The 55,910-nt window shown below is 59.9% G+C and carries 56 protein-coding genes (2 of these 56 only partly in view); 24 read left to right on the top strand and 32 right to left on the bottom strand.

Annotated elements, in window-relative coordinates; translation table 11 throughout:
- Positions 1–212, bottom strand: partial view of a hypothetical protein gene (locus ACK8OE_RS11420; RefSeq protein WP_410272603.1) — the 5' end (the start) only. It extends 553 nt beyond the left edge of the window; only the first 212 of its 765 coding nucleotides appear in the window; it begins with the start codon at positions 210–212; its stop codon lies beyond the left edge, outside the window.
- Positions 213–463: 251 nt separating this feature from the next.
- Between ACK8OE_RS11420 and rplK the strand changes: the two genes are divergently transcribed.
- The 4 genes from rplK (at position 464) to ACK8OE_RS11400 (ending at position 2,348) form a co-directional block, all read left to right on the top strand.
- Positions 464–892 carry a 50S ribosomal protein L11 gene (rplK, locus tag ACK8OE_RS11415; protein WP_410272602.1) on the top strand — a complete coding sequence of 143 codons (429 nt, stop codon included), beginning with the start codon at positions 464–466 and terminating at the stop codon, positions 890–892.
- Positions 893–903: 11 nt separating this feature from the next.
- Entirely contained in the window at positions 904–1,590 is a 687-nt protein-coding gene (gene rplA, locus ACK8OE_RS11410; protein ID WP_126423912.1) for a 50S ribosomal protein L1, read from the top strand.
- A gap of 213 nt (positions 1,591–1,803) precedes the next feature.
- Positions 1,804–2,052, top strand: coding sequence for a type II toxin-antitoxin system ParD family antitoxin (locus tag ACK8OE_RS11405; protein WP_126423911.1), 249 nt, complete (start codon positions 1,804–1,806; stop codon positions 2,050–2,052).
- A complete protein-coding gene (locus ACK8OE_RS11400) occupies positions 2,049–2,348 on the top strand; it encodes a type II toxin-antitoxin system RelE/ParE family toxin (protein WP_410272601.1) in 300 nt (99 codons plus the stop codon). The genes ACK8OE_RS11405 and ACK8OE_RS11400 overlap by 4 nt, the downstream gene beginning before the upstream one ends.
- Before the next feature lie 7 nt (positions 2,349–2,355).
- On the opposite strand, the gene ACK8OE_RS11395 is transcribed toward ACK8OE_RS11400, so the two are convergent.
- The 3 genes from ACK8OE_RS11395 to ACK8OE_RS11385 form a co-directional block, all read right to left on the bottom strand.
- Positions 2,356–2,976, bottom strand: coding sequence for a tRNA-(ms[2]io[6]A)-hydroxylase (locus tag ACK8OE_RS11395; RefSeq protein ID WP_410272600.1), 621 nt, complete (start codon positions 2,974–2,976; stop codon positions 2,356–2,358).
- Positions 2,960–3,988, bottom strand: a complete 1,029-nt coding sequence (gene ftrA / locus ACK8OE_RS11390; RefSeq protein ID WP_410272599.1) for a transcriptional regulator FtrA — start codon at positions 3,986–3,988, stop codon at positions 2,960–2,962. Before ftrA ends, ACK8OE_RS11395 begins: the two co-directional genes overlap by 17 nt.
- A gap of 77 nt (positions 3,989–4,065) precedes the next feature.
- Entirely contained in the window at positions 4,066–4,413 is a 348-nt protein-coding gene (locus ACK8OE_RS11385) for a hypothetical protein (RefSeq protein ID WP_410272598.1), read from the bottom strand.
- 391 nt (positions 4,414–4,804) lie between these two features.
- On the opposite strand from ACK8OE_RS11385, the gene rplJ reads away from it, so the two are divergent.
- Together rplJ and rplL are read left to right on the top strand one after the other, a co-directional pair.
- The gene (rplJ, locus tag ACK8OE_RS11380; protein WP_013480212.1) at positions 4,805–5,323 is read left to right on the top strand and encodes a 50S ribosomal protein L10; all 519 of its coding nucleotides are present in this window, start codon (positions 4,805–4,807) and stop codon (positions 5,321–5,323) included.
- A 39-nt stretch (positions 5,324–5,362) separates the two neighbouring features.
- The gene (gene rplL, locus ACK8OE_RS11375) at positions 5,363–5,749 is read left to right on the top strand and encodes a 50S ribosomal protein L7/L12 (protein WP_013480213.1); all 387 of its coding nucleotides are present in this window, start codon (positions 5,363–5,365) and stop codon (positions 5,747–5,749) included.
- A gap of 57 nt (positions 5,750–5,806) precedes the next feature.
- Here rplL and ACK8OE_RS11370 read toward each other — a convergent pair whose 3' ends face one another.
- From ACK8OE_RS11370 to ACK8OE_RS11355, 4 genes are all read right to left on the bottom strand, one after another.
- A complete protein-coding gene (locus ACK8OE_RS11370; protein WP_410272597.1) occupies positions 5,807–6,712 on the bottom strand; it encodes a YihY/virulence factor BrkB family protein in 906 nt (301 codons plus the stop codon).
- Positions 6,713–6,914: 202 nt separating this feature from the next.
- Positions 6,915–7,496, bottom strand: a complete 582-nt coding sequence (locus tag ACK8OE_RS11365; RefSeq protein ID WP_410272596.1) for a polymer-forming cytoskeletal protein — start codon at positions 7,494–7,496, stop codon at positions 6,915–6,917.
- Positions 7,480–8,619, bottom strand: a complete 1,140-nt coding sequence (locus ACK8OE_RS11360; RefSeq protein ID WP_290794838.1) for a peptidoglycan DD-metalloendopeptidase family protein — start codon at positions 8,617–8,619, stop codon at positions 7,480–7,482. The genes ACK8OE_RS11365 and ACK8OE_RS11360 overlap by 17 nt, the downstream gene beginning before the upstream one ends.
- A gap of 245 nt (positions 8,620–8,864) precedes the next feature.
- Complete coding sequence (locus ACK8OE_RS11355; RefSeq protein ID WP_410272595.1) at positions 8,865–9,377, bottom strand: peroxiredoxin; 513 nt, start codon at positions 9,375–9,377, stop codon at positions 8,865–8,867.
- Positions 9,378–9,478: 101 nt separating this feature from the next.
- On the opposite strand from ACK8OE_RS11355, the gene ACK8OE_RS11350 reads away from it, so the two are divergent.
- A complete protein-coding gene (locus tag ACK8OE_RS11350) occupies positions 9,479–13,666 on the top strand; it encodes an AsmA-like C-terminal region-containing protein (RefSeq protein ID WP_410272594.1) in 4,188 nt (1,395 codons plus the stop codon).
- A 141-nt stretch (positions 13,667–13,807) separates the two neighbouring features.
- Here ACK8OE_RS11350 and tyrS read toward each other — a convergent pair whose 3' ends face one another.
- Positions 13,808–15,061: a tyrosine--tRNA ligase gene (tyrS, locus tag ACK8OE_RS11345; RefSeq protein WP_272741718.1), complete on the bottom strand. Its 1,254-nt coding sequence runs from the start codon at positions 15,059–15,061 to the stop codon at positions 13,808–13,810.
- An 83-nt stretch (positions 15,062–15,144) separates the two neighbouring features.
- Here tyrS and ACK8OE_RS11340 point away from each other — a divergent pair, with 83 nt between their 5' ends.
- Positions 15,145–16,275, top strand: a complete 1,131-nt coding sequence (locus ACK8OE_RS11340; RefSeq protein WP_410272593.1) for an anhydro-N-acetylmuramic acid kinase — start codon at positions 15,145–15,147, stop codon at positions 16,273–16,275.
- Between the two features lie 203 nt (positions 16,276–16,478).
- On the opposite strand, the gene ACK8OE_RS11335 is transcribed toward ACK8OE_RS11340, so the two are convergent.
- Positions 16,479–17,129: an alpha/beta hydrolase gene (locus tag ACK8OE_RS11335; RefSeq protein ID WP_126423901.1), complete on the bottom strand. Its 651-nt coding sequence runs from the start codon at positions 17,127–17,129 to the stop codon at positions 16,479–16,481.
- Positions 17,130–17,329: 200 nt separating this feature from the next.
- Here ACK8OE_RS11335 and ACK8OE_RS11330 point away from each other — a divergent pair, with 200 nt between their 5' ends.
- The 9 genes from ACK8OE_RS11330 (at position 17,330) to ACK8OE_RS11290 (ending at position 24,735) form a co-directional block, all read left to right on the top strand.
- Positions 17,330–17,848 carry an Rrf2 family transcriptional regulator gene (locus ACK8OE_RS11330; RefSeq protein WP_126423900.1) on the top strand — a complete coding sequence of 173 codons (519 nt, stop codon included), beginning with the start codon at positions 17,330–17,332 and terminating at the stop codon, positions 17,846–17,848.
- On the top strand, positions 17,848–18,972 hold the full coding sequence (locus ACK8OE_RS11325; RefSeq protein ID WP_410272592.1) for a cysteine desulfurase family protein: 1,125 nt from the start codon (positions 17,848–17,850) through the stop codon (positions 18,970–18,972). The genes ACK8OE_RS11330 and ACK8OE_RS11325 overlap by 1 nt, the downstream gene beginning before the upstream one ends.
- Positions 18,972–20,438 (top strand): Fe-S cluster assembly protein SufB, encoded by a 1,467-nt coding sequence (sufB, locus tag ACK8OE_RS11320; protein WP_410272591.1) that lies wholly within the window; start codon positions 18,972–18,974, stop codon positions 20,436–20,438. The genes ACK8OE_RS11325 and sufB overlap by 1 nt, the downstream gene beginning before the upstream one ends.
- Complete coding sequence (locus ACK8OE_RS11315; RefSeq protein ID WP_410272590.1) at positions 20,435–20,818, top strand: hypothetical protein; 384 nt, start codon at positions 20,435–20,437, stop codon at positions 20,816–20,818. Before sufB ends, ACK8OE_RS11315 begins: the two co-directional genes overlap by 4 nt.
- Positions 20,811–21,560, top strand: a complete 750-nt coding sequence (sufC, locus tag ACK8OE_RS11310; RefSeq protein ID WP_410272589.1) for a Fe-S cluster assembly ATPase SufC — start codon at positions 20,811–20,813, stop codon at positions 21,558–21,560. The genes ACK8OE_RS11315 and sufC overlap by 8 nt, the downstream gene beginning before the upstream one ends.
- Positions 21,560–22,618: a Fe-S cluster assembly protein SufD gene (gene sufD, locus ACK8OE_RS11305; protein WP_410272588.1), complete on the top strand. Its 1,059-nt coding sequence runs from the start codon at positions 21,560–21,562 to the stop codon at positions 22,616–22,618. The genes sufC and sufD overlap by 1 nt, the downstream gene beginning before the upstream one ends.
- The gene (locus ACK8OE_RS11300; RefSeq protein WP_410272587.1) at positions 22,608–23,828 is read left to right on the top strand and encodes an aminotransferase class V-fold PLP-dependent enzyme; all 1,221 of its coding nucleotides are present in this window, start codon (positions 22,608–22,610) and stop codon (positions 23,826–23,828) included. The genes sufD and ACK8OE_RS11300 overlap by 11 nt, the downstream gene beginning before the upstream one ends.
- A 5-nt stretch (positions 23,829–23,833) precedes the next feature.
- Entirely contained in the window at positions 23,834–24,265 is a 432-nt protein-coding gene (locus ACK8OE_RS11295; protein ID WP_410272689.1) for an SUF system Fe-S cluster assembly protein, read from the top strand.
- A 71-nt stretch (positions 24,266–24,336) separates the two neighbouring features.
- Positions 24,337–24,735: a HesB/IscA family protein gene (locus ACK8OE_RS11290; protein ID WP_410272586.1), complete on the top strand. Its 399-nt coding sequence runs from the start codon at positions 24,337–24,339 to the stop codon at positions 24,733–24,735.
- Positions 24,736–24,797: 62 nt separating this feature from the next.
- Here the strand turns inward: ACK8OE_RS11290 and ACK8OE_RS11285 are convergent, their stop codons facing one another.
- The 19 genes from ACK8OE_RS11285 to ACK8OE_RS11195 form a co-directional block, all read right to left on the bottom strand.
- A complete protein-coding gene (locus tag ACK8OE_RS11285) occupies positions 24,798–25,220 on the bottom strand; it encodes a hypothetical protein (RefSeq protein WP_290794879.1) in 423 nt (140 codons plus the stop codon).
- A 95-nt stretch (positions 25,221–25,315) separates the two neighbouring features.
- Positions 25,316–25,708, bottom strand: a complete 393-nt coding sequence (locus ACK8OE_RS11280; RefSeq protein ID WP_410272585.1) for an STAS/SEC14 domain-containing protein — start codon at positions 25,706–25,708, stop codon at positions 25,316–25,318.
- Between the two features lie 78 nt (positions 25,709–25,786).
- Positions 25,787–26,545 (bottom strand): lysophospholipid acyltransferase family protein, encoded by a 759-nt coding sequence (locus ACK8OE_RS11275; protein WP_410272688.1) that lies wholly within the window; start codon positions 26,543–26,545, stop codon positions 25,787–25,789.
- Between the two features lie 98 nt (positions 26,546–26,643).
- Positions 26,644–27,702: a GGDEF domain-containing protein gene (locus ACK8OE_RS11270; protein WP_410272584.1), complete on the bottom strand. Its 1,059-nt coding sequence runs from the start codon at positions 27,700–27,702 to the stop codon at positions 26,644–26,646.
- 101 nt (positions 27,703–27,803) lie between these two features.
- A complete protein-coding gene (locus tag ACK8OE_RS11265; RefSeq protein ID WP_410272583.1) occupies positions 27,804–29,309 on the bottom strand; it encodes a DEAD/DEAH box helicase in 1,506 nt (501 codons plus the stop codon).
- A gap of 155 nt (positions 29,310–29,464) precedes the next feature.
- Entirely contained in the window at positions 29,465–31,552 is a 2,088-nt protein-coding gene (parE, locus tag ACK8OE_RS11260) for a DNA topoisomerase IV subunit B (protein WP_410272582.1), read from the bottom strand.
- A gap of 143 nt (positions 31,553–31,695) precedes the next feature.
- Positions 31,696–32,364: a TorF family putative porin gene (locus ACK8OE_RS11255; RefSeq protein ID WP_290794904.1), complete on the bottom strand. Its 669-nt coding sequence runs from the start codon at positions 32,362–32,364 to the stop codon at positions 31,696–31,698.
- A gap of 371 nt (positions 32,365–32,735) precedes the next feature.
- Entirely contained in the window at positions 32,736–33,074 is a 339-nt protein-coding gene (locus tag ACK8OE_RS11250) for a hypothetical protein (protein ID WP_410272687.1), read from the bottom strand.
- Between the two features lie 85 nt (positions 33,075–33,159).
- Positions 33,160–34,599 carry an ammonium transporter gene (locus ACK8OE_RS11245; protein WP_290794911.1) on the bottom strand — a complete coding sequence of 480 codons (1,440 nt, stop codon included), beginning with the start codon at positions 34,597–34,599 and terminating at the stop codon, positions 33,160–33,162.
- Between the two features lie 333 nt (positions 34,600–34,932).
- Positions 34,933–36,339 carry a type I glutamate--ammonia ligase gene (gene glnA, locus ACK8OE_RS11240; RefSeq protein ID WP_410272581.1) on the bottom strand — a complete coding sequence of 469 codons (1,407 nt, stop codon included), beginning with the start codon at positions 36,337–36,339 and terminating at the stop codon, positions 34,933–34,935.
- 42 nt (positions 36,340–36,381) lie between these two features.
- A complete protein-coding gene (locus ACK8OE_RS11235; protein ID WP_013480241.1) occupies positions 36,382–36,720 on the bottom strand; it encodes a P-II family nitrogen regulator in 339 nt (112 codons plus the stop codon).
- 361 nt (positions 36,721–37,081) lie between these two features.
- Positions 37,082–39,541, bottom strand: a complete 2,460-nt coding sequence (locus tag ACK8OE_RS11230) for a TonB-dependent receptor plug domain-containing protein (RefSeq protein WP_410272580.1) — start codon at positions 39,539–39,541, stop codon at positions 37,082–37,084.
- Between the two features lie 442 nt (positions 39,542–39,983).
- On the bottom strand, positions 39,984–40,568 hold the full coding sequence (gene rplI, locus ACK8OE_RS11225) for a 50S ribosomal protein L9 (protein ID WP_126423882.1): 585 nt from the start codon (positions 40,566–40,568) through the stop codon (positions 39,984–39,986).
- A 12-nt stretch (positions 40,569–40,580) separates the two neighbouring features.
- Positions 40,581–40,859, bottom strand: coding sequence for a 30S ribosomal protein S18 (gene rpsR, locus ACK8OE_RS11220; RefSeq protein WP_013480244.1), 279 nt, complete (start codon positions 40,857–40,859; stop codon positions 40,581–40,583).
- Positions 40,860–40,871: 12 nt separating this feature from the next.
- Positions 40,872–41,246, bottom strand: a complete 375-nt coding sequence (gene rpsF, locus ACK8OE_RS11215; RefSeq protein ID WP_013480245.1) for a 30S ribosomal protein S6 — start codon at positions 41,244–41,246, stop codon at positions 40,872–40,874.
- A gap of 281 nt (positions 41,247–41,527) precedes the next feature.
- Positions 41,528–42,055, bottom strand: coding sequence for a peroxiredoxin (locus ACK8OE_RS11210; RefSeq protein WP_410272579.1), 528 nt, complete (start codon positions 42,053–42,055; stop codon positions 41,528–41,530).
- Between the two features lie 125 nt (positions 42,056–42,180).
- Positions 42,181–44,010, bottom strand: coding sequence for an alpha/beta hydrolase family protein (locus ACK8OE_RS11205; protein WP_410272578.1), 1,830 nt, complete (start codon positions 44,008–44,010; stop codon positions 42,181–42,183).
- Between the two features lie 251 nt (positions 44,011–44,261).
- On the bottom strand, positions 44,262–46,205 hold the full coding sequence (locus ACK8OE_RS11200; protein ID WP_410272577.1) for an alpha/beta hydrolase family protein: 1,944 nt from the start codon (positions 46,203–46,205) through the stop codon (positions 44,262–44,264).
- 50 nt (positions 46,206–46,255) lie between these two features.
- Positions 46,256–48,205: an alpha/beta hydrolase family protein gene (locus ACK8OE_RS11195; RefSeq protein ID WP_410272576.1), complete on the bottom strand. Its 1,950-nt coding sequence runs from the start codon at positions 48,203–48,205 to the stop codon at positions 46,256–46,258.
- 206 nt (positions 48,206–48,411) lie between these two features.
- On the opposite strand from ACK8OE_RS11195, the gene fabD reads away from it, so the two are divergent.
- From fabD to gmk, 7 genes are all read left to right on the top strand, one after another.
- The gene (gene fabD, locus ACK8OE_RS11190) at positions 48,412–49,356 is read left to right on the top strand and encodes an ACP S-malonyltransferase (protein WP_410272575.1); all 945 of its coding nucleotides are present in this window, start codon (positions 48,412–48,414) and stop codon (positions 49,354–49,356) included.
- A 30-nt stretch (positions 49,357–49,386) separates the two neighbouring features.
- Positions 49,387–50,127 carry a 3-oxoacyl-[acyl-carrier-protein] reductase gene (gene fabG, locus ACK8OE_RS11185; RefSeq protein WP_410272574.1) on the top strand — a complete coding sequence of 247 codons (741 nt, stop codon included), beginning with the start codon at positions 49,387–49,389 and terminating at the stop codon, positions 50,125–50,127.
- A 171-nt stretch (positions 50,128–50,298) separates the two neighbouring features.
- A complete protein-coding gene (locus tag ACK8OE_RS11180) occupies positions 50,299–50,538 on the top strand; it encodes an acyl carrier protein (RefSeq protein ID WP_013480251.1) in 240 nt (79 codons plus the stop codon).
- A gap of 92 nt (positions 50,539–50,630) precedes the next feature.
- Positions 50,631–51,914 carry a beta-ketoacyl-ACP synthase II gene (fabF, locus tag ACK8OE_RS11175; protein ID WP_290794947.1) on the top strand — a complete coding sequence of 428 codons (1,284 nt, stop codon included), beginning with the start codon at positions 50,631–50,633 and terminating at the stop codon, positions 51,912–51,914.
- A gap of 1 nt (position 51,915) precedes the next feature.
- A complete protein-coding gene (gene mltG, locus ACK8OE_RS11170; protein WP_410272573.1) occupies positions 51,916–52,974 on the top strand; it encodes an endolytic transglycosylase MltG in 1,059 nt (352 codons plus the stop codon).
- Entirely contained in the window at positions 52,971–53,849 is an 879-nt protein-coding gene (locus tag ACK8OE_RS11165; RefSeq protein WP_410272572.1) for a YicC/YloC family endoribonuclease, read from the top strand. The genes mltG and ACK8OE_RS11165 overlap by 4 nt, the downstream gene beginning before the upstream one ends.
- A 1-nt stretch (position 53,850) precedes the next feature.
- Positions 53,851–54,492 (top strand): guanylate kinase, encoded by a 642-nt coding sequence (gene gmk / locus ACK8OE_RS11160; RefSeq protein ID WP_013480255.1) that lies wholly within the window; start codon positions 53,851–53,853, stop codon positions 54,490–54,492.
- A 78-nt stretch (positions 54,493–54,570) separates the two neighbouring features.
- Here gmk and ACK8OE_RS11155 read toward each other — a convergent pair whose 3' ends face one another.
- From ACK8OE_RS11155 to ACK8OE_RS11145, 3 genes are all read right to left on the bottom strand, one after another.
- On the bottom strand, positions 54,571–55,074 hold the full coding sequence (locus ACK8OE_RS11155; protein ID WP_410272571.1) for a c-type cytochrome: 504 nt from the start codon (positions 55,072–55,074) through the stop codon (positions 54,571–54,573).
- A 174-nt stretch (positions 55,075–55,248) separates the two neighbouring features.
- Positions 55,249–55,518: a hypothetical protein gene (locus tag ACK8OE_RS11150; RefSeq protein ID WP_290794963.1), complete on the bottom strand. Its 270-nt coding sequence runs from the start codon at positions 55,516–55,518 to the stop codon at positions 55,249–55,251.
- Between the two features lie 123 nt (positions 55,519–55,641).
- Positions 55,642–55,910, bottom strand: the final stretch of a protein-coding gene (locus ACK8OE_RS11145; protein ID WP_410272570.1) for a threonine aldolase family protein. The gene runs 796 nt beyond the window's last position; the window shows 269 of its 1,065 coding nt (coding positions 797–1,065); the start codon falls outside the window, past its right edge — the gene reads right to left on this strand; the stop codon is at positions 55,642–55,644.

Raw genomic sequence — 55,910 nt, 5'->3', positions numbered from 1 at the left:
GCGTGTTTGTGCGCCTGTGCCTGAGAGGCGTCGCAGCGGGCATAGAGGCGCTCGATCATCAGCGCCGTGCGGATGCCCTTGGTGACCGCGTCCGGCGTTTCAGGCGCGTCCATCGCGCTTAAGGCCAGCAGCATCCGGTCCGCATAGGCGCGCAAATGTTCGCGCCGCTGTTCGGGGGTCAGAGAGCCAGCCAGGTCCGTCGTCTCGGTCATGCCCCAAAGGGTAACCGCGCTTTTTATGGCGGGGATAGATTTCGCGCCTCTAAACCGGGTGCAGGGGCCGTGCCCCTGCCCGCCGGAGGCTCTGGGTTTGCCACGAAACCGCATAATCGCCCTTGCGGTGACGGGGCTTTTCGTCTAAGGCACCCGCTCTTCGTCTTCGGACGGAGCTAAATCCGTGGAAGGGGCGACCCGCACCACGGCTCACAACGTCCCAAAAGATCGGGACTTTATGGAGATATCCAATGGCTAAGAAAATCCTGGGCTACATCAAGCTCCAGGTGAAGGCCGGCTCTGCCACGCCTTCACCCCCCATCGGCCCGGCTCTGGGTCAGCGCGGCGTCAACATCATGGGTTTCTGTAAGGAATTCAACGCCCGCACTGAAAACGTCGAAAAAGGCACGCCGCTCCCGACCATCATCACGGTGTATCAGGATAAGTCGTTCACCTTCGTCACCAAGACGCCGCCGGCAACCTTCTTCATCAAGCAGGCGCTGAACCTGAAGTCGGGTTCGTCGAAGCCGGGTCGTGACTCGGCCGGTTCGATCACGCAGGCGCAACTGCGTGAAATCGCCGAAAAGAAGATGAAGGACCTTTCGGCTCACGACATCGACGCCGCCGCCAAGATCATCGAGGGCTCGGCCCGTTCGATGGGTCTGAAGATCGTCGATTAAGGGGAATTCTGATGACCAAGATTGCAAAGCGCATTCAGGCCTGGAACGTCGAGGCCGACAAGCTGCACAACCTGACCGACGCTCTGGGCGTTGTGAAGGCCAATGCCAAGGCCAAGTTCGACGAGTCCGTCGAAATCGCCGTCAACCTGGGCGTTGACCCGCGTCACGCCGACCAGCAGGTCCGTGGCGTCGTTCAACTGCCGTCGGGCACGGGTAAGGACGTCCGCGTCGCCGTGTTCGCCAAGGACAAGAAGGCCGAGGAAGCTCTGGCCGCCGGTGCCGAAGTCGTCGGTGCCGAAGACCTGGTCGAAAAGATTCAGGGCGGCTTCATGGACTTTGACCGCGTTATCGCGTCTCCGGACATGATGGCTCTGGTCGGTCGCCTCGGTAAGGTGCTGGGCCCGCGCGGCCTGATGCCGAACCCGAAGGTCGGCACCGTGACCCCGAACGTCGCTCAGGCCGTCAAGGACGCCAAGTCGGGTGCCGTCGAATTCCGCGTCGAAAAGGCCGGTATCGTGCACGCCGGCATCGGCAAGACCTCGTTCACGGTCGAGCAGCTCGAAGCCAATGCCAAGGCTCTGGTGGACGCCCTCGTGAAGGCCCGCCCGTCGGGTGCCAAGGGTCTCTATGTGAAGAAGATCTCGCTGTCTTCGACCATGGGGCCGGGCGTGAAGGTCGATACCTCTTCCGCGCTCTAAATCGCGCTGACGGGCTGCAAACCCTCATCTGCTTGCGATACGGTGCTCACGTACTGAAGTACGCTGGGCTCCGTTCCTCATCAGCTAACGGTTTTCGCCACGCCATCCCGATTTAACGATTTTAAAAAGCCGCTCCGGCAACGGGGCGGCTTTTTTGCGTCTGACTTGCGGTCTGCCGGGGTGAGGTTTAGTATTTCATAATGGAGGTGTCCCATGTCCGGCAGCGTCAATCTGGGTCCGCATCTGGAAGAAGTGGTCAGCCATCTGATTGCCTCTGGTCGTTACGGCTCGCGCAGCGAAATCCTGCGTGAGGGCGTGCGGATGCTGGAGGCCCGTGAAAACGAGAGCCTCCGACTGAACGATGCCCTGACGCGCGGCGTGTCTGACGTTGAAGCCGGGCGCGTTACCGACATCGAAGAGGTGCGGGCGCGTCTGCTGTCCAAATACGCTTCTGACACATGAAGGTCGTTGTTTCGGCGGCGGCTGAGTCAGACCTTGAGGCCATAGCCGACTATATAGCGCGGGACAGCCGGGTGCGCGCCATCAGCTTCGTCAATGAAATCGTGGAGGCGGCTCTGGCGCTGGCCGATACGCCCTTGGCCTATCCTCTGGTGTCAGGATTTGAAGCCTCCGGCATCCGGCGCAAGCCGTTCAGGCGCTATCTGATCTTTTATCGCGTTGAAGCGGCCCGGATCGTGATTATCCATGTCCTGAACGCGGCACAGGACCATTCACCGTTACTGGGCAAAGAATCGTAGTTTTCTGTCAGGCGGCCACCAGTGCCGGTAAGCCACTGTGGAAGCGGAACTCCGGGTCGGGGTCGTGGATCAGGGCCTGTTCCACCGGGCGGATGGCGTCGATGCGCGCCGCGATGTCATCGGCGTCGCCATAGAGGTGCGCCAGCTTGAGATAGTTGCGGAAGTGGCGGCCCTCGCTGTCGAGCAGGCCCTTATAGAATTTGCCCAATTCGTCATCGAGATGCGGATAGAGCGCCGCGAAGCGCTCGCACGAACGCGCCTCGATAAAGGCCGAGATGACCAGAATATCGGTCATCATGCCGGGTTCGCTGCGTCGGACCATCGTGCGGAGTCCTGAGGCGTAACGCGCCGCCGATAGCGGGCGCAGGGCAATGCCGCGCTTTTTGATCAGCTTCATCACCTGTTCGTGGTGGACCAGCTCCTCGCGCGCCAGCCGGCTCATGGCGTCCACCAGCTCGGCATGGGTCTGATACTTAGCCATCAGGTTGATGGCGTTGGAAGCCGCCTTGTACTCGCACGCCTTGTGATCGAGCAGGAGTATGTCCTGATGGGCCAGAGCGGCTTCAATCCATTCGGGCGGTGTCGCAGAGCCCAGAAAGGCCAGTATGTCGTCAAGATCGGTACGCATAGCCTGCCTCTGCCAAATCCGAAGACGGCGCGCAAGTCGCCGCAGGCGGTAAACGCTGAAAGGTCTGGCGGTAGGCCGTCGGCGTGGTCGAAAGCTGTTCGCGGAAATGGTGGCGGAAGTTGGCGGCGCTGCCGAAACCGCAGGTGTGGGCGATGAGGTCGATACTGTCCGTCGTCGCCTCCAGAAGGTCGCGTGCGGTTTGCAAGCGAACCTGCATCAGCCATTTGGCGGGGGTCGTGCCGGTGGCCTCTTCGAAGCGGCGCAGGAAGGTGCGCTCAGTCATACCCGCGCGGCGGGCCAGTTGCGCCACCGTGTGCGGCTGATCCAGGCATTCGCGCATATAGTCGAGCAGGGGCCCCAGCCGGTTGCGCTCATATTCGATGGGCACGGACTTCTGAATATATTGCGCCTGACCGCCATCTCGGTGCGGTGGAACGACCAGACGGCGGGCGACCTTGTTGGCGGCTTCGGGGCCAAAATCGCGGCGGATGACGTGCAGGCACAGGTCGATCCCGGCGGCACTCCCGGCCGAGGTCAGGATCTGCCCCTCGTCGATATACAGCACGTCCGGCACCAGCTCGACCTCCGGCCAGTGGCATTTGACGTGTTCAACATATTTCCAGTGGGTCGTGGCGCGCCGCCCTTTCAGCAGCCCGGCGGCGGCCAGCACAAAGGCCCCGGAGCAGATGGTGACGATGCGGGCCCCGCGCGCATAGGCCCTCTGGATCAGCGCCACCAAATCCTCAGGAATAGGCTTGTCCAGCGGCCAGCCGGGGATGATCAGCGTGCCCGCGGTCTCCAGCCATTCGCGCGGCCCTGTGGCCGTGAGTGAGAGGCCCGCTGTCGTTCGGCAGGGACCGTCTTCGACATTGACCACCTGAAAGCGATACCAGTCCGGTCCCATCTCCGGACGTTCCAGCCCGAACAGCTCAACGGCAATCGAAAACTCAAACAAGGGCATCCCGTCGAAGGCGAGGGCGCAGACGTCGTGATTGAGCAGGAGCTTTGGCATAATTTTGCCTTTCAGTGCAATATCTGCCAAACGCCATACCGCTGAAGCGCGGTAAAGGCAATAAATGCCAACGGGTATTAACGAGATGCGCTTTGAGGCTCTGTCTTAGGTGTGTTCGGGTTTGCGTGAAAAACATAGCTAAAAAATCCGTAACAACGCTTTACAAGTTTTTTGGCCGATATCTGACTGTTTTTGGGAATGTGCAGGTAACACTCGAAACCCCCATCCGAGGATGCTGTTAAAACTTCTCCATCGTACTCAATGTAAGCAAAAAATGAGTAAGGAGAATTTTCAACATGGGGTATGCTTACTTTAAGTTTCTTGCATATGAATTTTAAAAATGGATCGAATTTTTCTTCGTTTCCGTACTCGAAGAAAAATATGAAGGTGCCATTTTCTTTTTCGAGAATATGGGTCTTTGGCATTTCACGCCCCCTGAATTGTCCCTAGCCTAATAAGCCGTAACCCTGAACAGCGGTAAAGGCAATAAATGTCGGGGGCCTCTTGCTTTTTCGGCGACTTACGGGTAAGGGAGCCGCCTCGGTGTGGGAATTTCGGTTTCCCTCCGTTCTGTCCGAGACCTTCGTGGGAGCAGGGGCCGCCTGTTCCATAAGTTTCCGGTAGCCGCCGGAACCCGAATATAGACGGGACGCGAAACGCCTCTAGGATTTCATGTCTGCCTTAAGGGCAGCGTGGTCTGGTTGCCTTTGCCTCTCATCATGGACAGTGACTTTGCCGTTCCGGGTAACCGGGACGTTTAAGTCGTTTCACCTTTGCGGGATTGTCCCGCAAAGCAATCCTCAATTGGAGGCCACAATGGACCGCGCTAAAAAAGCCGAATCGATTGAAGAGCTTAAGAGCGTCTTCGCCGAATCCGGCTCCGTGGTTGTTGCCCAGTATTCGGGCATGACCTTTGTGGAAATGGCTGATCTGCGTCTGCGTCTTCGTAAGGAAGGCGCGGTTCTCAGAGTGTTCAAGAACCGTCTGGCTCAGAAGGCTCTGGCTGGCGCTGCGGGTGAACAAGGCGATGCCCTGTTCAAGTTCCCGACCGTGCTCGCCTACGCCAATGATCCGGTGACGGCCGCGAAAATCGCCGCCCAGTACGCCAAAGAGAATGACAAGTTCAAGATCGTTGGCGGCATCATGGAAGGGACGACCGTCCTCGACGCCAATGGCGTCAAGGCTCTGGCCACCCTGCCGTCGCTGGACGAACTGCGTGGCAAGCTCATCGGTCTGCTTCAGGCCCCGGCGACCAAGGTTGCTGGCGTGCTTCAGGCGCCTGCCGGCCAACTGGCTCGCGTTTTCAACGCTTACGCGACCAAAGAAAACGCCTAACAGCTCATTCCCAACCCATCTCATCCTTAAGGAAATACCATGTCCAAACTCGAACAACTGGTCGCCGACCTGTCCGCCCTGACCGTTCTGGAAGCTGCTGAACTGTCGAAGCTCCTCGAAGACAAGTGGGGCGTCTCGGCCGCCGCTCCGGTCGCCGTCGCTGCCGTCGCCGGTGGCGCTGCTGCCGCTCCGGCTGAAGCCGTCGAAGAGCAAACCGAATTCACCGTCGTCCTGGTTGACGGCGGCGACAAGAAGATCAACGTGATCAAGGAAATCCGTGGCATCCGTTCGGAGCTCGGCCTGAAGGAAGCCAAGGACCTCGTCGAAGGCGCTCCGCAGACCGTCAAGGAAAACGTTTCGAAGCAAGAAGCGGCTGACATCAAGAAGAAGCTGGAAGACGCCGGCGCCAAGGTCGAAGTTAAGTAATTTCGCCTTTCTTCGGGAAGTTAAACAGAAAGCCCGGATCGCAAGGTCCGGGCTTTTTTACATTTCCGGGGCAGCCTTGCGTTTGCGCCTCGGCTGGATGGTCTTGCCCAGGTGGCGGCTATAGACCTGCGTGAACTCCGCACCAAAAAAGAAGATCTGCGTCGAATAGTAGATCCACACCAGAAGCACGATCAGCGACCCGGCCGCTCCATAGGCCGAGGACAGGGCGCTTTGCCCCAGATAGAGGCCGATCAGTTGCTTGCCGAAGCTGAACAACACGGCGGTAATGGCCGCGCCGACCCACACATCGCTCCATTCGATGCGCGCATCGGGCAGAATTTTGAAGGTCATGGCAAAGAGGAAGGTCACCACGCCGAACGACAGGATCAGATTGATCAGGGCCATGACGGGCGCAGGGATATAGGGCGAAATGAACGCGCTGAAGGCCGCCAGCCCCGCCGACACCACCAGAGAGATCAGCAGCAGAAAGCCGATCCCGACCACCAGCGCAAACGACAGAAGCCGTTTCTGGATAAAGACTTTCCAGTGCAGGCGCGGCGGTTCAACGTTCCAGATGTCGTTCATCGCCTCCTGAAGCTGGGCAAAGAAGCCGGTCGCCGAAATGATCAGGGTCACAAAGCCGATGACCGTGGCCACCAACCCCTGTTGCGGGTTAAACGCGCCGCTGAGCATGGTCTGCACGGCACCGGCCCCCTGATCGCCGATCAGGGCGCTCAGTTCGGCCATCATATAGCCATTAACCGCCTCACGCCCGAAGGCGATGCCCGCTATGCCGGTGACGATCAGCAGCAGCGGCCCGATGGACAGGATGCTGTAAAAGGCCAGCGCCGCCCCCAGCCGCGGGGCCTTGTCCTCATTCCATTCGTGCAGGGCTTCCAGCAGCATACGCCCCAGCAGGCTGAGGCTCAGGGGCGGACGGGCAGGTGGGGGCGTATGGGTCATAGGGGTATCAAACGCAAAAACGCCGGAAAAAGATCAATTCTTTTCCGGCGTCTTATCCCAAACTTTCGATCAGACCTTATACCAACGGCCGAAGATGCTGACCGCATCCGGCCGTTGAAGACACGAGACTCTCTCATATGTATCAGCGACATGAGACAGTCTCGAACGGAACACCAAGAGTCATTGAGAATGACTCTTAGTATTATTTCAGGTCCGACAGCGCGTTGAAATCATAGCTGTTCATCGCCGTGGCGTCGCCGCTGGTATAGCTGGCCGGGGCGGTCTGAACCACCGGGGCAGGGGCGGGCTGAGCCGGGCGGCTTTGCAGGCAGCGACCCTGGAAGAAGGCCCCGATGTCGATCGACAGGCTTTCGTGCGTGATGTCACCTTCGACATAGGCCGAGGAATAGAGTTTGACGGCCTTACCCGAAATGCTGCCGACGACGCGACCGCGCACTTCGATGGTTTCGGCTTCGACATCGCCTTCGATATTGCCGGCTTCACCGACGATCAGGTGGGCGACCTTCACATTACCGCGCACATTGCCATCGACCTGAAGATCCGCCGTGCCGTTGATATTGCCTTCGATGCGCAGATGCGCGGCCAGAAGCGACGGGGCACCGCGCGACACAGTGGGGGCCGCCGGCGCCGGGGCCGGAGCGGGCGCGCCGGACGTCTTCATATTGACCGTGGACATATCCAGCGGCGGCGGGGTGTTGGCCTTGACCGGCGCGCGACTGGCGTCGGACTGAGGACGGACGGGTTTGCTAGTTTTGTTGAACATAGTCTCCAGCCTTTACGAAGCGCGCAGGGTTTTGAGGACGGCCATTGAGCCAGACCTCATAATGAAGGTGAACACCGGTGGAGCGGCCCGTTGAGCCCATCGCGCCCACCCGCTGACCGACGCCGACGCGCTGACCGGCGCGCACGGCAAAGGACTGCATATGGGCGTAACGGGTCTTGAAGCCGTTACCGTGGTCGATTTCGACGCAGTTGCCATAGCCATTGCGCACCCCGGCAAAGGAGACAATGCCGGGCGCCGTGGCATGGATCGGCGTCAGAAAGGGTCCAGCAAAATCCAGGCCAGCGTGCGTTTTGGGCCGGCGGGTGAAGGGATCGAAGCGCACGCCGAAACCAGAGGTCATGCGCGTATTGACCGTGGGGCGGGCAAAAGGCAGGACGCGCGACGACTTTTCGAGGCCGCGCATGTCCGAAAGATTGAGCGCCGCGCTGCGGATGCGTTCGGCAAAGCCTTGATCGACATCGAGAAATGTCGCCAGCTCCTTGGCGTCGCGCGTTTCCAGAAGCGCGCTTGAGCCCGCACCGGCATAGCTTTGCGGATTGAGCCCGGCCAGACGGAAGGCCAGGCGCAGACGCTCGGCGCGCGACTTGGCGAATGTCTCAGCCTTGGACACCATGCGTTCCTGTTCGGCACGCACCGCATAGATACGTTCCACCGGCGGCATGGACGGGTCGATGCGCGCCGGGGCCAGAGCCGGAGCGGCGCCGGGGACGCCTTTGAAATCCTGAAGAATCTGGACCAGCGCGCCGTGGCGCTTTTCGACCGTTTGCGCCAGTTGCTCCAGCGAACCGGAGGAGGCTTCGCTCTGCTTCATCAGCACGTCCAGACGCGCCTGACGGTCAGCGACGAGGCGCTCGGACTGGGCCCGCGCCATCATGATCTGCTTTTCGGCGCCGTTACCGCCGGAAATGGCCATGAAAAAGACCGCCCCGGTGCTCATGGCCAGCCAGGTCAGACCGATGGTGGCCAGGACTGCAAAGCCGAATTGTTTGCCTGTGCTGAGAATGTAACCGTGGGTTTCGTCGCCACTGCGGATGTAAAGATGCCGCTCCGGAAAGGTTTGTTCCAGAGCGCTCCTCAGGCGATGAAAGCTTCTCTTAGGCATAACACCCGCGCCCTTCCACTTGATTTTAATTATGACTTAACCAAATGCGCTTTGGCAAGCCTTAATCGAATCGCCGGATGATGCGCCGCACACCGAACCTGTAATTTCTTTTAAAACAGCAGGTTAAGGTGGAGGTTTTCAGGCGATATGTCCCGTTTTGGGAGGGACAAAATCGCCTGTTTCAAGAAAAGTGCCGCGTAACGGGGTTATTATGAAAATATTATGTCAATAGGGAATTTATCCCCTCAGGCGATTTTTGCCCGCAGAGTGTCGAGCACGGCTGCAACGTGGCCCTTGATGCGCACCTTGCGCCACGCGGCCTGCACCACGCCTTGCGGATCAATCAGCCAGGTGGAACGGTCGGTGCCCATATAGGTTTTGCCGTACATCGACTTTTCAACCCACGCCCCCAGCGCCTCGATCAGACCCGGCGTGGTGTCCGAAAGCAGGACAGGCGTCAGGGCGTGTTTCGTTTTGAAGCGGGCGTGGCTGTTGAGGTCGTCCTTCGACAGGCCAATGACCTGCGCGCCAAGGGCTTCGAACTGCGGCACGGCGGCGGTAAAGTCGATGGCTTCCTGCGTGCAGGTGGGGGTGTTGTCGGCGGGGTAGAGGAACAGCACGGTCCAGCGGCCTTTGAGGCTGTCCGGCGTCCAGTTTTGGCCATCATCGCCGGGCAGGGTGAAGTCGGGCAGAGGGAAGGGCGCGAGTGCGTCGGCTGCGGACTCGCCAGCTGACTTTTTTGACAAATTTTTTGCCATGACAATGCCTTCGGTTAATCTTATGAGAAAAAGAACGCCGCACACTGGCGGTCTTATTGGTTTCGTTTTGTGGTACGCCCGGCGCGTGCGTTCGGATCTTCGTGAATAGCCTGATCACCCAGCTCAGACAACACTGGAGGCTTAGCCTGAGCGGCGTCATTCTGTTGATGGCGCTGGTGTTTGTCGGGTGCCTGTCGCAGGGGCCCATTCGCATTGACGGGCTGCGCTTCCTGATCGTGTCGCGGCTGGAGCGCACTATTCCGGGGGCAGAGGCCAGCCTAAAACACCTCGATCTCGTGTGGTTCCACGACTCCAACGCGCTGGGTCTGCGGTTTGACGACCTGCTGCTGAAGGACAAGGCCGGGCGCACCGTGGCCTCGGCCGATCAGATGGAGGCGGCGCTGGCGCTCGACAGCCTGATCTGGTGGCATCTGGCCCCGGCGCGGCTGACGGCAGACCGGTTTTTTGTGGCGCTGTCGGCGTCACCCAATGGCCGCATCGAACTGGGTTACGAGGCCAGAGGCAATCCGGAAGCCTTCGCGGTTGAGCGCCTCTTCTACGACCTGACCGGCAAGGAGACGCTGGGCCGCCCGCTGAGCTATACGCGTGAGGTCCATCTGACCAATGGCACCCTGGCCTTCCGGCAGGTGGGGACGCCGCTCGACTGGCGCGCCCGCGTGACGCAGATCGACTTTTCCAAACGCAACAGGCTGATCCGCTCAAAAATCGGTCTGGACGTCGAAACGCAGGGGCGCAAGGCCTCACTTATGCTGGACGCGCGGGCGCAGACGGACCTGCGCACCGCCGAGGTTCAGGCGGAAATTCGTGACCTTATCCCGTCGCAGATATTTCCGTCGGCGGGCGCGCTGAAAGGGCTGTCGCATTTCCGCGCGGCGATCAACGGGCGCGGCAATCTGAAATACGCGGCGCGCACCGGCATCGAGAGCGCCTTTCTCGATATTTCTGCCGGCAAGGGCAGCTATGATTTCGGCAAGTCAGCACAGGCTTTTGACGCCTTGAGCCTCAAAGCAGACTACGTCCCTAAAACGCGCACCGTGCGCTTCACCACCTTCCGGCTCGACTCGCGCTACATTGATACCGACTTGTCGGGTCGTGTGTTCATGACGCCCGAAGACCCCAAACGCGACCGCAAGATGGCGGTGCATTTTGACTTTGCCGGACCGCGCGTTACCGGGCAACTGGCCGATGACTTCCCGGCCCAGACCCTGACCGAGGTGCATTTCAAGGGCACCTTTACGCCTGACCTGCGGCAACTCGATATCGAGTCGGGTAAGGCGCGGCTGGTGGATGCACCGCTGACCACCAAGGGGCGGCTCTATACAGACGATAAGGGACAGTTGGGGGCTGATCTGACGGCGCGCATCGACGGCGATTTCCGCAAGGAGGTGGTGTTCGCCTTCTGGCCGGAAAACCTGACGCCGATCACCCGCGGCGACCTGATCCGCCGTATCAAGGGCGGCACCTATTCCAACGCCGATTTCGTGCTGAAAGCCCCGCCGGGTCATTTCCGCGACGGCTATCTGGAAAAGGAGGACCTGCGCCTGACCTTTGGCTTCCGCGACATGGGCCTCAGTGTCGATAGCCGCCTTCAGGACGCCACCGGGCTTTACGGGACGGGCCTGTTGCAGGGGACCAGTTTCGATCTCAGCCTGCGTGGTGGCCATCTGGTCGAGGTGCCGCTGACCGGCGGCGGCGTCTCCGTGCCGCAGTTTCATAAGCGCCGCGCGCCCAGGGCCGAAACCCATATCTGGCTGACGGCGCAAAGCGGGGCGGCGCAACTGATCGAAGCCATTGACCCGCTGACCGGCGGGCATCTGCAAAAGGAAGGGTTGACGCGCGATCGTCTGAGCGGCGACGCCGAAACGCGGCTCGATATCCGCTTTCCGACCTTTGACAATCTGACGCTCAAGAACCTCGACCTGACCTTTTCGGGCAAGATCCGCAATGCCGGCCTCAAACAGGCGGCGCTGGGCTGGGACATTGTCGAAGGCGACCTGACGGTGACGGGCGACTATCTGGCCAACCGCCTTGAGGTGCGCGGCCCGGCCAAACTGGGCCCCTATGCCGGTGAGATCGGCTATCGGACGCAGTTCGAGCCGACCATGCAATATATCGACTTCACGGGCAGCTTTAATGCGCGGCAGTTTGGCGGCTCGCCCACCAAACGTGTCCCCATTCGCGGGCAACTGGAGCTGTTCAACAATATCGGCAAGGGACGCATCGAGTCCGATATCTTCAATGGCACGGTCAACTGGGATGGCCCGGAGCCGCGCCCGACGCAGGTCGTCCTGTCCGGCAATACGCTGAGCGACGGCATGAAGGGGCAGGGCCTGCCCATATTCGGGCGCTTCCGTCCCGAAATTCCCACCGACATCCGTCTGCGCCGGTCGGGTGACGTGTGGACGGGTGAGGTGGAGGCCGAAGGCTTTTCCGGCGATCTGGCCTATATCGACAGCCAGCATCCGCGACTGGTCTATAAGGCCAATATCTCCCCCGAACGCGCCCGGTTGCTGGGCCTGGGGGCCTTGCCCTATTTCAGTGAGACGCGGCCGCTCACGGTCAATATCGGGCTCGATGCCGAGTCGCGCGAAGCCCGCATCCGTGTGGGCGATATCAACTCCGTCCTCGACTGGACCGATGAAGGCGACAAACCGCCCAAGCGCACCCTGACCACGCGCCTGACGCCCGAGCAGATGTACGCACTGGGCCTGCCGCGCGCCTGGTTCAATCCACAGGAAACCCTGCCCGTGTTTGCGCGCTGGGAACAGGACGTGCGCGGCATAGACGGCGATGTGTTTATCGGCGATCAATTGTTGACGTTTGACCTGCCCGACAGCGATGGGACCAGCTTCCTGTTCGGCCCGCCCAAGGCGTGGGCGCGCATCGGGGGGACGGTGGACCGCGCGTTTCTGGGGCGGCTCGGCTATGTCAGCCATAGCCTTGAACTGGACGGTAAGGTCGGGTTTGAACTCAACCTCTATCAGACGGAAAACCGCACGCTGGGCGCCCTGTCTCCGGCGCAGATTTCGGCGGCGGTGCTGGATATCGACGCCACGCCGACGCGGCTGCAACTGGCACGCAGCGACTGGGTCAAGCCGGTGGGTGAGGCGGCCCGACTGTCGATCAGCTTCGATGAACGCAGCGGCGGCGGCCTCGACATGCCGCGTATTCGCGCCACCGGCGACCGTCTGGAGGTCGAGGGGAAGGTGTCGGTGAAAGAGTCGGGCGAAGTCGATTATGTCGATTTTTCAAAACTCTATCTTAAAGACTTCGCGGATTTAACCGCGCGGCTGTCGCCCGCTGACGCCTCAGGGGTGCAGACCCTGACCCTGCGCGGAAAACGCCTGGATGTGCGGCCGTGGTTCAATCCGCCGCGCACCCAGCCGACCGTCACCGACGCCCGCCCGGTCACCGCGGCTGAGCTGCCGCGCGCCCCGGCGACGACGGCCAACACCGCGCCGCACCTTAACCGGCCCGTGCGCTTGCTGGTGGACATCAGCGCGGTGCGCACCTCACAGGACGGCGTCTTCAGCGAAGTCGAACTGAAGGCCGGGTGGGACGGACGCAATGTGATTGCCGGCGAAGGCTCAGCCCTGACGCGCCTCGGCTCGCTGGTGACGCTCGATTTCAAGCCGCAAAACGACTACACGGCCTTTACCTTCGAAGCCGATGACCTCGGTGACCTCGTGGCGACCGCCCTGGGCGACAAGCGCCTGTCGGGCGGTGATGCCGTGATCGAAGGCGTCTATCGCAATGGTCAGATCGACGCCACGCTCAAAGGCGAAGACATCCGCGTCAAGCAGATACCGGCTCTGGGTCAAGTGTTGACTCTGGCTTCGCTGCGCGGCCTGTCCGACACCCTGTCCGGGGCCGGTATCAAGTTCGACGACTATGAATTCCCCATCCGCTACCGCGACAATTACCTGTTTATCCGCAACGGCTGGGCCAAGGGCGACGCTTTGCGCATCAATGTCTGGGGTGCGCAGGATTTCAGCCAACAGACCATGGATTATCACGGCACCCTGATCCCGGCCTATGGCGTCAATGCCGCCTTTGCTGGCATTCCACTGGTTGGCGACGCCCTGACCTCCAACCGCGGCGAGGGCGTGCTGGGCCTTAAATACCGCCTCAAGGGCCGCTTTGGCACGCCGCAGGCCGAGATCAACCCGTTCTCGCTGGTCCTGCCGGGCTTCCTGCGACGCATTCTGGATGAAAAACACGAAGACCCGTTGCCGCCGGTCGATGTGACCTCGCCGCGTGACAGTTAAGTCAGAAAAGGCTCAGGATTTGTGGGGCCGCAGGCCCCACACCCCGTCATCGGGAGCCAAAAGGAAAGGCCGGAGCGTGAACTCCGGCCTTTCAACGCTTTGGCGAAGCACCTCCCCTGATCTCAGGGGGGATGCTGGCGCTTAAACCGGCTTGACCAGCACAATCTTCTTCTTGCCCTGAGCGACCTTGATCACGCCGTCGGCATTGAGATCGGCCAGAGTCACGGCCTGATTGCCGTCGGTGATGGCCGTGTCATTGACGCGCAGGCCACCGCCCTGAGCCAGACGACGCGCTTCGCCGTTCGATTGGGTCAGACCGATTTTCGTTGTCAGGGCCGCCAGCATGATCCCGGCCTCAAGTTCGGCGCGGGCCACTTCAACCGTCGGCAGGTCGGCGGAGAGCACGCCCTGTTCAAAGGCCTTCTGCGCTGTGTCGCGCGCCGTGGCGGCCGCCGCTTCGCCGTGCACCAGGCGCGTGGCCGCGTCGGCGAGGATCTTCTTGGCCTCGTTGATCTCCGCTCCTTGCAGGGCTTCGAGGCGGCGGATTTCGTCCATCGGCAGGTCGGTAAACAGGCGCATGAACTTGCCGACATCGGCGTCTTCGGTGTTGCGCCAGTATTGCCAGTAGTCATAGGGCGACAGCGCGTCGGCATTGAGCCACACAGCACCACCCACCGTCTTGCCCATCTTGGCGCCCGATGCGGTGGTCAAAAGCGGCGTGGTCAGGCCAAAGGCGGCTTTCTGGTTCAGGCGGCGTGTCAGTTCGACGCCATTGACGATATTGCCCCACTGATCCGAACCGCCCATTTGCAGAACGCAATTATAGGTGCTGTTCAGTTCGCGGAAATCGACCGCCTGCATCAGCATGTAATTGAATTCGAGAAAGGTCATCGGCTGCTCACGCTCAAGGCGCAGCTTGACCGAGTCGAAGGTCAGCATACGGTTGATGGTGAAGTGCGTGCCGAAGGTGCGCAGAAATTCGATATAGCCAAAGCCCGACAGCCAGTCGTCATTATTGACCATGAGGGCGTCGGTTGCGCCGTCTCCAAAGGTCAGGAAGCTGTTGAACACCGACTTGATGCCGTTCATGTTCGACTGAATCTGTTCGTCGGTCAGAAGCGGGCGCTGGGTGTCCTTGAAGGTCGGGTCGCCGACCTTGGTCGTGCCGCCGCCCATCAGTACGATCGGCTTGTTGCCGGTCTTTTGCAGCCAGTAGAGCAGCATGATCTGCACCAGATGCCCGGCGTGCAACGACGAAGCCGTGGCATCATAGCCGATATAGCCCGTGATCGGTCCGGCAGAAGCCAGCGTATCGAGGGCTTCCGCGTCCGTGCACTGGTGGATGAAACCGCGCTCCGAGAGGACGTTGAGGAAATCGGATTTGAAGGAGGTCATGTCTCTAACGATGTTGCTGTCACGCGGGTTTGCGTGCAAGTTGCGTCTAACACGCAGACCCCGCTTTTCCATAGGCTTTTCGCATGAAAATCATCGGCTTTATGACCGGCACCTCGCTCGATGGCATCGACATGGCGGTGCTGGACACCGACGGTGAGGCTGAGCTGAGCTTCGGGCCCTTTGCCGAAAAGCCCATGCCGTCTGAGGTACGCGCCGTTCTGGAGACCGCCACAAAGGACGCGCTCAACTGGCCGCGTGGCACGGCGGAACCGGACAGTTTCGCCACGGCGCGGCGCGTGATCGCCGACTATCATCTTCAGTCTCTGGGGCAGTTTTTGAGCGAAAACGGTCTGAATATTCGGGATTTTGACGCCCTGGGGGTGCATGGGCAAACCGTACTGCACGAACGGCCAAAGGACGGCGTGCCGGGACGGACCGTGCAGTTGTTCGATGGGGCCTATCTGGCCGAAAAAACCGGCCTGACCGTCGTCTGCGACTTCCGCCGCGCCGATATCGAAGCGGGCGGTGAGGCGGCCCCGCTGGCGCCCGTCTATCATCGCGCACTGGCGCAGAAGGCCGGTCTGGAATTGCCCGTAGTCGTTGTCAATCTGGGGGGCGTTGCCAATATCACCGTGATTAGCGAGGACGGCCTGACGGCGCTCGATACCGGCCCGGCCAGCGGTCTGATGGATCAGTGGATGCGGCAACACACCGGCCAATGGTTCGATGAAGATGGCGCGGTGGCCGCACAAGGCCGGGCGGATATGGCCATTGTGGCCGATTATCTGAGCCACCCTTATTTCGCAGCCCCGGCACCCAAGTCATTGGACCGATACGATTTTACGCTGGAGCGTGTGCGCCACCTCAGCCACGCAGACGGTATGGCAACGCTGATGGCCTTTACCGTCGAAAGCCTGCGCCATGAGATCGTGCGCGCGGGCGTGACGCCTTCGGCCATCATTCTGTGCGGCGGCGGCCGTAATAACCGCCACCTCGTCAAGGTGTTACGTGAGCGTCTGGCCGACATTGCGCCGGTGCGTATCGCCGAAGACCTCGGCTGGCGCGGCGGCGCGATCGAAGCCGAGGCCTTTGCCTATATGGCCGCGCGGTCGCTGAAAGGCCTGCCGATTTCCTTCCCCGGCACCACGGGTGTGAAGACGCCGCTAACCGGTGGGGTCATCTATCGCCCCGAAAGCGCACGCCGCAGCGCCTGAGTGTTCTCCACAGATGGCCACAGATGCGGCCCGCAAGGCGGGCCTCTCACAGATTTAGAGTTGTATTTAAGACTTTGGCCACTTGCTCAGCCCATCTGTGTGACCGCCTTTTGGCGGTCATCTGTGTCATCTGTGGTAAAACAAAATTGGCCACAGGACTTTGGTTTCGCCATTAAAAAGGACGCCGAAGCGTCCTTCAAACCCTATTCCAGCTCACCGGCCAGACGGCGATCGAGGTAACCGCCGACGCGGCCTTCGATTTCCGGCAGGTGCTCGGTCCAGAAGTGGCCCGCGCCGTCCACGACTTCGTGGGCAATGGTGATGCCCTTTTGCGTGCGCAGCTTGGCCACGACGCGCTCGACCTCGGTTGGCGGTACCACCGAATCGGCCGAGCCATTGATGAACAGGCCTGAGGCCGGGCAGGGGGCCAGGAAGCTGAAATCATAGGCATTGGCTGGCGGCGATACCGAGATGAAGCCGTCGGTTTCCGGGCGGCGCATCAGCAATTGCATACCGATATAGGCCCCGAAATTATAGCCCGCGACCCAGAATTGCGAGGCTGTCGGGTTCTTGGCCTGAAGCCAGTCGAGCGCGGTCGCCGCATCGGCCAGCTCACCAATGCCCGAATCGAATTCGCCCTGCGACTTGCCGACACCACGAAAGTTGAAGCGCAGCACCGAAAAGCCGCGCGTCATAAACAGGTGGAACAGCTGCGCCGTCACCGGGTTATTCATGTGCCCGCCGGCCTTGGGGTGGGGGTGAAGGATCAGGGCAATGGGCGCGTTGTCCGTCTTTCCGGCGGTGTATCGGGCCTCAATTCGACCGGCGGCACCGGCGAGGATCACTTCAGGCATATAGAACCCTTGTTTCGTAATAAAATGTGTCATGGTGCGGCGCATAATTCTTGACTATAATAGTCAGGATTACTATGTCCCGCGCAGGGAAGACGGCGCCCCCTTATCAGGCAAGCCGTTTAGCACACTCTTTTCGGCTTTGGGCAGGTTTTTCATCGACCTGTTGCGATTTAGCCGAGGGCAGCCACAGGACTGACGGCATGAGATTATCGACCAAGGGACGTTACGCCGTCATGGCCATGACGGATCTGGCGCTCAATGCTCAGGGCAAACCCATCTCCCTGTCCGAAATTTCCGAGCGTCAGCAGATTTCCCTGTCCTATCTGGAGCAGCTCTTTGCCCGCTTGCGCAAGGCCGGACTGGTCAAGAGCGCGCGCGGTCCCGGCGGCGGCTACACGCTGGCGCGGACGGCGGACGCGCTGTTTGTAAGTGAGATCGTGCTGGCCGTCGATGAGCCGATCAAGGCGACGCGCTGCGCTTTGACGTCCAACAAGCTGGGGGCCAATAAACGTCTGTCTAAGGAACATGCAGCGCGCGAAATCGGCTGTATGCCGGGCGGGCAGCGCTGCCTGACGCACAATCTGTGGGAAGATCTGGGCTTTGCCATCCACGACTACCTTTCGACCGTATCGCTGAACGACGTGGTGCATAAGCGCACGCGCAAGCGGGTGACGATCGAAAACCGTTTCCCGGTCGATGCCCAAAGGGAACTGGCCTGATGGCAGACGCGCCCCTCTATCTGGACCACGCCGCCACCTCGCCGATCCGGCCGCAGGTGCGCGAGGCCATGCTCCGGGCGTGGGAGATCGGGGCCAATGCCTCGTCCGTGCACGCCCTGGGGCGTAAGGCCAAGCTGCGGCTCGAAGAGGCGCGCAACGATGTGCTTGGCTTCGTCAACGGCGTCGGTCCGGCGCGTCTGATCTTCACATCGGGGGGGACAGAGGCCAATCAACTGGCGCTCAGTCAGTCGCGCGGCTTTGACCGAATGATCGTCAGCGTCGGGGAACACGACAGCGTCTATAAGGCTGCCGAAAGCTATGGTTTGCCCGTGGCTTATGTGCCATTGCTCAGGTCAGGTTTAGTCGATACCGAGGCCTTGCATCAACTGTTGAACGCAGGCGGCAAGCCCTTTGTGGCGGTCATGTGGGTCAATAACGAAACCGGCGTGATCAACCCCATCCGTGAGATCGCCGATCAGGTCCACGCCGCCGGTGGCTGGCTGCACGTCGATGCGGTGCAGGCGGCGGGCAAGGTCGCGATCGACTTTGAAGCGTTGGGGGCCGATAGCCTGTCGCTCGCGGCGCACAAGATCGGCGGGCCGCAGGGCGTGGGCGCGCTGATCTACAGCGCGGACCGCGACATTCACGCCGCCATTCCCGGTGGCGGGCAGGAGTTCGGCCATCGCGCGGGTACGGAAAACATCGCCGGGATCGCCGGTTTTGCCGAAGCCACCCGCCACGCGCGGCCGATGACCGATACCGCTCAGGCCGAGGCCGAGGCGGCCCTGAAGGCGCTCGGTGCGACCATTGTGGGCGAAGAGGCACCGCGCGCGCCGGGAATTACCTGTTTCACCGTCCCTGACTGGACGGCGCAGCTTCAGCTTATCCACATGGATATGGCGGGCGTCTGCGTCTCATCGGGGTCGGCCTGTTCGTCGGGCAAGGTCAAATCGAGCCGCGTTCTGGAGGCTATGGGGCTTTCTGAGGTGGCGGACAAGGCCTTGCGCGTCTCGTCCGGATGGACGACAAGCACCGCCGACTGGCAACAATTCATAGAGGTTTGGTCCACGGGCTATGCGAAGCATCACGCCCGGCAAGCGGGTAGAGTAAAGGAAAGCGCCTGATGGCAGCGGTCAAGGAAACCATTGAAACGGTTCAAAAACTTGAGACCTATGCGCACGGTTTCGTCACCGATATTGAGACGGAATACGCGCCGAAGGGGCTTAATGCCGACATCGTGCGCTTCATTTCGGCCAAGAAGAACGAGCCGCAATGGATGCTCGATTACCGTCTGGCGGCCTTTGAGCGCTGGCAGTCGATGGACGAGCCCGACTGGGCCAAGGTCCATTATCAGAAGGTCGATTATCAGGACCTCTATTACTACGCCGCGCCCAAGCCGAAGCCCAAGCTGAACAGTCTGGACGAGGTCGATCCGGAACTGCTGGCCGTCTATGCCAAACTCGGCATCCCGCTCAAAGAGCAGGAAGTGCTGGCCGGTGTCGCTACGGCGCCGAAATACGCCGTCGATGCGGTGTTCGACTCGGTGTCGGTCGTGACCACCTTCAAGGAAGAACTGAAGAAGTCGGGCGTTATTTTTTGCTCTATTTCCGAGGCCTTACGCGAATATCCTGAACTGGTGAAAGAATATCTCGGCTCGGTCGTCCCGGTGTCGGACAACTATTTCGCCGCGCTGAACGCCGCCGTATTTTCGGATGGGTCGTTCGTCTATGTGCCGCCGGGCGTACGCTGTCCGATGGAGCTTTCGACCTATTTCCGCATCAATGCGGAAAATACGGGGCAGTTCGAACGCACCCTGATTATCGCCGACAAGGGGGCCTACGTTTCCTATCTGGAAGGCTGTACCGCGCCGATGCGCGATGAAAACCAGCTTCATGCCGCCGTGGTCGAGTTGGTGGCGCTGGAAGACGCCTCGATCAAATATTCGACCGTGCAAAACTGGTATCCCGGCGACGCTGAGGGCAAGGGCGGTATCTATAATTTCGTGACCAAGCGCGCCGATTGCCGGGGCGCACGCTCGAAAGTGTCATGGACTCAGGTGGAAACCGGTTCGGCGGTGACGTGGAAGTACCCGTCGTGCATCCTGCGCGGTGACGACAGCGTGGGTGAATTCTACTCCATCGCCGTCACCAATGGCATGCAACAGGCCGATACCGGCACCAAGATGATCCATCTGGGCAAGAATACCCGCTCGCGCATCATCAGTAAGGGCGTATCGGCGGGCAAGTCGTCCAACACCTATCGCGGGCTGGTTTCCGCCCACGCCAAGGCGGGTGGGGCGCGTAACTTCACCCAGTGCGACAGCCTGCTGATCGGCAAGACCTGTGCCGCCCACACCGTGCCCTATGTCGAGTCCGACACCGCTTCGGCGCAGTTCGAGCACGAGGCGACGACGACCCGCCTCAGCGAGGATCAGTTGTTCTACGCCATGCAGCGCGGCCTGTCGCAGGAAGAGGCGGTGGCGCTGCTGGTCAACGGCTTCGTGCGCGAAGTGTTGCAGGAGCTGCCGATGGAATTTGCCGTCGAGGCGCAGAAGCTGCTGGCCATCAGCCTAGAGGGGAGCGTGGGATGACGGAAGCCACTACACTGTATCGTCCCGTAGGCTCTGCCGAACTTCGACTGATCGAAGCGACCGGATGGAGGGCGTTTCCGCCGCGTTTGCCTGAGCAGCCCATTTTCTATCCGGTTACGAATGAAGGCTATGCCGCTCAAATCGCTCGCGACTGGAATGCTGTTCATAATGATGACCACCGGGGTTATGTGACCCGCTTTGACGTGCGGACGGATGTTCTGAGCGCCTACGAAAAGAAGATCGTTGGCGGGCGTGAACACGAGGAATATTGGGTGCCTGCGGAGGAGCTTGACGCTTTCAACGCGGCTATCGTTGGCAAGATCGAGGTGACGCAAACTTTCGGTCTGGTCACGGAAGAAGAGAACAATAACAATGCTTAATATCGAAAACCTCACCGTCAGCGTTGACGACAAGACCATCCTCAAGGGCCTGAACCTGAACGTTCCGGCGGGTGAAGTGCACGCCATTATGGGCCCCAATGGTGCCGGGAAATCGACGCTGGGCTATACGCTGGCCGGGCGGCCGAATTACGAAGTGACGCAAGGGGCGGTCGATTTCAACGGCGAAGACCTGCTGGACAAGGATGTGCATGAGCGCGCTGCGGCGGGGCTTTATCTGTCGTTCCAGTATCCGCTGGAAATCCCCGGCGTGCCGGCCATGACCTTCATCCGCACGGCGCTCAATGCCCAGCGCAAACTGCGCGGCGAAGAGGAGATGTCGGCCCCCGAATTCCTCAAGACCATCCGCGAGGTCGCCAAGACGCTGAAAATCGACATGGACATGCTGAAACGTCCGCTCAATGTCGGCTTCTCCGGTGGCGAAAAGAAGCGCATGGAAGTGCTGCAGATGGCGCTGTTGCAACCGAAGTTCCTGATTCTCGACGAGACGGATTCGGGCCTCGATATCGACGCGCTCAAGGTGGTGTCGGACGGCGTCAATGCCCTGCGCAGCGATGATCGCGGTATGCTGGTTATCACCCACTATCAGCGCCTGCTTGATCATATCAAACCCGACCACATCCACATCCTTGTCGATGGGAAGATCGTTCATTCCGCTGGCCCGGAACTGGCGCTGGAACTGGAAGCGCACGGCTATGACCGCTATGTCAATGAGGCGGCGTAATGGCGTTTGACCTGACCCCGCTCGATCTGTTCGACCCGTCGTCCTACCCAACGCGGCGTCATGAGGAATGGAAATATTCCGACCTGTCGCGCGCCCTGCGGGAGGTGCCGGCGCGCGCCGAGCTGACGCATCTTCAGGCCGAAGCCGTTGATTTCGGGGGCTTCTACTGGCACTGTGCGGGTGACGGGCAACTGGCTGACCTGCAAGCCGCCGTTTCCAAAGCCGTTCAGAGTTCAGGTGGTCGTCTCTACCTCGACATGAGCGATGTCGGGGAAGAAGGCGCTATGGCCGGTTATCAGGGCGAGGGCCGCATCACCCTGGGCGAGGGTGAACACCTTATCCTGCTGGAAGACTATAGCGGGGCGCTGGACTATGCCGCCAGCACGGTCCTGCACTTCGACGTGGCCGAAGGGGCGACGCTGATCCGCGTGGTCATTCTCGATGAGCCGGAAAGCGCCGTGTCGGTGCGCCGTTCGACCGTGACCACCGCGCCGGGCAGCGTCTTCAAGCAGTATGTCTTCGCCACAGGCGCCAAGTTCCAGCGCTTTGAAACCCATGTCGCGCAAGCCGGGCACGGTGCGCAGGTCGAGATGCACGGGGCCTATCTGCTGAAAGACACAGCGCATTTCGACTACACGACGCGCGTCAACCACGCCGAGGTTGATGGCGCGACGCAACAGTTGATCAAGGGCCTCGTCAAGGACCGCGCCACGGCGGTGTTCCAGGGCCGCATCTATGTCGAAAAGGGTGCCGACGGCACCGATGCACGCATGCGCCATCAGGCCCTGATGCTCAATGACGGGGCGCGCGTGCGCGCCAAGCCGGAGCTGGAAATCTACGCCGACGATGTGCAGTGCGCGCACGGAAATACCATCGGCGCGCTGGACGAGTCGGCGCTGTTCTTCTGTCAGTCGCGCGGTATGCCTGAAGAGGTGGCGCGCGCCCTCCTGATGCAGGCCTTTGTGGTGCCGGTCGCCGAGCAGATCGAGGATGAGGCCCTGCGTGAGATGGTGCTGAACTGGATTGCTGACAAGACGGAGGGATTCTATGCCCTTTGATGTCGAAGCGGTCCGCCGCGACTTCCCCATCCTCAGCCGGCAGATCAACGGCAAGCCGCTGATCTATCTCGATTCCGGGGCCTCGGCGCAGAAGCCGACCGCGGTTATCGAGGCGATGAGCCATCACATGGCGCAGTCCTACGCCAATGTGCACCGCGGCCTGCACCGGCTGGCCAATGAGGTCACCGATGCCTTTGAGGCTGGTCGCGAGACGGTGGCGAAGTTCATCAATGCCGCGCGCCCGGAAGAGGTGATCTTCACCAAGTCGGCCACCGAGTCGATGAACCTCGTCGCCCAGACCTGGGGGCAGGCCCATATCAAGGCCGGTGATGAAATACTCATCACCGAACTGGAACATCACGCCAATATCGTGCCGTGGCACATGCTGGCGCAGCGCACGGGCGCGGTGCTGAAATGGGTGCCGATCCTTGACGACGGCAGCCTCGATATGGCGGCGTTCGATCAGTTGCTGACCGATCGCGTTAAGCTGGTCGCCGTGGCGCATATGTCGAACGTGCTGGGCACCATTAACCCCGTGCGCGAGATCGCCGACAAGGCCCACGCCGTGGGTGCGAAGGTGCTGATCGACGGCTGTCAGGGCGTGGTGCATCTGCCCGTCGATGTGCAGGCGCTGGGCTGCGACTTCTATGCCTTTTCGGCGCACAAGCTGTACGGCCCGACGGGGCTTGGCGTGCTGTGGGGCCGCTATGACCTGCTGGAGGCCATGCCGCCCTGGCAGGGGGGCGGCGAAATGATCGCCCACGTTTCCAAAGAGCGCATCACCTACGCCGAGCCGCCGCACCGTTTTGAGGCGGGGACGCCGGCTATTCTTGAGGTCATCGGGCTGAAAGCCGCCATTGACTGGCTGTCGCAGATCGACCGTGAGTCCGCTGCGACGCACGAAATGGCGCTGTATGAACGCGCCCATGCGGGACTGAAAAAGATCAATGCCCTGCGCATCTATGGCGAAGCGGCAGAAAAAGGGTCGATCCTGACCTTTTCTCTGGGCGCGGCCCACGCGCATGACGTTGCGCAGATCCTTGACCGCTACAATATAGCGGTGAGGGCGGGGACGCACTGCGCTGAACCCCTGATGACGCGGCTGGGGGTGACGTCAACCGTGCGCGCCTCCATCGCGCTTTACAATACCGAGGCCGAGATCGACGCGCTGATTGCGGCGGTTGAAAAGGCGCAAGGGTTTTTTGAGTAATGACCATGTCCAAGCACGAGATCATTTCCCTGTCCGCTGAGGACGCCAGCGAAGCGGCTATCGAACCGGGGCAGGCCGAGCTGTTTGCGCCGGAAGAGACGACGGCGGTCGAACCTCTGCCTCAGGAAGAGCTGGATCGTCTGACCGACGAACTGATCGCGGCGTTCAAGACGGTGTTCGATCCGGAAATCCCGGTCGATATCTACGAGTTGGGCCTGATCTATCGCGTTGATATCAATGACAACCGCGAAGTGGTGGTCGATATGACCCTCACCGCGCCGGGGTGTCCGGTGGCCGGCGAAATGCCGGGCTGGGTGCAGAATGCGGTGATGGGCGTGCGCGGCGTTGCGGATTGTCACGTCAATCTGGTCTTCGATCCGCCGTGGGACTCGTCCAAAATGAGCGATGAGGCCAAGCTTCAGCTCAATATGTTCTAGTTTGCATGGGAGGAAACGCGGTTTCCCCCATGCGCCCCCTTTCGTCAGTGTAAAAGGCCGCAGAGATAGCTATGGATATTCTGCCTGTTATCACGCCTCGTCCCCGTCGGCCGCGTCCGGCCATCGTGTCGCTGACCGATGCAGCCGCCGCCCAGGTGAAGGCCATCATGGCGCGGGCCGACAAGCCCTATGTGGGTCTGCGCGTCGGTGTGAAGCAGGGCGGCTGCGCCGGTCAGGAATACGTGCTGAGCTATGCCGAAGCCGCCGACCCGCTGGATGAGGTGGTCACCGACAAGGGCGTGACCATACTGATCGAACCCAAGGCGGTGCTGTATCTGGTCGGCACGGTCATTGATTATGAGACGACGAAGCTGGCGTCGAAGTTCGTGTTCAACAACCCGAACGAGACGGATGCCTGTGGGTGCGGCGAGAGTGTAACGATCAAGCCCGCAGCCACGGAATCTGACTAAAAATCGGCTGCGGCGAAAGTGTAACGATCAAGCCCGCAGCTACGGAAGCAGACTAATCAGCCTCAGGCCCGCAGGGCGAGCGGCACAAACTCGATTTCCCCACTACGCCCGGTCAGCCAGTCGAGCGCTTCATCTGCCGTATAGAAGTTGCGCATCGTGTCCTTGGGGAAGGAGGCGTAGTCCTGCTGGATATACACCTCTTCCACCGCGTCGTGCGTCACAAAGGCGACCCGGCGTCCGTCGTGGAAATCGCGCGTCCATTCGGCCCAGGTCTGCGCAAAGCGCTGGCGGTCTTCGTCCTCCAGATGGCCGGTATAGCGGCGAAAGTCGATCAGACGGTCATAACGCCACGGCTCGCCGATTTCGGCATAGGCTTCGATGAAGCGGTCGCAAAGCTCGGCGCTGGGGAAGGGGCCGAAGACGCGGGCAATGAGGATGGAATGGGTTTCATCCAGATAGACGCTGAGGCGGTATTTTTGCGACATGGGTAAGCTGTGACTTTGTGACGTGCCAGCCGAGTGTAGCGGGCAATGCTTAAAATCCGCTTAGCTTAAAAGTGAAATGCCGTTTCGGTAATCGGTTAAGGTTGTGAAGAAGCCAACCACTCGATGGCTTCATCACGGCGGTCGAAGAGTTGTATGAAGGCCCTGGGGAAGGCGTCACCGAGAGCGTTCAGGCGCGCACGGTCGAACGGGTCGTTGGAAATGAGGGCCAGACGCCGGCGCGGTGGAGGCGGCGTACCAGCGGCCTGAGCCAGCCACGCGGCCGCCCGCATCAGGTCGGACAGTTCAACCACGCCCTGAGCCGAGCGCATATCCAGAATACGGTCGTAGAGCCAGGGCTTCTCGATCTGCTGATAAAGGTCGATAAGGGCGTCCACAAAGCCTTCGCTGGTATAGTCGCCGCGGGCGGTGACCATCAGCAGGTTGTTATCCGTGTCGATAAGATGGGAGAGACGGAGAGGGCGCGGCACGGCGAACCTTACAGAACAGGGAAGGGCTGCTGTATCCCCTAACGAGCGTCTGTTAAAAAAACCTTATATCTTCTGTATTTAAGCCGGAACGGCCCCTTCAGTGATCAATTCGGAAGGTTCAACCGGGCCGCCGCGGGCTTCGGCGATCAGTTCCTGAGTCCGGCCTTCGATGCGCGCTTGCAGCACAGCCATGAACTGCGCCTTGTCGAGGCCGGGCGCGATGGGATCAAGAAATTCCAGCACCGCTGTGCCGGCGGTTTTGCGATACTGGGTTTCCTGCCAGAACAGGCCGAGATTGGTGGCCACGGGCACCACGGGACGGTTGAAATTCCTGTACATGTGCCACACGCCGGAACGATAGCGGCGATAGGTTCCGGGCGCATTGAGGTGACCTTCGGGATAGATGAGGATGTGGCGACCGTCACGGTCGGCTTCGGCCGAGCGCTGGCTGAGGCTGCGGCGCGCTTCGTGACCGCCGCAATTGTTGACCACAATGGCGCCCAGCTTGCGCAGCAGCGTGCCCATCAGCGGGAACTTTTCCAGATGATCGCCGGTGACAAAGGCCACGTCCTCGAACTGCGAATAGAGGCAAAAGCCGTCACCCCACGACTGATGCTTGGCGGCGAAGATGACCGGCGTGTCCGGGACGAGGTGGCGGCCGCGGACCTCAAGCCGGATGCCAGCCAGTACCCGCATGGCCCAGACCATCCGCCGCGTATAGCGCTGCACCACCCACAAAACCGGTTTGCGACCCGGCAGGAGTGACAGGCCAATAGCCATCAGGCTGTAGGCGATGGAGAAAACCCAGTAAGCGAGAGCGAACGCAAAGGCGCGCATGGAGGTATCCACAAAGAAAGCCAGTGACGGAATCGTCACCAGCTTCTTGTCGCATAAATTTGAACAATGTTCAAATTATATCTTCCCAGTTATATTTCTCAGGCGGCGTCGGTCGCTTTCAAGGCGGATTTGGCGCAGGTGACCATGTTGCGGCCATTGTTCTTCGACTGATAGAGGGCCTTGTCGGCGCGGTCGAGCAGGTCGTAGGCGTCTTCGCCATAGTCACGCTCGGCAATGCCGACGGAAATCGTGATTGTGCCCAGGTCTTCATTGGTGGAACGGCGCTTGAGTACCCGAGATGCGATTTCCTGCCGCGCTTCATTGAGCAGGCGCTCGACGACGGCCATGTTTTCGCTGGGGAAGATCATGGCAAATTCTTCACCGCCATAACGCGCGGCCATGCGCGGGGCGCGACCGATGCGTGACAGGACCGAAGCGACGTAACGCAGGACCTGATCGCCCGTCTGATGGCCCCAGGTGTCGTTGAAGCGTTTGAAATGGTCGATGTCGAGAACGGCCAGGGTGATATTCTTGCCTTCGTCGCTGTCGCAATGGCGTTCCAGCGCTTCGTCGAAGGATTTACGATTGGCCAGATTGGTCAGGGCGTCGGTCATGGCTTCCAGACGCACCTGATCAAGGTGTTTGCGCAGACGCGCCACTTCGCGTGAGGATTCGCTGAGGCGAACTTCGAAATGGGCGTGCTGGTTGAGGATTTGCGAGGTGGCATCCGTCAGACGCCCGACAAGCTGACGCAGGCGTTGTGCGTCCGAATCCCCATCAATGCTGGTGCGCGCACCTTCGAGCGTCTCGTTATAGTCTTTCTGCGCCTTCTGGGCTTCGTTGATGACATCGCTGACCGAGGCCAGCTCGCGCGTCAGACGCAGGCCTGCGTCGCGCACCTCATCATTCAGCTTGAGGCGGGAAATGAATTTCGAAGCGAGGCTTTCGGAGATTTCCTCGGTAATCTTCTCACCCGAACCGATCAGGCGATGAATCTCCTGCGCCAGAGCCGAGTTGGGATCGCCCGCGACATAGAGCCAGATTTCATAATTGAGCGGCGTCGGCCAGACCCCGTGCACTTCCATCAGCCGAATGGCCTCCACGGCCAGACTATAGGCATTGGAACTGCGAACGCTCACTTCTATGTCGTTGCTCATAAAGGCTTCCTTGTGTCACGAATCGGGTGACGAGAAACACATTAAGTCAATTTCTCTGACAGGCGGTTAACGCGGGAACTTATTTTGCTTTACCCTTGCCCTCAGCGGTAGGCGCTGCGCAGCATAAAGGCAGGCACATGGCCGCCGAAACCCTGACTGTCCGGACCTTTGGGCAGGCTGTCCTCATTGTCTTTCAACGGAAAATCGTCAGAGACCGCCTTTGCGCGCGGCGGCGGGGTGTCTGCCGCGGGAGATTTGCGGCGGCGCGTTTTTTTCTCCGGAGGCGGAGCGGCGTCCACGACGACTTCTTCCGGGACCGCGACTTCGGCGACGGCCTCAGGGGCTGATTCGCTTTTGCGACCACGCTCACGGCGCGGGCGGGCCGAACGGTCACGCTCCGTGCGTTCACCGCGACCGCGTGCGGGCTTTTCCCGTTCCGGACGCGCATCGGCCAGCGGGCTCCAATCGACGTCCAGCTCCAGCGGGTTGGGCTCTTTCTTGATGAGCTTCAGAACCTTGTCATAGTTCTTCTCATCGTTGGGCGCGAGGATCAGATAGGCCTCACCCGTGCGACCGGCGCGGCCTGTGCGGCCGATCCGGTGCACATAGTCATCGGCGTGATGTGGCACATCGAAGTTGAACACATGGCTGACGCTGGGGATATCGAGCCCGCGCGCCGCGACGTCCGAAGCCACCAGCAGTTTCAACTCACCGCTGCGGAAGGCATCGAGCGTCTTCATGCGCAGGGACTGATCCAGATCCCCGTGAATGGGGGCGGCGTTAAAGCCGTGTACTGACAGGGACTTGGCGACGATATCGACATCGGTTTTGCGGTTGCAGAAGACGATGCCGTTATTAATCTCCAGTTGCCCTATCAGGGTGCGCAGGGCCAGACGCTTGGCCTTGGCCAGCAGTTTGGAGTCACCCGACGGCACGCGATAGACGTACTGGGTGATGTTTTCGTTGGTCGTTGCCGGGCGCGAGACTTCGATACGCACCGGGTTCTTCAGGAATTGCTCGGTCAGGCGCGTGATTTCCGGCGGCATGGTCGCCGAGAAGAACAGGGTCTGACGTGACGGCGGCGTCAGCTTGAAGATGCGCTCGATGTCGGGAATGAAGCCCATGTCGAGCATGCGGTCGGCTTCATCAACGACCATCAGTTGCACGCCATTCAGCATCACCTTGGAGCGCTCAAACAGGTCGAGCAAACGGCCCGGCGTAGCGATCAGCACATCGACGCCCTTGTCCAGCTTGGCCACCTGATCGGCCATGGAGACGCCACCGATCAGCAGGGCCCAGTTCAGCTTGCAATATTTGGCATATTTCTCAAAAGCTTCGGCCACCTGATCGGCCAGTTCGCGCGTCGGCGCCAGCACGATGGCGCGCGGCATACGGGCCCGCGAGCGACCCGAAGCCAGCTTCTCGATCATCGGCAGGGTGAAGGCCGCCGTCTTGCCGGTGCCGGTTTGGGCGATCCCCAGAACGTCCAGTCCGATCAGGGCAATGGGGATGGCCTGTTCCTGAATGGCGGTCGGCGTATCGTAGCCGGTAGCGGCCACGGCTTTCAGGATATCGGGGTTCAGGCCTAGATCGGTAAATTTGGTCATTCAGCTTTGAAGGGTTGCCGTTTCGGACAGTCGCAGGAAAAAAAATCAGCCGCCGCGTAAGCGCGGACACGGCGATAAATACGCCGGTAAAGGCTTTGCGGCCTCTAGTATCAGATTTTACATAAAAGGACAGAGATTTATTGCGCTGCGGCGGCTCAGACGTCCAGATCATCGCCGACAAATTCGGCGTTTTGCTGAATGTACTTGAAGCGCAGTTCCGGTTTACGGCCCATCAGGGTTTCGACCAGATCCTCGATGTCGCTCTCATTCTCCGGCAGGGTGACGCGTGCCAGGGTGCGCGTCTTCGGGTCCATGGTCGTTTCCTTGAGTTGCGCCGGCATCATTTCGCCCAGACCCTTGAAACGGCCGATTTCGGGCTTCTTCCCTTTGAATTCTTTTTCAAGGATTTCAAGTCGATGCGCGTCGTCCTTGGCATAGACGATCTTGGTGCCGTGGCTGATGCGGTACAGCGGCGGCATGGCCAGATAGAGGTGACCATTGCGGATCATCGACGGCATGGTGCGGTAGAAATAGGTGATCAGCAGTGAGGCGATGTGCGCGCCGTCCACGTCGGCGTCGGTCATGATGACGATGCGCTCATAGCGCAGGTCGTCTTCCTTGAAGCGCGCCCCCGGCTGTACGCCCAGCGCCAGCCCCAGATCGGACAGTTCCTGATTGGACTTGGCCTTGTCGGCGGTCGCCGAGGCGATGTTGAGGATTTTGCCGCGCAGGGGCAGGATGGCCTGTGTATTGCGGTTACGCGCCTGCTTGGCCGAACCACCGGCCGAGTCGCCTTCGACGATGAACAGTTCGGTGCCGTTGGCGTCCTGACGCGCGCAGTCGGCCAGCTTGCCCGGCAGACGCAGCTTGCGCGTCGCTGAGGCGCGCTGAACTTCTTTGTCCTTGCGCTTTTTCAGGCGGTCTTCGGCGCGTTCGACGACGAATTGCAGCAGGCGGTCGGCCTGTTTGGGCGAACTGATCAGCCAGTGATCGAACGGATCGGCCAGCGCTTTTTCGACCAGACGCTGGGCCTCGCTGGACGACAGGCGGTCCTTGGTCTGACCCTGAAACTCAGGGTTCTTGATGAAGACCGAGATGACTACGCCCGCTTGCGCCACCACGTCTTCGGCAGTGATGATGCCACCGCGCTTATCGCCGGTCATGTCGGCATAGGCCTTCAGCGAGCGGGTGAGGGCGGCGCGCAGGCCCGCCTCGTGCGTGCCGCCGTCGGGTGTCGGGATGGTGTTACAATAGGACTGCGTAAAGCCGTCAAATTCACCGAACCCGGCCCCGGACCAGGTAACGGCCCATTCGACGGCCCCGGCTTCACCTTGCCGTTCTACGCGGCCGGAGAAGATGTCGGTGACGGTTTCGGTTTCCTGAACGCGCTCAGCCAGATAGTCGGCCAGCCCGTTGGGGAAGTAGAACTTGTCTTCAGCTGGCGTATGGTCGGTGATCTGGCTGGGGTCGCACTTCCAGTGGATTTGGACGCCGCGGAACAGATAGGCTTTCGCTTTCGCCATGCGGTACAGGCGCGCCGGTTTGAAGTGCGCACCGACGCCGAAAATCTCTTCGTCCGGCTTGAAGCGTTCGCGTGTGCCGCGCTTTTTCGACGGCGCGATCTGCTGGATGGGGCCCTGACTGAGGCCGCGCGAAAAGACCTGCTGCCATTCAAAACCGTCGCGCCACACCGTTACTTCCAGTGTTTCGGACAGGGCATTGACCACCGAGACACCGACGCCGTGCAGACCGCCGGAGGTTTCATAGGCCTTGCCGGAGAACTTGCCACCGGAGTGCAGGACGGTCATGACGACTTCCAGCGCCGACTTGCCGGGGTATTTAGGGTGCGGATCGACGGGGATGCCGCGCCCATCATCGCGTACCGACAGATAACCCTCGGCGTCCAGCTCGACCCAGATGGCCTTGGCGTGACCGGCGACGGCCTCGTCCATGGCATTGTCGAGGACTTCGGCGAACAGGTGGTGCATCGCCTTTTCGTCCGTGCCGCCGATGTACATGCCCGGACGCTTGCGCACCGGTTCCAGCCCTTCCAGCACCTCAATCGCATCCGCACCATAACCTTCGGCGGTCATGGCGGACGGCTTGCTGGCGGCGACAGGCGGGGCCTTGACGGGCTCAGCTTTGGCCGGGGCGGGTTTGGCAGCAGGCATGGCAGGCGTATCCGTCTGAGGCACGGGGGCGTCGCCGCCGAAGAGAGAGGGCTGGGGAGGCGTAGTGGACATGCGCGTACTGTGGACCGATTCGGTGAATTTCCATCCGGCAGGCGATGGAGGACGTGAACAATCCATAAACAAAAAGGCCGCAAACCCCAAGGGGCTTGCGACCGATTTCTGTGGCTTAATGCCAGATGGCTTGGCCGGAAGGCTTAGAACGCCGCCTTGATGGTCAGGGCGAGCTGTTCCTTCATGGGGTTGCGAGCGAAGCTCTTGCCCAGATCGTGATCGCCGGTGTCCCAATAGCGGACGTCGAGCGACAGGTTCGAGGTCAGGGCGTAGCCCGCACCCAGGTTCCAGGTAGTGTATTCGCCCGTAGAGGCCTCATACTTGCCCATGGCACCCGAAACCGACCACTTGTCGGTCAGCGGATAGGCCGCGTTCAGTTCGTAGTAAGGGTTTTCCAGCGTTTCCCAGTTGGTGTAGATCGCCGCACCGATCGTGCCCTTGCCCATCGGGTGGGTGAAGCCGGCCTTCAGTTCGCCGAAGTTCAGAGCGTCTTCATCCGGATAGGCGTAATAGATAGCGCCGAAGTCAAATGACCAGTTGCCGACGGTCGGCTTCACGCCGGCATACAGATCAACTTCCAGCGAAGCGTCTGAACCGAAATCGACGTTCGAAGCCCAGGTGCCGGCATAGAAGGAACCGTTGGTGTAGTCGATGCCACCCTGAACAGCGGCTTCCTTGTCTGTCTGCGTGACGCCGCGCCAGACATAGTTATTGGTGGCGGCGATGTTGTAGCTGAGGGCGCCTTCGGCGGAGGCGGCACCGGCGACCAGAGCGCTGGCGGCGATCGTAGCGGCGAGGAGGAACTTCTTCATGATCTGTATCCTGTTTTATGGTTCAGATTATAGCCCGCAGTACGCAACTGCGGTGTAAATCGAAATTTAATGTAGCAATTTTTACGCTGCGTACTACCCCCTGCGGAAGGTTTGGTGGCGCTTGATGTAAAATTGTCACGAATCTCTAACGCGATATTCACACACGCTAATATCAATTATATAATTGATTTTAAATAATAAAAATTCGAATTGAATCGGGTTCTCTTTTCTGTGTGTTGCAAATGTGGCGAGGTTTTTCTGCGGCGCAGCGTTACTTTTGCGCCGCAGTGCGCAAAAAGCGAATCGGTCTCAGCCTGAGAAACCGCCCGCGCGAGCAGAGGGCGGTTTCCTGATCAAACCGGCTTCACGCCTTAAAACGCGGCCTTCAGGCTGAGCACGACACGTTCGTCGCTGTAGCGCGTATCGACGTCGGTATCGTGGTAACGCAGGTCCACAGACAGGTTGGAGGTGAGGGCGTAGGCCCCGCCGAGGTTCCAGGTATTGTAGGTGCCATAGTCACCAAATGCGCCGGAAACGGACACCTTATCGGTCAGAGGATAGGCGGCGTTGACTTCGAAATAGTCTTCGAAATTGTCATCTGTGTTGAAATAGGCCGCTGCACCGATCGTGCCCTTGCCGAGGGGGTGGCTAACGCCCAGTTTGACTTCCTCGAAATTCAGGTCGTCTTCCTGCGGATAGAGATAGGCCAGGTGGAAACTACATAGAGACTGTACGATATAAAAAATGGAGCGCCCGAAGGCGCTCCATCTATATCACGTAGTTTGTATTTAACTATTAGTGATGCACTTCGTCATGCAGAGCCGAGTCGAGACCCGCTTCTTCATCCGCTTCCGACACGCGCAGGCCCGTAGTGAACTTGCAGATGACGAGGATGACGAGGGTGCCGATGGCCGACCACAGGATGGTATAGACCAGACCCATGATCTGCGTACCGACGCTGGCACCTTCCGACAGGCTGTTGATCGCCGGATCGGCGAACACGCCGGTCAGGACCGCGCCGAGGGCACCGCCCGCGCCGTGGATGCCGAAAGCGTCCAGCGAGTCATCGTAGCCAAGCAGCTTTTTGACCCACGAAGCGAAGACGTAGCAGACCGGACCCGCAATCAGGCCGATGATCAGGGCACCCGTCGGGTTGACGAAGCCCGCAGCCGGGGTGATGGCGACCAGACCAGCCACGAGACCGGACAGAATGCCCAGCAGCGACGGCTTACGACGGATGGTCCATTCGACCAGCTTCCACGACAGGGCCGCAGCCAGTGCCGCCAGGATCGTGTTGAGCAGGGCGGCCGCACCGATGCCGTCCGGAGTCCAGGCCGAGCCAGCGTTGAAGCCGATCCAGCCAACGAACAGGAGCGCGGCACCGATCATGACGAAGATCAGGTTGTTCGGCGCCATTTCTTCGGTGCCATAACCCTTACGACGGCCAAGGAAGAGGGCCGCAACCAGACCCGCCACACCGGAGTTGACGTGAACAACGGCGCCACCGGCGAAGTCGAGCACGCCCATGCTGCCCATGAAGCCGCCGCCCCAGACCTGGTGACAGATCGGCGCGTAGACGAAGACCGACCACAGGGCCATGAACAACAGCAGACCCGACAGCTTGATACGCTCGGCAAAGGCGCCGGTGATCAGGGCCGGGGTGATGATGGCAAAGGTCATCTGATAGGAGATCCACAGCATTTCAGGCAGGCCGGGGGCCAGATTGAAAGCCGTATCCTTGGTGACGCCCTTCAGCAGGACCGTATCGAAACCGCCGATAAACTTGTTGACGGTCTCGGCCGGAAGACCGAACAGCGCTTTGTCAGCCACCCCGAAGGACAGGCTGTAGCCGACGACATACCACAGGATGCCCGCGACGCACGACACGGCGACGGATTGCGTCACGGTGGCGATGACGTTCTTCTTACGCACCATACCGCCGTAGAACAGGGCCAGACCCGGCAGGGTCATCATCAGCACGAGGGCGGTCGAAAGGAAGACGAAGGACGAGGACGCAAGGTCCAGTTCCAGCGGCTTCTGGTGAGCGAGCAGGGCCGGAGCCGGCGCTTCGGCCGCAGCCGCTTCAGCCGGAGCAGCCTCTGAGGCCGGGGCCGCTTCCGAAACCGCAGCTTCGGAAGTGACAGCCGCCGCGTGGGCGACGGTGACGACCGGAGCCGTCATGAGGAGGGCTGCGGAGGCCGCAAGCACCTTTGAGAATTTAATCCACGTTTTCAAGTTATCCCCCTTGGATAAGCGGATGTTGCACTGGCGAAGAGTGCCGCCATCCGATTGTTTCGCAAAGGGTTTTATTAAGACTTGAGGCGAGGAGCGGGCGTCGCGAGGCGCAATGCGTCATTTATGTGTCAATATGGCCGTCTGAAACGCGCAAACCCAGAAAAACGTTTTGGTATCATGTGATACGATAAAGGTATCATTTGAAATTAAATTTCCACCCGGCTTGACGTAACGGTATCGGGTGGCGGTTTGTATCGCCAAACGCAAACAAGCCGCCCCTTTTCAGGAGCGACTTGTTCTTTGAAATCAACCCTTTGCAGGGAGATGTTCAGCTTATCCCTTGTAGTACATCTCGAACTCGATCGGGTGCGGACGCAGTTCGAAGGCCATCACTTCTTCCATCTTCAGTTCGATGTAGGCGTCGATGAAGTCGTCGTCGAACACGCCACCCTTCTTGAGGAAGGCGCGGTCCTTGTCGAGGTTGTCGAGGGCTTCACGCAGGCTGCCGCAGACTTCCGGCACGGCCTTTTGCTCTTGCGGCGGCAGGTCGTACAGGTTCTTGTCGGCCGCGGGGCCCGGATCGATACGGTTTTCGATACCGTCCAGACCGGCCATCAGCAGGGCGGTAAAGGTCAGGTAGGGGTTGCCCAGCGGATCGGGGAAGCGCGCTTCGATACGCTTGCCCTTCGGCGAGGAGACCCACGGAATACGGATCGAGGCCGAGCGGTTACGCGACGAATAGGCCAGCTTCACCGGGGCTTCGTAGCCCGGAACCAGACGCTTGTAGGAGTTGGTCGTCGGGTTGGCGAAGGCGTTGATGGCCTTGGCGTGCTTGATGATGCCGCCGATGTACCACAGGCACAGGTCCGACAGACCGGCATACTTGTCGCCGGCGAACAGCGGCTTGCCGTTCTTCCAGATCGACTGGTGGACGTGCATACCCGAACCGTTGTCACCGAACATCGGCTTCGGCATAAAGGTCGCGGTCTTGCCATAGGCGTGGGCGACGTTCTGCACGACGTACTTGTAGAGCTGGGTACGGTCGGCCATGGTCAGCATGTCCGAGAACTTCAGGCCAAGCTCGTGCTGGGCCGGGGCCACTTCGTGGTGGTGCTTTTCCGGTTCCATGCCCAGTTCGCCCATGACGGCGAGCATTTCGCCACGCAGGTCCTGGCACGAGTCCACCGGGTTGACCGGGAAGTAACCGCCCTTCGGGCCCGGACGGTGACCCATATTGCCTTCGGCGTATTCTTTGGCCGAGTTGATCGGCAGTTCCGACGAGTCGAAGGAGAAGCCAGTGTTGTTCGGGGCGATCGACCAGCGGACGTCGTCGAACAGGAAGAATTCGGCTTCCGGACCGAAATAGACGGTGTCGCCGATACCGGCCGACTGCACGTAGGCGAGCGCCTTCTTGGCGATCGAGCGCGGGTCGCGGTTATAGGGCTCGTTGGTGTCCGGATTGATGACGTCGCAGAACAGGAAGAGGGTGGTCTGCTGATAGAAGGGGTCGATATAGGCCGTCTTCAGGTCCGGGCGCAGCTTCATGTCGGATTCGTTGATGGCCTTCCAGCCGGCGATCGACGAACCGTCGAACATGGTGCCGTCATTGAGGAAGTCTTCATCGACGAGATCGATGTCGAAGGTCACATGCTGCATCTTGCCGCGAACGTCGGTGAAGCGAACGTCAACGTACTTGACGTCCTTTTCCTTGATGAGCTTGAGAATGTCTGCTGCGGTCATTTTTTGACGCCCTGGGTTTTTGGTTGGGTAGTTTGGGGAGGATCAGACCGCTTGCGGTCCGGACTCCCCGGTGCGGATGCGAACGACATCAATGACGTCGCTCACAAAAATCTTGCCGTCGCCAATCTTGCCTGTGCGCGCCGCGGTCTGGATGGCCTCAAGTGCGGCCGGTGCCAGATCGTCGGCAACCACGAGTTCAATTTTGATCTTCGGCAGAAAATCAACAACATATTCCGCACCCCGGTAGAGTTCGGAATGTCCTTTCTGGCGGCCGTAGCCCTTGGCTTCCAGAACGGTCATACCCTGCACGCCGATTTCCTGAAGGGCTTCCTTCACTTCGTCCAGCTTGAAAGGTTTGATAACAGCTTCGATCTTTTTCATGAGCAATCCTGATCACGACCGTTAACAGCGAAAATCTTTTGCATTGCGACAGAATGCAAGCCAGATTCCGGTGAAACAGCTCACTTGACTGTAAAGATTTATTACGATGCGTGAGCGCACCCATCCTGCCTTTAGACCCAGACGAGAGCGAATTCAAAAGGAAAATACGCCTGTTAGCTGATTTCCCTTTTTGGGTGTCTGCTTATAGGCGCAGCGCAACCCGATATGATTGCGCCTGAAATTAAATGCAGTCGTTGATCAGGTAAAGTTTAAAACGAAACCCGCGGCAAAAAAGGCTCCGGAAGCCCTGAAAGGCCCCGCCGTTGAGAACGGGGCCTGACCATACGGCAGACGGTCTGGCTCACCACGACTTGGTGAGGCGCGTGTAGAGATAGCGCCCGTTGAAGCCGAAGGGTGAGCGGGCGCTGAAGGCGGCACCGCCGTTATATTGCGTGCTGGCGGTCGGCGTCAGTGTGCCTGAGAGCGTCGTCAGTGGCGTCTGATTGGGATAGACGTCGCCGATATTGTCGATGCCTACGGCCCAGGTGACGCCGTTGTCGAACTTGTAGTTGCCCGACACATTGACCACCGTCTTGTCGCCGGTTTCAAAATCGAAGGCGGCGTTCGACTGCGCGACCAGAACCGAACTGTAGGAAACGGCCGACACGCCCGCCGACCACTTGCCCAGTTTCCAGTCGATGGCCGCGTTCAGCTTGTCCTCCGGCGTCGAACTGGACAACAGGTTCTGATTGACGCGCGCGAACAGGGCCGGGGGCGAGGGCAGGCTCGACAGCGTGTTGATGGCCGGGAAGCGGTCGATATCCGTCTCCCCGTGGTTATAGGCGAGGCTGAAATCGTAGGTTCCGAAGCCTGCTGCAGGCAGGCGATAACGTGCCACGAGGTCGATGCCCTTGGTCGTGGTATCCACACCGTTCATGAAAAAGCGGGCGGCATCCACCCCATAGGGCGATAAGAGGTTGAAGACGCCTTGGTTGGTGATGGTTGTGCCGCTGCGGCCGATCAGGTTTTCGGTCAGGACGATGCGGTCTTCGATTTCGATCTTGTAGGTGTCGAGGGTCAGCTCAAACGGCCCGCTGTGGAAGACGAAGCCCAGCGCCAGATTTTTGGAGGTTTCAGCCTCCAGAGGCGCAGCCCCCAGCGCCTTGGCGACCGAACTGGTGGCCGGGAAGGTGGTGATCAGCAGAGGGACGCCGCTGACGAAATTGGTGGCGGTCGAAGAGAAATACTGCTGTTGCAGGGACGGGGCGCGGAAGCCGGTCGAGGCCGAACCGCGGATGGCGAAGGCGGGCGTAAAGTCGTAACGCGCGGCGATCTTGGCCGAGGTGTTATCACCAAAATCGGAATAGTCCTCGTAGCGAACGGCGATACTGCCTGACAGCTTTTCGGTCAGGCTGGTTTCAAGGTCGAGATAGGCCCCGAAATTGTGACGGTCCACATCGGCGACGTTCTGCGGGAACAGGCCGGGGAAGCCCTGAGCCCCCTGCGGCGCGCTGAGCGGCCCCTTGGCCCACGACTGCTCCTCGCCCTGTTTGATCTTGTAGGTTTCGCCGCGCGCTTCAAGGCCCCAGGCTACGTTTAGCGGCTTAGACAGGCCGATGTCGAAGGGCTGGACGAAGCTGGCATTGAAGACGGTCTGGCTGTAGTCGAGTGAGCCTGAATAGAACCACGTCTTCGACGCCGTGCCGTAAGAGGCGTTGACGCTATTGGCCGTTGCGTAATCCAGCTTGTTGTCGCCGAAGGTCAGGCTGAAATCGGCATCCCAGCCACCGAGGCTGCCTTTCACCCCGCCTGTGGCTGACATGTCCTTGGTGTGGACCTGAATGATGGGCAGGAAGCCGTCCGGATAGATGGCAGCCACATTGCCGGAATTGGTCGGGTTGCGGTAGTTGGCGGCGCTGTCGTTACGGCGGTCCTGATAGCCGGCAAAGCCATAGGCCGACCACACATCATTGATTGCCTTTCCCGCATTGGCAAACAGGGTCAGGCCGCGCTCCTGCGGGTCGCCATAGCGCGACTTGATGGCTGCCGGGGTGACACGGGTATCGAGGCCGCCGCGCGAGGTGGGTTTGCGGTCTTTATATTCACCGGAAAGGGTCAGGAAGCCGTCGTCGAGCAGAGGCAGGCCGACCCAGCCGCTCAGAGACAGGCTTTCGCCATCGCTGCGGTTATACCAGGTGTTGGCCGTCTTGACCCGCGTGTTGTAATAGCCGCCAGACAGGGTGACAGAGCCGCCTCTGGACGCTTCGCGCAGGCGCAGGTTCATCACGCCGGCAATCGCATCGGAGCCGTACTGCGCCGAAGCGCCATCGCGCAGGATTTCGACGGTGCCGAGTGCGGCTTCGGGAATGGTGTTGAGATCGACCGCCGCCGAACCACGCCCGACAGAGCCGTTGATATTGACCAGCGCCGAAGCGTGACGGCGCTTGCCATTGATCAGGACGAGGGTCTGATCCGGGCTCAGGCCACGCAAGGTCGCCGGGCGCACGCTGTCGGTGCCGTCGGTGACTGCCGGGCGCGGGAAGGAGATGGAGGGGGCCAGACGCGACAGACCCTCGGCCAGCTCGGTCGAGCCCATGCTCTGAAGGGTTTCGCTCTTGATGACGTCCACCGGGGCGAGGGTTTCGAGCTTTGAGCGTTTGACTCGCGACCCGGTCACCACGACCTCGGTGGCCTCCTCGGCGGCGGACTGGGCCAGAGCAGTCGAGGTCAGCAGGGGTGAGGCCGAAAGCGAGAGGGCGATAACGCTGCTCACCTTCAGCAGGCGTTGGCGGAGACGGAGTTTGCGCGTGGATAAGGTCATAGGGCACCACTCTGAGCTGGAAACGGGTTTGGCGAAGGCGCTTCGCCAGTCAGACTGGCATGGGATGCCCGTCGCTCAGGTGAGTGTTGACACAAGTTTGTCACATGTGAAGACGCCGGGTTTGGGCCTTCAGATCAGGTGCGGAAGACCTCAAACCGTGTAACGCGCTTTTGTGACGCATGCGTCAAAATTTTATAACGATGATTTTAGAGCGCCTTTTATCCTGGAGGTTTCCGGAATTATCTGAGGTGTCAAAAATAAGCGGTGTTTAGACACCGTTCAGAAAAGGGACGTTCTCGTATGCGAGACGACAGATACCGTCGTGACGTTGCCGAAATGTGACGTTTTTATGAGGGGGCTGGCGCCGTGTTGGCGAGCAGACACGAAAAAACCCCCTGAGTGCGGGACTCAGGGGGTTTCTTTCGACCGTTTAAAGGATCGATTAGTACTCGTACGACTCTTCGATGGCCTGACCGGCACCGCCTTCGAGAAGGTCGGCAGCGGCGGCTTCATCAGCCAGACGGTCTTCTTCAAACTGCGAGGCGATAACGTTTTCGCCCGCGGCCTGACGCTCGGCCTCTTCAGCCGAACGCGCGACGTTGACCGTGATCGAGATCGTGACTTCGGCATGCAGGCGCACCTTGAGGGTGTGCAGGCCGAGGGTCTTGATCGGGGTGTCGAGAACGATCTGGTTGCGCTCGACCTTGCCGCCGGTTTCGGCGACCGCGTCGGCGACGTCACGGCCGGTGACCGAACCGTAGAGCTGACCGGTTTCACCCGCCTGACGGATGATCACGTACTGCTGACCGTCGAGTTCGGCGCCTTGCGTTTCGGCAGCCGAGCGAGCGGCGGCGTTACGGGCGACGATCTGTTCCTTCTGAGCTTCAAAGAACTTCAGATTGGCGGTCGTGGCGCGCAGGGCCTTGTGACGCGGCAGCAGGAAGTTACGGGCAAAGCCGTCCTTCACCGACACGACGTCACCGATAACGCCCAGATTTTCAACGCGTTCCAGGAGAACAACTTTCATGGGTGCGTCTCCTTACTTCACGACGTAGGGCAGAAGTGCCAGGAAGCGGGCGCGCTTGATGGCCTTGGCCAGCTCACGTTGCTTCTTTTGCGACACAGCGGTGATGCGCGACGGCACGATCTTGCCGCGCTCGGAGATGTAGCGTTGCAGCAGCTTCACGTCCTTGTAGTCGATCTTCGGGGCGTTGGCGCCGGAGAACGGGCACACCTTGCGGCGGCGGAAAAACGGACGACGAGCCGGAGCGGAGCCGACGGGAGCGCCCGGAGTGGCGGCGATAGTGTCTTCAGCCATCTTCAGATCTCCTTATTGCTCAGCGAATTCAGCGCGTTCGGAACGCTCAGCGCGCTCCGGACGGTCACGACGCGACAGAACCGGCGACAGTTCCAGATCCAGCTCTTCGACGCGAACGGTCAGGAAGCGGATGACGTCTTCGTTGATCGACAACTGACGTTCCATTTCCTTCACGGCGGCGGCCGGCGCATCAATGGCCAGCAGCGAGTAGTGCGCCTTGCGGTTCTTCTTCACGCGGTAGGTGAGGTTGCGCAGACCCCAGTATTCGATCTTGGCGACCGAGCCGCCCAGTTCTTCGATCAGCGCCTTGAGGGTATCGTTGAGACCTTCCGCCTGTTGCGGCGAAATGTCCTGCCGTGCGAGCACGACGTGTTCATAAAGTGCCATTTGGTCCTCTTCCGTTGAGCGGGGTGGCGCGCATTCGGGCGGAAGTCCCGGACACACGATGGATCATGGCTCCTCACAATGAGGGATGACCACCACGCAAGCGAAGCGGGCGCTATAGTCTATAACGCCCGCATAATCAAGTCTCGGTAATCGCGTGAAAACGGTCTGCAACGGGCATTTTCTGCGCTTCCGGTGCTCACGTACAAAGTTAAGCTGCGCGCCGGTTCTCGAAACACACCCGTTTCGCCGCGTTTTGACGCGATTACGGTTCTGAAAAGCCGTTATTTCAGGCCATTCGCGGCGGCCAGCAGGCTGGGTACGTGCGTGGCAGCGTCTTTCGAGTCATGCACGAAAGCGATCTTGCCATCCCTGCCGATCACGTAGGATACGCGGCCCGACATGGGCACAGCGGGCAGCTTGGCGTCGTATTTTTCAGCAATCTTGGCCCCCTTGTCGGAGCCCACCGGGAACTTGCCGCCGCAGTCCGCGGTGGAGAACTTCTGAAGCGTCGGCACATCATCCGCCGAAAGGCCCACAACGCTGATCTTTTTGACGGCGAACTTGTCCATGTTCTCGGAGAACTGACGCGCCTCCAGCGAACAGCCACCGGTAAAGGCCTTGGGATAGAAGTATACGATCACCGGGCCCTGCTTCAGGGCCGATTTCAGCGAAAAATCATGAACCTTGCCATTGGTGGCGGCCTTGACCATGAAGTCGGGAGCCTTGTCGCCCACCTTAAGCGCGGCAAGGGCGGGCGAGGCGGCGGTGAGGGAGAAGGCGGCGGCAATCAGAGCGGCACGGGTGATCATGGGACGTCTCCATTGAATTTGTAACGCCTTATACGACGGTTTGCCGCCCTTGGCTCAGATAATCCAACCGGATTTGACTTGCTTATCGCAACTTAAGAGCTTGCGCTTTGCAAGTCAGAATCGTCTCAGGCTGGTGGGTTATGCTTTTCAAGGAAGGCGATGGTCGCTTCAAGCATCTGAAGGCGTGTCGCTTCTGTGGTCAGCCAGTGATCCTCACCGGCAAGGACGAGCATTTCTATCGGTTTCCCGGCCTTTTGCATAGCTCTTTGCATACGCTGGCTTTGTTCTATCGGGACCACATCGTCGTCCTTACCGTGGATGAGCAAAACCGGGACATCGCATTTGTCCACGTGCAAATCAGGGGACGCAGCGTCCCACAGGCTTTTGTCGCCCATAAAGCGATTCCAGTATTGAAGCGTTGGGCTTAGTCGGCGACCTGTTTCCTTGAATTCCCAGTCCATCATGGCCTTCAGGTTGGATACGCCGGCTACAGCTACCGCACAGCGGTAGATTCCAGGGTCGAGCGTTACCCCCGCCATGGCCGCATAACCGCCGTAGGAGGCGCCGGTGATGGCAACGCGCCTGGCGTCTATAATGCCCTCCTTTGCGAGGTGGCGCACACCATCGCTGAGGTCGGTTTGCATCTTGCGACCCCACTCACCGTAGCCCTTCTCGACAAACTCCTGACCGTAACCGTCGGAACCACGGAAGTTCGGTTGCAGCACAGCGTATCCGCGTGAGGCCAGTGCCTGTGACCACCAGTCGAAACCGATCTCATCAGCACTTTGCGGACCGCCGTGCGGTAAAACCACCAGGGGCAGGTTCTTCGGGTCACGGCCCTTGAGCGCCGGGGCCGGGGGCAGAGTCAGATAGCCATGAATGCTGAGGCCGTCTGCTGCCTTGTAGGTGAGTTCGCTTTTGGGGGCGATCCACTCGGCCGGCAAATCCGCACGGGTTTGTCCTACCAGCTTATTCTGGCCGGTCGTGAAGTCGATGAAGTAATAGCTTCCGGCGTCGTCAACGGCTTCGCTGTAGGCAATCAGCTTACGGGGATCATCCGCACGCGACATTACGCGCGTGACGGTACTGCCTTCGAGCAGAGCATTGGTTTCATTATGCAATTTTTCGAGCAATGGGTCAAAAAATTCGTATTCATTGCCTTCAGGGTTGCGCCTTACAAAACCGACAAGCCGTTTTGTAGCTGGATGAATGAGAGGAGACACATTGTCTCCTGTAAGTGTGGTTGGTTCGCTCGGTATACCGTCTCGTGAAAATTCGATATATTTTCCGTCCCACTTGCCACCGTTAAACCGGACCAGCAGACTGTCTTCAGCGCGACCTCGTCCAACCAGGAACGGACGCTCCAGTTCGGCGAACACCTCTTCGTAAATGGTGGTCCACAGGGTGTTGAGATAGCGCAGGCGCCACAATTTTTCGCTCTGCTTGTACTCCGAACGCGCGATTAGTGTGCCGTCGGGTTTATAAACCCAATTAAGGACATGTTCCTTTCCTTCATCCATTTTAGTGTAACGGCCTGTGGTGGTGTCGAAAGCCAACAGGCTGTAAAAAACCTCAGCGCCAAACCGCACGTTCGAGGCGGTCACATGGGGTCTACCGTTGATCGAAATGCGCCCAAGGCTGCCTATGACTATCGGGTAGTAGTCCTTCAGATTTTCGTAAAGCAGCAAAGAGGTACGCGCTTTTACATCTACGATATGAGCGCGCGAATATTCGTTCTTGTCTCCGATAAATCTGACCAGATCAGCCGTCACGGAGGATGTCACGAGTAACCGATCATTGTCGGCCCATGTCAAATCACGCACCTTCATGTCCGCGATGGGCATGAAGTTCAGCTTGCCGGACGTGATCTCGTAATCCATCAGGACCAGCTGCCCCTTGATGTTCCTAATAAAGCCCACCCGCTTGCCGTCCGGCGATAGCGTGACCTCAGACATGTCGGGCAACCGTCCGTACACTGATATGGCCGGCCGAGGGGACTCAGCCGCCCTCGCCGTAGAAGCGTCTACTGCCAGCGGAACAGCAGTCAGCAGACTGCTAGCGGACAAAAGCTGACCCATAGCGTGCCGACGATTGATAAATGGCATGATTTTCCCCTTAACAAAGTCCCCTCACGAAGAAACTATATGTCAACTCAAGCATACAAGCACCGCTTTTTTGCTAAAGTCGTGTGCTCTCGGACGTAAAGCTAATAGGCCGGGTTGTGCTTTTCGATAAAGGCGACAATGGCAGTCAGCATGGTGAGGCGTGTTTCGCTGCGCGACAGCCAATGATCCTCACCGCTGAGGGTTACAAGTTCGACCGGCTTGCCGGCCTTTTGTAAAGCTTCCGCCATCAGTTTGGACTGCATGTAATCGACGACCGTATCGTCCTTACCATGTATCAACAGTAGCGGTATGGTCACCTTGTCGGTGTTGCGTAGCGGGGAAGCAGCGTCCCATTTCGCAGGATCGCCAAGGTAACGTTTCCAATAACGGATCGCGTGGCTGTTTCTGTCACCAGACTGCTTACCTTCACTCACCATCATACTGCGCAGATCTGACACCCCCCCATAGGAGGCTGCACAGCGATAAATACCGGGATCGAAGGCTGCGCCAGCCATAGCCGCGTACCCGCCATAGGAGTAACCGGCAATGCAGACGCGGGAGGGGTCGATGATACCCTTGGCTGCCAGATGGCGGACGCCGTCACTGAGGTCGGTCTGCATCTTTCGGCCCCATTCGCCGTAACCCTTTTCGACGAAGGCGTCTCCATAGCCGTCTGAGCCGCGGAAATTCGGTTGCAGGATGGCATATCCGCGCGAGGCATAGGCGTTGACGCTCCAGTCAAAGCCCAGTGTATCGCGCGACTGAGGGCCTCCATGGGGCAGAACAATCAAAGGCAGTTTTTCCGGTGAGCGGCCCGGCGGGAGCGTTAGATAAGCCTCAATCTCCAGACCATCCGAGGCCTTATAGGTAAACGGTACTTTTTCAGTGATCCATGCGGCCGGCAGATCAGGATAGGCTTGCCCAAGACGTACATTTTCGCCCGTCTCGAAATTAACAAAGAAATAGGTGCCTGCATCGTCGGGCCCTTCGGAATAGATAATGGCCTTTTGGCAGTCGTCGGCCAGTGAGACTATCGAAGTCCGGTAGCCGGTAAAAATCCTGGCCGTTTGTGCAGCAAGCGACGCCAGTTGTGGATCGGTATAGGTATATTTCACCCAGTGCCCGTGCGTGGCATACCCGACCACAGTATGTGTTTTGGGGTGCCTCAGAAGGCTGATACTGCCTTTGGCGTCCTCGAACATAGGGGTCAGGGTGCCATCCTGAGTCACTTCGTAATAGCGGTTGGCACGGTCTCCCTGATTGAAATAGATAGCCGCCGTTTGAGGGCTACGCCCCAGTCCGACGAGGCTGGGGTAATCGAGTTCAGCCTTTTCTGTCATAACGGTCTTCCAGCCGCCCCGGTTCAATTCAAGGCTCCAGGTATAGGTTTCGCGGCGGTAGTTTTCCCGCGCCACCAACCCGCCTTCCGCATTGATCACCCAGTCCGTGGTGTCGGGGCCCCCTTCGTCCACTTGAGAGGCATTGCCCGTTTCGGGATCAAAGCGATTGAGAATGCGTAGATATTTTACGCGGGTTATGCCGCCCGCCAGTACGTAAGCTTTTTTATCCGTTCGAATAACCGACGCATCGGAGCCCAGAACGGGGAAATAGTCTGCCATATTTCCGTATATGGACCGCGCCTTGCCTGTTTCGTAGTTTAGCGCAATGGCTGTGAAAAGCTCCTGCTGTACGTCACTGAACATGGCGAGCGTTGAGGTCAGGGAACTCTCGATCAAAAGATGAGATTTATCTATCCATGAGACGGATCTGAGTTTTATGTCACCGATCGGCTGCTTTGCAGCCTTCTGGCTTTGCAGATCATATACGATCAGGCTGCGTGCCGTTCCGCGGCCCGAAGCCATGACGATTTTTCCACCATCGGCCGACAGATCCAGATGATCAATGGCAGGCAGGTCACCATAAAGCGTTAGGGGCGGCGGAGGTCCCAGCGGATTCGTTTCCGCCCGCGCGCCTGTTGCCAATAGGGCTGTTATCGACGCACCTGTCACCATAAAATGGCGACGATTTAAAGATAGGGGCGACATACCACCCTCCAATATGCCTGCTAAAAACGTCAATTCTGGAAACACCGTTGTCAATAGGCCGGGTTGTGCTTTTCGATAAAGCTGACGACGGCATCCATGGTCTGCACACGGGTCGTTTCACGCGACAGCCAGTGATCCTCTTCCTTCAGCAGGATCAGATCCACCTGCTTACCGGCTTTTTTCAGGGCGTCGCGCATCCGGTAGCTCTGGTCAATCGGCACGACCGTGTCGTCCTTGCCGTGGATCAGTTGGATGGGGATGGTGACATTGGCCGCTTTCAGGTCCGGAGACACCTCCGCCCAGCGGCTTTCATCGCCCAGAAAACGCTTCCAGTAGAGCACCTTCCGAGCCTTTTTATCATAGCCGACGGACTCTTCTTCGTAAGAAATCATCTTCTTGAGATTGGTGACGGGCGCAATGCCGCTGGCGCAGCGATAGACGCCGGGATCGAGCGCCGCACCCGCCATGGCCGCATAGCCACCGTAGGAGGCACCGACGATGCACACCCGCTTGGGGTCGATCGTGCCTTCCTTGGCCAGATAGCGCACGCCGTCCGACAGGTCGGTCTGCATCTTGCGCCCCCATTCGCCATAGCCCTTTTCGGTGAAGGCCTCCCCATAGCCGCTGGACCCGCGGAAATTGGGTTGCAGGACCGCATAGCCGCGCGAGGCGATGGCCTGAGACATCCAGTCGTAGCTGATGTCGTCATAGAACTCGGGCCCGCCATGCGGCAGCACGATAAGCGGCAGGTTTTTCGCTTCCCGACCCGGCGGCAGGGTCAGATAGCCGTTAATCTCCAGCCCGTCTGCCGCCTTATAGGTCACCTTGCGTTTTTCGGCGACCCATTCTGCAGGCACTTCGGGGCGCGTTTGCCCTACGATCTTGAAGCTTCTGGTGGTGTAGTCGATAAAGTAGTAGGAGCCGGGATCGCCAGGGCCTTCGCCATAGACAATAATCTTTTTGCCATCATCCGAAACGTCCACAAGGCTGCGATAGGTATAGTCTGGCATCCCTTTTTCGATCAGACGTGGCAGGCTGGCCAGATCAGGGGCAAAGAAGGTATAGGCGAGGCCATCGGGGGTGTAGTTTATAAATCCCGCCAGCTTTCTCGTTGCCGGATGATAGAAGGTGCCGACATTGCTGCCCTTGGTATCCAGAGGCTCGCTGAACCGGCCATCCGGGAAGACTTCGTAATAGTTGCCAGCCTTTTCGCCAGCATTGATATAGACCAGCACCGATTCGTCATCGCGGCCGCGTCCCACAAGAGACGGCGCGTCCAGCAACTGCTTTTCCGAGTAGATCGCACGATACTTGCCATTCTGCCGGTAACGCAGCGTCCACACCCTGGTGTCACGATCATATTCGGCCCGCGCCATGATCTCGCCATCCGGACGCACGATCCAGTTCTGGACATGATAGGGCACTTCGTCCATCTGATGCCCGCGTCCGGTATTCAGATCGAAACTATACAGACTGCGCAGGCCTTCGCCCTCAATCTTGACGTTGGAGGCGGTAACCCGGTACGCGTCTTTGACCTTGATGCGGTTATAATCGCCCATGACGATACGATAAAAACCGTCCGTCTTACCAAACAGGGTTAAGGTTTTGTTGCGCGGCAAATCGAGTATCTGACCCGAATAATACTCATCCTTGCCGCCGACAAAGTCGCGCAGATCCACTGATTGCGACGAAATCAGGATGATGCGCGTCTCATCCCCCCAAAACAGGGAGCGGACCTTCACATCGCCGACCTTCAGCGCTTTGAATTCATCCTTTTCAAGGTCAATATCCAGCAACAGACGTTGCGCCCCCAGCCCCTTGATCAGGGCTATGCGCTTCCCGTCGGGCGACAGGGCGACCTTATCAATATCAGGAAGCTTACTGAACGCGGTGAGCGGCGGTGGCGCGCCCAGCGTGTTTGCCGGATCGGCCTCGGCCGCTGCCGAAAAGGCGCTGATTGCCAGAACGCCCGCAAAGACGCTGCTTTTCAATAAGCGCATGAAATCCCCCTTATATTCCCCTCTGGACGGCCCCGGCCGCTTGTTTAACGCTTCTATCTTTACGAATATTTGCGGTCACCTACAACCGTTTTTCATGTCGATCAGATCAGCGGTGTCCGTCGGGGCGGGGCGCAAGCCTCTTGCCCTTGGGGGCGGATTGCCCTAACCCATGCCGCTCCAATTAACTGGTCGGGACAAGGCATTACATGACTCTGGCATTCGTTTTTCCGGGACAGGGCTCTCAGAGCGTCGGCATGGGGAGCGAGCTGTTCGATAATTTCGCGGCTGCCCGTGAGGTCTTCGGCGAAGTCAACGAGGTGTTGGGGCAGGACCTGCTCAGGCTGATGCGCGAAGGCCCGGAAGCCGACCTGACCCTGACCGAAAACGCGCAGCCCGCCCTGATGGCCGTTTCGCTGGCGGTTGTACGGGTTCTGAAGGCCGATTTCGGCGTCGATGTGTCGAAGGCCGCTTTCTGCGCCGGTCACTCGCTGGGCGAATATTCGGCGCTGGCCGCGATGGAGGTGCTGACGCTTGCGGACGCGGCCAGACTGCTAAAACTGCGCGGTCAGGCCATGCAGCGCGCCGTGCCGGTGGGGCAGGGCGCTATGGCGGCCCTGATCGGGGCCAAGGCCGATCTGGCCCTGGCCGAAGCCGCCTGCGAAGCCGGGCGTGCGGCAGGCGTGGTCGTCGTGGCCAACGACAATAATGCCGGGCAGGTGGTGATTTCCGGTGAAAAGGCAGCCGTCGATCTGGCGGTCGAAAAAGCCAAGGAACTGGGGGCCAAGGCCATGCTGCTCAATGTGTCTGCCCCGTTCCACAGCCCGCTGATGCAGCCGGCGGCCGAGGAAATGGCTGAGGCCCTGTCCAAGACCAGCTTCCATGACCCGAAGTCCGTGCTGGTGGCCAATGTCACGGCCCAGCCGGTCGGCGACAAGGCGCAGTTTGCGCCGCTGCTGATCGAGCAGGTGACCGGCCGCGTGCGCTGGCGCGAGTCGGTGCAGTGGCTGGCGCAGGATGGCGGCGTGACGCAGTTTGCCGAGCTTGGCGCGGGCAAGGTGCTGAGCGGCATGATCAAGCGTCTGGCCCCCGACTCCGAGGCCGTGGCGCTTAACGGTGCGGCGGACTTTGAAGCGTTTGCCAAGAGCCTCTGATTTTATTCTTCCTTCTCACAGGAGACACCTATGTTTGAACTGACCGGCAAGACGGCGCTTGTGACCGGGGCCACCGGCGGGCTGGGGGCGCAGATCGCCCGCGCCCTGCATAAACAAGGGGCCAAGGTCGTGCTGTCCGGTACGCGCGAAGCCGTGCTTCAGGAACTGGCCGCCGAGCTGGGCGAAGGCGCCTTCGTCGCCGCCTGTAACCTGTCGGACCCGGCTGAGGTCGATGGCCTGATCGCCAAGGCCGAGGCGGTGGCCGGTTCGCCGCTCGACATCCTCGTGGCCAATGCGGGGATTACCAAGGACGGCCTGATCCTGCGCATGAAGGATGAGGACTGGGACGCGGTGATCAAGGTCAATCTCGAATCCTATTTCCGCCTGTCGCGTGCCGCCGTGAAGGGCATGATGAAGCGCCGCCACGGTCGCATCATCGGCATCACCTCGGTGGTGGGGGTCATGGGCAATGCGGGGCAGACCAACTATGCGGCCTCAAAGGCGGGCATGATCGGCTTCTCCAAGGCGCTGGCGCAGGAAGTCGCCTCGCGCAATATCACCGTCAACTGCATCGCGCCGGGCTTCATCGCCTCGCCGATGACCGATGTGCTCAATGAGCAGCAACGCGAAGGTATCCTGTCGAAAATCCCGGCCGGTGCCCTGGGCGAAGGGGCTGATATTGCCGCCGCCGCCGTCTATCTCGCCAGCAATGAAGCCGGTTACGTTACGGGTCAAACCCTGCACGTGAACGGCGGCATGGTGATGATTTAACCCTGCCATCACGTCTTTGTTGTGAAAGACTGCCTTTCGGCCCGCTGAAAATGGCTTGAAACCTGCACAGTGTGTGCATAAAAGGCAGTTGGCTTAGATTCCGATACCCGGCCCCTGCAAAGCCATAAGCCGCTTTGGGTCGTGTTTATATAACCTGTTAGAGGGCCTGATATGTCTGAAGTTCTTGAACGTGTTCGCAAGATTGTGATTGATCATCTGGACGCTGATCCGGATAAAGTCACGGAAAAGGCAAGCTTCATCGACGATCTGGAAGCCGACAGCCTCGACATCGTTGAGCTGGTCATGGCTTTCGAAGAAGAATTCGACATCGAAATTCCTGATGACTCGGCTGAGCACATCCTGACCGTTGGCGACGCCGTCAACTACATTCAGGAAAAGCTCTCCGCTTAATCTGAATTACCGGATTGAGGGCGTGGTTTCGACGGTCTGTGCCGCATCGAAGCCGCGCCCTTCTGCTATTTGCATAACAGGGCTGATTTTAAATGGTTCGTCGCGTCGTCATCACCGGTTTGGGTCTTTTGTCGCCTTTGGGCGCGGGTGTGGATATTTCGTGGAAGCGTCTGCTCGACGGGCAGTCGGGGGCCGGAAACATCACCGCCTTTGATACCACAGACTATGCCTGCACGGTGGCCTGCGAAGTCCCGACGGTCGATGGACGCGGCGGTGGCGGCCCCGATATCGAAGGCTCTTTCGATCCGTCCACGGTCCTGTCGCCCAAGGAACGCCGCAAGGTCGATGACTTCATTCTGTACGCCATTGCGGCGGCCGATGAAGCGCTCAACGACGCCAACTGGCATCCTGAAAGTGCCGAGGATCAGGAGCGCACAGGCGTCATGATCGGGTCGGGCATCGGCGGCCTTGGTATCATCGCCGATACGGCGCTTGAGCTTCAGGCCAAGGGCCCTAAGCGCATTTCGCCCTTTTTTATCCCGTCCTCGCTGATCAATCTGGCCTCGGGTCAGGTGTCGATCCGTCACCACCTCAAGGGGCCGAACCATTCGGTCGTCACCGCCTGCGCCACCGGCGCGCACGCCATCGGTGACGCGGCGCGTTTGATCAAGTGCGGCGATGCCGACGTGATGGTCGCGGGCGGGGCCGAATCGGCCATCGTTCCTATCGGTATTGCGGGCTTTATCGCCTGCCGCGCCCTGTGCACCGCCTTCAACGATCAGCCGACTAGGGCCTCGCGCCCCTACGACAAGGACCGTGACGGCTTCGTCATGGGCGAAGGCGCGGGCATTGTGGTGCTGGAAGAATACGAACACGCCAAGGCGCGCGGCGCCAAGATCTACGCCGAAGTGCTGGGTTACGGCCTGTCCGGGGATGCCTATCACATCACCGCGCCATCTGAAGACGGCGACGGCGGCTACCGCGCCATGGTCGCTGCGGCCAAAAACGCGGGTATCGACCCGACCGAGATCGACTACGTCAATTCGCACGGCACCTCGACCATGGCCGATGGGATTGAACTGAAGGCTATCGAGAAGTTTCTGGGCGAGCGCGCGGCGACGGGCACGGTGTCCTCGACCAAGTCGGCCATCGGCCACCTGCTGGGTGGGGCAGGCGCGGTCGAAGCCATCTTCTGCGCCCTGGCCATTCGTGACCAGATCGCCCCGCCGACCATCAATCTCGACAATCCGGCCTATGAAACCCCCATCGACCTTGTGCCGCATAAGGCCAAGCCGATGACGATCAACAAGGTCCTGTCGAACTCGTTCGGCTTCGGCGGCACCAACGCGGCCCTGATCCTCGGTAAAGTGGACTAAGATGGCGAAACAGAAGGCCCGCCCAGCCCCGCGGCGCAAAGACCGGCGTCTGATGGCGCCGGTGGCGGGCCTGTTGTCAGGTATCGTCCTGCTGCTTCTGGCAGCAGGACTGTTCGTTTTTGCCAACACCTACGGACCCGGACCTTCGGCGAAATCCGGAAATGTCACTGCCGTTACGGTCGAACGCGGGCAGGGGCTCAATGCCATTGCGCGCAAGCTGAAGCAGCAGGGTGTCATCCGCTCGGTGACCTTCTTCCGTATCGCGGCCAAGCTGGATGGCCGCGACAATGCCCTGCGCGCCGGCACCTATGAGTTTCCGTCGCGCCTGTCGATGATCGGCGTCCTCAATCAGATCCTTGAGGGCCGTGTGGTGCAGCACTTCATCACCATCCCCGAAGGCCGTACCTCGGCGCAGGCGGTACGCATTCTGATGGCGACACAGGGCCTGACCGGCGATGTCGAAGTGCCGCCGGAAGGGTCTATCCTGCCCGAAACCTATCAGTACGAGATCGGTGAAACCCGTCAGTCGGTGCTGGACCGTATGCTGGCCGCCGGGCGTGAGACGCTCGACGCATTGTGGGCGACGCGCGCGCCGGACTTGCCGCTGAAAACCAAGGAAGAAGCGCTGATCCTCGCTTCGGTCGTCGAGAAGGAAACGGGTCTGGCCCATGAGCGCCCGAAGGTCGCTGCCGTGTTTGTGAACCGCCTGCGTAACGGGATGCGTCTGCAATCGGACCCGACCGTGGTCTATGCGGTGTCCAAGGGCGAGCCTCTGGGGCGCGGGTTGAGGCGCTCCGAACTGGATACGCCCAGCCCGTGGAACACCTATCTGATCGACGGTCTGCCCGTCACCCCGATCGCCAATCCGGGCAAGGAGTCTTTAAAGGCCGTGCTCAATCCGCCACCGAGCAAGGACGTGTATTTCGTAGCGGATGGCACGGGCGGCCACGTCTTCGCCGAAACCTACGAGCAGCACCTGATCAATGTCGCCAAATGGCGTCAGATCGAGGCGCAGGCCACGCCCGCTTTGGCCCAACCCGTCAAGGACACCGGTAAATGACCCTGTCGAGTATGACCGGCTTTGGAAGGGTGGAAGGCCATCATGGGACGGTCGCCTGGGTCTATGAGGTGCGTTCGGTCAATGGGCGCTCATTGGACCTCAAGACGCGCGTGCCCTCAGGCTACGACTATGTGGAGCGGGCGGCGCGCGATCTGGTCAAGCAGCGTTTTCAGCGCGGTCAGGTGTCGCTGAACCTCAGCATCCAGACGACCGAGGTTCAGACGGGCTATAGCGTCAATCACGCTGTCCTCAACCAGTATCTCGAAGTGGGGCAGGGCCTGATGCAGGCCGGTCAGGCGACCATGCCGTCGCTGGATGGGCTTTTGTCCCTGCGCGGCGTTATCGAGGCGGCCAGTGCGGAAACCGATACCGACGTGGCGGCGCTCGAAGCGCCCCTGCTGGCCGATCTGGGGGCGGTGCTGGAACACCTGAAAACCGCGCGTCAGGACGAGGGGCGGGCGCTGTTTGACGTGCTGACCCAGCACCTGAGCGCCATGACCGACGCCGTGGATCGGGCCGAGGCGCTGGCGGCGCAGCAGACCGAAGTGATCCGCGAACGTTTCACCCGGCGTCTGAATGAGCTTTTGCCCGATGCTGACCTTCAGGAGCGCATCCTTCAGGAAGCCGCCGTCATGGCCGTCAAGGCCGATGTGCGCGAGGAACTGGATCGTCTGCGCACCTATATCGCCTCCGCGCACACGCTCCTCAGCGACAGCCAGTCGCAGGGGCGCAAGCTCGATTTCCTCTCACAGGAATTCATGCGCGAAGCCAATACCCTCTGTTCGAAAGCCGCTTTCAGCGACCTGACCAAGGTCGGTCTGGAGTTAAAGTCGGTTATCGACCAGTTCCGAGAACAGGTTCAAAACGTAGAGTAATATGCCTAATTCCCAACGTCTTCGCCGCGGCCTTATGCTGATCGTTTCCTCGCCTTCGGGCGCGGGCAAGACCTCGCTGTGCCGCCGCCTGATGGCCGATCACGCCGACCTCGACCTGTCGATTTCTGTGACCACCCGCTCACCGCGTCCCGGTGAAAAGGACGGCCGCGAATATCACTTCATCAGCGACGCGGCGATGGACGATCTGGTCAAAAACGACGCCCTTCTGGAATGGGCGGCGGTGCACGACCACCGCTATGGCTCACCGCGCGAACCGGTGGAAAAAGCCCTGTCTCAGGGGCAGAACGTGCTGTTCGACATCGACTGGCAGGGGGCGCAGCGCATCTCGGCCAAGGCGCCGTCGGACGTGGTGCGCGTTTTCATCCTGCCGCCGTCGATGGAAGAACTGAAGCGCCGTCTCTATGCCCGCGCGCAAGACGCCGACGACGTCATCCAGCGCCGCCTCAGCCGCGCCAAGGGTGAGATCGCGCATTGGGCCGAATACGACTATGTCATCCTGAATGACGATTTCGACCGCTCCTATGCCGAGCTGGTGCATATCTATCATTCAGAAACGGCGCGCCGTTCACGTGGCCTGTGGATCGCGCCGTTTGTCGATGAACTGATGAGCGAGCCGCTTTAGGGTCAAACAAGAAAAGGGGCTCGCCCCCTTCACCCCGGAACAAAAAAGCCCTCCGACCGGTTCGGAGGGCTTTTTTACTTACTTTTGGGCCGGACTGGTTTCGAGCTTAAGATAGGCGATCAGGTTGTGGCGCTCCGTCTCGTCCTTAAGGCCCATAAAGCCCATCTTGGTGCCGGGTACGGTCGTTTGCGGATGGGTGATATAGTCGTCGAGCGTGGCGAAGTCCCACACGGCGTTGTGGCCCTTCATCGCGTCGCTATACTGATAATCGGCCTTGCTGCCCGATTTGCGCCCGAATACGCCGTAAAGGTTGGGGCCGACCATATTGGCCCCGCCTTCGACCAGCGTATGGCACGAGCGGCATTTGTTCCACGCCTTCTCACCCGCCTTGAGATCGGCCGTATTGTAGGGGGCGGGCAGGGTGGCGAGTTTGGCGGTGTTTTCGGCGTCTGAAGGCCCCTCGACCGCCGGCACATTAGCTTGCGTTGCAGCGGTTTCGCTTGCCGTCTCTGTGGGTTTGTCGCCGCAGCCCGAAAGGCACAGGGCAAGGGTCAGGGGGGCCAAAAACAAGGCTGCGCGCATTAAAATCTCCATCGGTTCACGTCAAGCGTTTAGCCGACACAGTGACTTTTGGCGAGAGGCGACTCTGCCCGTGCCTGTGACGCCTTGCCACAGGCAGAGGGGGCGGAAGAAGAAAAGGCCACGTCCGATAGAAGGCGTGACCTGCTTAAAATTCAACAGCTTTCGGTGAAAAGCTCAGGACCGACGGTAATTCTCGTCGATGTCCTGCGAGTTCAGGCGCTCCTCAGAACCGTCAATAAAGATGCGGTATTCGACGGCACCCGCCTTATTCACTTCGCCCTGCTCGATGCGATTGATCACCGCCGGGCCACCGTAACGCGCCACCAGTTCCGGATCGCGGATCAGGTGATTCACTGTCGGCATGGCGGCGAAGTCGAAATCGTCCGAGGCGAACACCTCCTCACCGGTATTGTTGTCGAAAAAGCGGTAGGCCAGTCCGGGCATGATCCATCTCCCATCTTGTGGTTGAGGGATCAGGATGCGCCCGGTCCGGTAAATAATCAATGCGCGCAATGCCGCAGGTGGGTTCGCCAATAGCGAAAGTGAAGTTTCAGAAAATGCGCCTGTCTATCTGTTTTTAGACGCGTTTTGAATATCGGCGGACAGTTGATCCACTCGCGCCGGGTCGGCGTCCCAGGCGAACATGAAGCGCGCCCCACCACCGATAAAGGTATAGTAGCGCCAGCCTTTGGCGCGCAGGGCGTCCAGAACAGCCTCTGGCGCCTTGAGGAAGACGGCATTGGCCTGCACGGCAAACATGGGCTCTATTTCCGGTAAACCGGAAATCTTATCAGCCAGTCGGCGGGCGCAGGCATTGGCGTGCTGACCGTTCCTCA

Origin of the sequence: Asticcacaulis sp. W401b, from assembly GCF_046503825.1 — a bacterium.
Lineage (GTDB): Bacteria > Pseudomonadota > Alphaproteobacteria > Caulobacterales > Caulobacteraceae > Asticcacaulis.
Note: the sequence above shows the minus strand (reverse complement) of the source record. Positions and strands in the feature narration are given on the sequence as shown.

What these genes read in the sequence shown, in the direction of transcription:
- ACK8OE_RS11270 (WP_410272584.1), bottom strand. Translation starts at nt 27,702, where the DNA reads ATGAGCAACGACATAGAAGTGAGCGTTCGCAGTTCCAATGCCTATAGT.
- rplK (WP_410272602.1), top strand. Translation starts at nt 464, where the DNA reads ATGGCTAAGAAAATCCTGGGCTACATCAAGCTCCAGGTGAAGGCCGGC.
- rpsF (WP_013480245.1), bottom strand. Translation starts at nt 41,246, where the DNA reads ATGGCACTTTATGAACACGTCGTGCTCGCACGGCAGGACATTTCGCCG.
- fabD (WP_410272575.1), top strand. Translation starts at nt 48,412, where the DNA reads ATGACTCTGGCATTCGTTTTTCCGGGACAGGGCTCTCAGAGCGTCGGC.
- parE (WP_410272582.1), bottom strand. Translation starts at nt 31,552, where the DNA reads ATGTCCACTACGCCTCCCCAGCCCTCTCTCTTCGGCGGCGACGCCCCC.
- ACK8OE_RS11315 (WP_410272590.1), top strand. Translation starts at nt 20,435, where the DNA reads ATGACGGAAGCCACTACACTGTATCGTCCCGTAGGCTCTGCCGAACTT.
- ftrA (WP_410272599.1), bottom strand. Translation starts at nt 3,988, where the DNA reads ATGCCAAAGCTCCTGCTCAATCACGACGTCTGCGCCCTCGCCTTCGAC.
- sufD (WP_410272588.1), top strand. Translation starts at nt 21,560, where the DNA reads ATGGCGTTTGACCTGACCCCGCTCGATCTGTTCGACCCGTCGTCCTAC.
- mltG (WP_410272573.1), top strand. Translation starts at nt 51,916, where the DNA reads ATGGCGAAACAGAAGGCCCGCCCAGCCCCGCGGCGCAAAGACCGGCGT.
- gmk (WP_013480255.1), top strand. Translation starts at nt 53,851, where the DNA reads ATGCCTAATTCCCAACGTCTTCGCCGCGGCCTTATGCTGATCGTTTCC.
- ACK8OE_RS11155 (WP_410272571.1), bottom strand. Translation starts at nt 55,074, where the DNA reads ATGCGCGCAGCCTTGTTTTTGGCCCCCCTGACCCTTGCCCTGTGCCTT.
- ACK8OE_RS11230 (WP_410272580.1), bottom strand. Translation starts at nt 39,541, where the DNA reads ATGACCTTATCCACGCGCAAACTCCGTCTCCGCCAACGCCTGCTGAAG.
- ACK8OE_RS11355 (WP_410272595.1), bottom strand. Translation starts at nt 9,377, where the DNA reads ATGGCAAAAAATTTGTCAAAAAAGTCAGCTGGCGAGTCCGCAGCCGAC.
- ACK8OE_RS11360 (WP_290794838.1), bottom strand. Translation starts at nt 8,619, where the DNA reads ATGCCTAAGAGAAGCTTTCATCGCCTGAGGAGCGCTCTGGAACAAACC.
- ACK8OE_RS11265 (WP_410272583.1), bottom strand. Translation starts at nt 29,309, where the DNA reads ATGACCAAATTTACCGATCTAGGCCTGAACCCCGATATCCTGAAAGCC.
- ACK8OE_RS11395 (WP_410272600.1), bottom strand. Translation starts at nt 2,976, where the DNA reads ATGCGTACCGATCTTGACGACATACTGGCCTTTCTGGGCTCTGCGACA.
- ACK8OE_RS11150 (WP_290794963.1), bottom strand. Translation starts at nt 55,518, where the DNA reads ATGCCCGGACTGGCCTACCGCTTTTTCGACAACAATACCGGTGAGGAG.
- sufC (WP_410272589.1), top strand. Translation starts at nt 20,811, where the DNA reads ATGCTTAATATCGAAAACCTCACCGTCAGCGTTGACGACAAGACCATC.
- ACK8OE_RS11210 (WP_410272579.1), bottom strand. Translation starts at nt 42,055, where the DNA reads ATGATCACCCGTGCCGCTCTGATTGCCGCCGCCTTCTCCCTCACCGCC.
- ACK8OE_RS11385 (WP_410272598.1), bottom strand. Translation starts at nt 4,413, where the DNA reads ATGCCAAAGACCCATATTCTCGAAAAAGAAAATGGCACCTTCATATTT.
- ACK8OE_RS11200 (WP_410272577.1), bottom strand. Translation starts at nt 46,205, where the DNA reads ATGTCGCCCCTATCTTTAAATCGTCGCCATTTTATGGTGACAGGTGCG.
- rplA (WP_126423912.1), top strand. Translation starts at nt 904, where the DNA reads ATGACCAAGATTGCAAAGCGCATTCAGGCCTGGAACGTCGAGGCCGAC.
- ACK8OE_RS11340 (WP_410272593.1), top strand. Translation starts at nt 15,145, where the DNA reads ATGAAAATCATCGGCTTTATGACCGGCACCTCGCTCGATGGCATCGAC.
- fabF (WP_290794947.1), top strand. Translation starts at nt 50,631, where the DNA reads ATGGTTCGTCGCGTCGTCATCACCGGTTTGGGTCTTTTGTCGCCTTTG.
- ACK8OE_RS11165 (WP_410272572.1), top strand. Translation starts at nt 52,971, where the DNA reads ATGACCCTGTCGAGTATGACCGGCTTTGGAAGGGTGGAAGGCCATCAT.
- fabG (WP_410272574.1), top strand. Translation starts at nt 49,387, where the DNA reads ATGTTTGAACTGACCGGCAAGACGGCGCTTGTGACCGGGGCCACCGGC.
- ACK8OE_RS11300 (WP_410272587.1), top strand. Translation starts at nt 22,608, where the DNA reads ATGCCCTTTGATGTCGAAGCGGTCCGCCGCGACTTCCCCATCCTCAGC.
- ACK8OE_RS11325 (WP_410272592.1), top strand. Translation starts at nt 17,848, where the DNA reads ATGGCAGACGCGCCCCTCTATCTGGACCACGCCGCCACCTCGCCGATC.
- ACK8OE_RS11255 (WP_290794904.1), bottom strand. Translation starts at nt 32,364, where the DNA reads ATGAAGAAGTTCCTCCTCGCCGCTACGATCGCCGCCAGCGCTCTGGTC.
- ACK8OE_RS11365 (WP_410272596.1), bottom strand. Translation starts at nt 7,496, where the DNA reads ATGTTCAACAAAACTAGCAAACCCGTCCGTCCTCAGTCCGACGCCAGT.
- ACK8OE_RS11400 (WP_410272601.1), top strand. Translation starts at nt 2,049, where the DNA reads ATGAAGGTCGTTGTTTCGGCGGCGGCTGAGTCAGACCTTGAGGCCATA.
- ACK8OE_RS11180 (WP_013480251.1), top strand. Translation starts at nt 50,299, where the DNA reads ATGTCTGAAGTTCTTGAACGTGTTCGCAAGATTGTGATTGATCATCTG.
- ACK8OE_RS11235 (WP_013480241.1), bottom strand. Translation starts at nt 36,720, where the DNA reads ATGAAAAAGATCGAAGCTGTTATCAAACCTTTCAAGCTGGACGAAGTG.
- rpsR (WP_013480244.1), bottom strand. Translation starts at nt 40,859, where the DNA reads ATGGCTGAAGACACTATCGCCGCCACTCCGGGCGCTCCCGTCGGCTCC.
- ACK8OE_RS11195 (WP_410272576.1), bottom strand. Translation starts at nt 48,205, where the DNA reads ATGCGCTTATTGAAAAGCAGCGTCTTTGCGGGCGTTCTGGCAATCAGC.
- ACK8OE_RS11370 (WP_410272597.1), bottom strand. Translation starts at nt 6,712, where the DNA reads ATGACCCATACGCCCCCACCTGCCCGTCCGCCCCTGAGCCTCAGCCTG.
- ACK8OE_RS11275 (WP_410272688.1), bottom strand. Translation starts at nt 26,545, where the DNA reads ATGCGCGCCTTTGCGTTCGCTCTCGCTTACTGGGTTTTCTCCATCGCC.
- ACK8OE_RS11295 (WP_410272689.1), top strand. Translation starts at nt 23,834, where the DNA reads ATGTCCAAGCACGAGATCATTTCCCTGTCCGCTGAGGACGCCAGCGAA.
- ACK8OE_RS11285 (WP_290794879.1), bottom strand. Translation starts at nt 25,220, where the DNA reads ATGTCGCAAAAATACCGCCTCAGCGTCTATCTGGATGAAACCCATTCC.
- rplJ (WP_013480212.1), top strand. Translation starts at nt 4,805, where the DNA reads ATGGACCGCGCTAAAAAAGCCGAATCGATTGAAGAGCTTAAGAGCGTC.
- ACK8OE_RS11405 (WP_126423911.1), top strand. Translation starts at nt 1,804, where the DNA reads ATGTCCGGCAGCGTCAATCTGGGTCCGCATCTGGAAGAAGTGGTCAGC.
- ACK8OE_RS11330 (WP_126423900.1), top strand. Translation starts at nt 17,330, where the DNA reads ATGAGATTATCGACCAAGGGACGTTACGCCGTCATGGCCATGACGGAT.
- ACK8OE_RS11205 (WP_410272578.1), bottom strand. Translation starts at nt 44,010, where the DNA reads ATGTCTGAGGTCACGCTATCGCCGGACGGCAAGCGGGTGGGCTTTATT.
- ACK8OE_RS11335 (WP_126423901.1), bottom strand. Translation starts at nt 17,129, where the DNA reads ATGCCTGAAGTGATCCTCGCCGGTGCCGCCGGTCGAATTGAGGCCCGA.
- rplI (WP_126423882.1), bottom strand. Translation starts at nt 40,568, where the DNA reads ATGAAAGTTGTTCTCCTGGAACGCGTTGAAAATCTGGGCGTTATCGGT.
- rplL (WP_013480213.1), top strand. Translation starts at nt 5,363, where the DNA reads ATGTCCAAACTCGAACAACTGGTCGCCGACCTGTCCGCCCTGACCGTT.
- glnA (WP_410272581.1), bottom strand. Translation starts at nt 36,339, where the DNA reads ATGACCGCAGCAGACATTCTCAAGCTCATCAAGGAAAAGGACGTCAAG.
- sufB (WP_410272591.1), top strand. Translation starts at nt 18,972, where the DNA reads ATGGCAGCGGTCAAGGAAACCATTGAAACGGTTCAAAAACTTGAGACC.
- ACK8OE_RS11290 (WP_410272586.1), top strand. Translation starts at nt 24,337, where the DNA reads ATGGATATTCTGCCTGTTATCACGCCTCGTCCCCGTCGGCCGCGTCCG.
- tyrS (WP_272741718.1), bottom strand. Translation starts at nt 15,061, where the DNA reads ATGACCTCCTTCAAATCCGATTTCCTCAACGTCCTCTCGGAGCGCGGT.